At 73.2% G+C, this 47,299-nt stretch carries 36 protein-coding genes and 1 pseudogene; 27 read left to right on the forward strand and 10 right to left on the reverse strand.

Annotated elements, in window-relative coordinates; genetic code table 11:
* Positions 1 to 300 precede the first annotated feature (300 nt).
* The 3 genes from K7B10_RS34235 (at position 301) to K7B10_RS34245 (ending at position 4,315) form a co-directional block, all read left to right on the forward strand.
* Positions 301 to 1,407, forward strand: coding sequence for an NAD(P)H-dependent flavin oxidoreductase (locus K7B10_RS34235; RefSeq protein ID WP_229342733.1), 1,107 nt, complete (start codon positions 301 to 303; stop codon positions 1,405 to 1,407).
* 14 nt (positions 1,408 to 1,421) lie between these two features.
* On the forward strand, positions 1,422 to 3,008 hold the full coding sequence (locus K7B10_RS34240; RefSeq protein ID WP_229342734.1) for an acyl-CoA synthetase: 1,587 nt from the start codon (positions 1,422 to 1,424) through the stop codon (positions 3,006 to 3,008).
* Between the two features lie 155 nt (positions 3,009 to 3,163).
* A complete protein-coding gene (locus tag K7B10_RS34245) occupies positions 3,164 to 4,315 on the forward strand; it encodes a calcium:cation antiporter (RefSeq protein WP_229342735.1) in 1,152 nt (383 codons plus the stop codon).
* Between the two features lie 49 nt (positions 4,316 to 4,364).
* Here K7B10_RS34245 and K7B10_RS34250 read toward each other — a convergent pair whose 3' ends face one another.
* Positions 4,365 to 6,836, reverse strand: coding sequence for a penicillin acylase family protein (locus tag K7B10_RS34250; RefSeq protein ID WP_308284660.1), 2,472 nt, complete (start codon positions 6,834 to 6,836; stop codon positions 4,365 to 4,367).
* Between the two features lie 167 nt (positions 6,837 to 7,003).
* Between K7B10_RS34250 and K7B10_RS34255 the strand changes: the two genes are divergently transcribed.
* Entirely contained in the window at positions 7,004 to 8,536 is a 1,533-nt protein-coding gene (locus tag K7B10_RS34255; protein WP_229342736.1) for a fatty acyl-CoA synthetase, read from the forward strand.
* Between the two features lie 102 nt (positions 8,537 to 8,638).
* On the opposite strand, the gene K7B10_RS34260 is transcribed toward K7B10_RS34255, so the two are convergent.
* Together K7B10_RS34260 and paaK are read right to left on the reverse strand one after the other, a co-directional pair.
* Complete coding sequence (locus tag K7B10_RS34260; protein WP_229342737.1) at positions 8,639 to 9,460, reverse strand: YhjD/YihY/BrkB family envelope integrity protein; 822 nt, start codon at positions 9,458 to 9,460, stop codon at positions 8,639 to 8,641.
* Positions 9,461 to 9,567: 107 nt separating this feature from the next.
* The gene (gene paaK / locus K7B10_RS34265) at positions 9,568 to 10,869 is read right to left on the reverse strand and encodes a phenylacetate--CoA ligase PaaK (protein WP_229342738.1); all 1,302 of its coding nucleotides are present in this window, start codon (positions 10,867 to 10,869) and stop codon (positions 9,568 to 9,570) included.
* Positions 10,870 to 10,998: 129 nt separating this feature from the next.
* Between paaK and K7B10_RS34270 the strand changes: the two genes are divergently transcribed.
* Positions 10,999 to 11,862 (forward strand): alpha/beta fold hydrolase, encoded by an 864-nt coding sequence (locus K7B10_RS34270; protein WP_229342739.1) that lies wholly within the window; start codon positions 10,999 to 11,001, stop codon positions 11,860 to 11,862.
* 109 nt (positions 11,863 to 11,971) lie between these two features.
* Here K7B10_RS34270 and K7B10_RS34275 read toward each other — a convergent pair whose 3' ends face one another.
* A complete protein-coding gene (locus K7B10_RS34275; protein ID WP_229342740.1) occupies positions 11,972 to 13,603 on the reverse strand; it encodes an acyl-CoA synthetase in 1,632 nt (543 codons plus the stop codon).
* 187 nt (positions 13,604 to 13,790) lie between these two features.
* On the opposite strand from K7B10_RS34275, the gene K7B10_RS34280 reads away from it, so the two are divergent.
* From K7B10_RS34280 to K7B10_RS34305, 6 genes are all read left to right on the forward strand, one after another.
* Positions 13,791 to 14,591 (forward strand): crotonase/enoyl-CoA hydratase family protein, encoded by an 801-nt coding sequence (locus K7B10_RS34280; RefSeq protein WP_229342741.1) that lies wholly within the window; start codon positions 13,791 to 13,793, stop codon positions 14,589 to 14,591.
* A gap of 90 nt (positions 14,592 to 14,681) precedes the next feature.
* Positions 14,682 to 15,641, forward strand: a complete 960-nt coding sequence (locus K7B10_RS34285) for a Zn-ribbon domain-containing OB-fold protein (protein WP_229342742.1) — start codon at positions 14,682 to 14,684, stop codon at positions 15,639 to 15,641.
* Positions 15,641 to 16,714, forward strand: coding sequence for a thiolase family protein (locus K7B10_RS34290; protein WP_229342743.1), 1,074 nt, complete (start codon positions 15,641 to 15,643; stop codon positions 16,712 to 16,714). The genes K7B10_RS34285 and K7B10_RS34290 overlap by 1 nt, the downstream gene beginning before the upstream one ends.
* Positions 16,711 to 17,886 carry a thiolase family protein gene (locus K7B10_RS34295; protein WP_229342744.1) on the forward strand — a complete coding sequence of 392 codons (1,176 nt, stop codon included), beginning with the start codon at positions 16,711 to 16,713 and terminating at the stop codon, positions 17,884 to 17,886. Before K7B10_RS34290 ends, K7B10_RS34295 begins: the two co-directional genes overlap by 4 nt.
* A 197-nt stretch (positions 17,887 to 18,083) precedes the next feature.
* Positions 18,084 to 18,314, forward strand: a complete 231-nt coding sequence (locus K7B10_RS34300) for a DUF397 domain-containing protein (protein WP_229342745.1) — start codon at positions 18,084 to 18,086, stop codon at positions 18,312 to 18,314.
* Between the two features lie 125 nt (positions 18,315 to 18,439).
* Complete coding sequence (locus K7B10_RS34305; RefSeq protein ID WP_229342746.1) at positions 18,440 to 18,949, forward strand: hypothetical protein; 510 nt, start codon at positions 18,440 to 18,442, stop codon at positions 18,947 to 18,949.
* Between the two features lie 12 nt (positions 18,950 to 18,961).
* Here K7B10_RS34305 and K7B10_RS34310 read toward each other — a convergent pair whose 3' ends face one another.
* Positions 18,962 to 20,161 carry a low temperature requirement protein A gene (locus K7B10_RS34310; RefSeq protein WP_229342747.1) on the reverse strand — a complete coding sequence of 400 codons (1,200 nt, stop codon included), beginning with the start codon at positions 20,159 to 20,161 and terminating at the stop codon, positions 18,962 to 18,964.
* Positions 20,162 to 20,187: 26 nt separating this feature from the next.
* Between K7B10_RS34310 and K7B10_RS34315 the strand changes: the two genes are divergently transcribed.
* From K7B10_RS34315 to K7B10_RS34325, 3 genes are all read left to right on the forward strand, one after another.
* Complete coding sequence (locus tag K7B10_RS34315) at positions 20,188 to 20,592, forward strand: ACT domain-containing protein (RefSeq protein ID WP_229342748.1); 405 nt, start codon at positions 20,188 to 20,190, stop codon at positions 20,590 to 20,592.
* A 126-nt stretch (positions 20,593 to 20,718) separates the two neighbouring features.
* A complete protein-coding gene (locus tag K7B10_RS34320; protein WP_229342749.1) occupies positions 20,719 to 23,550 on the forward strand; it encodes an ATP-binding protein in 2,832 nt (943 codons plus the stop codon).
* A 563-nt stretch (positions 23,551 to 24,113) separates the two neighbouring features.
* Positions 24,114 to 24,614, forward strand: a complete 501-nt coding sequence (locus K7B10_RS34325) for a hypothetical protein (RefSeq protein WP_229342750.1) — start codon at positions 24,114 to 24,116, stop codon at positions 24,612 to 24,614.
* On the opposite strand, the gene kstD is transcribed toward K7B10_RS34325, so the two are convergent.
* Together kstD and K7B10_RS34335 are read right to left on the reverse strand one after the other, a co-directional pair.
* The gene (gene kstD / locus K7B10_RS34330) at positions 24,611 to 26,440 is read right to left on the reverse strand and encodes a 3-oxosteroid 1-dehydrogenase (RefSeq protein WP_267501527.1); all 1,830 of its coding nucleotides are present in this window, start codon (positions 26,438 to 26,440) and stop codon (positions 24,611 to 24,613) included. The genes K7B10_RS34325 and kstD overlap by 4 nt on opposite strands.
* Positions 26,441 to 26,644: 204 nt before the next feature.
* Positions 26,645 to 27,769, reverse strand: coding sequence for an aminoglycoside phosphotransferase family protein (locus tag K7B10_RS34335; protein WP_229342751.1), 1,125 nt, complete (start codon positions 27,767 to 27,769; stop codon positions 26,645 to 26,647).
* 230 nt (positions 27,770 to 27,999) lie between these two features.
* Here K7B10_RS34335 and K7B10_RS34340 point away from each other — a divergent pair, with 230 nt between their 5' ends.
* Positions 28,000 to 29,481, forward strand: a complete 1,482-nt coding sequence (locus tag K7B10_RS34340) for a DNA-binding protein NsdB (RefSeq protein WP_229342752.1) — start codon at positions 28,000 to 28,002, stop codon at positions 29,479 to 29,481.
* Positions 29,482 to 29,583: 102 nt separating this feature from the next.
* Here K7B10_RS34340 and K7B10_RS34345 read toward each other — a convergent pair whose 3' ends face one another.
* Entirely contained in the window at positions 29,584 to 31,026 is a 1,443-nt protein-coding gene (locus K7B10_RS34345) for a PP2C family protein-serine/threonine phosphatase (protein WP_229342753.1), read from the reverse strand.
* A gap of 517 nt (positions 31,027 to 31,543) precedes the next feature.
* On the opposite strand from K7B10_RS34345, the gene K7B10_RS34350 reads away from it, so the two are divergent.
* From K7B10_RS34350 to K7B10_RS34365, 4 genes are all read left to right on the forward strand, one after another.
* Entirely contained in the window at positions 31,544 to 33,775 is a 2,232-nt protein-coding gene (locus K7B10_RS34350; protein WP_229342754.1) for a xanthine dehydrogenase family protein molybdopterin-binding subunit, read from the forward strand.
* 28 nt (positions 33,776 to 33,803) lie between these two features.
* Positions 33,804 to 34,259, forward strand: a complete 456-nt coding sequence (locus tag K7B10_RS34355) for a (2Fe-2S)-binding protein (protein WP_229342755.1) — start codon at positions 33,804 to 33,806, stop codon at positions 34,257 to 34,259.
* A 266-nt stretch (positions 34,260 to 34,525) separates the two neighbouring features.
* Positions 34,526 to 36,025, forward strand: a complete 1,500-nt coding sequence (locus K7B10_RS34360) for a PucR family transcriptional regulator (RefSeq protein WP_229342756.1) — start codon at positions 34,526 to 34,528, stop codon at positions 36,023 to 36,025.
* 51 nt (positions 36,026 to 36,076) lie between these two features.
* Positions 36,077 to 38,026, forward strand: coding sequence for an APC family permease (locus K7B10_RS34365; protein WP_229342757.1), 1,950 nt, complete (start codon positions 36,077 to 36,079; stop codon positions 38,024 to 38,026).
* On the opposite strand, the gene K7B10_RS34370 is transcribed toward K7B10_RS34365, so the two are convergent.
* Positions 37,935 to 38,261 carry a helix-turn-helix domain-containing protein gene (locus K7B10_RS34370; RefSeq protein ID WP_229342758.1) on the reverse strand — a complete coding sequence of 109 codons (327 nt, stop codon included), beginning with the start codon at positions 38,259 to 38,261 and terminating at the stop codon, positions 37,935 to 37,937. The two genes, K7B10_RS34365 and K7B10_RS34370, sit on opposite strands and share 92 nt — an antisense overlap.
* Positions 38,222 to 39,202 carry an RsbRD N-terminal domain-containing protein gene (locus tag K7B10_RS34375; RefSeq protein WP_229342759.1) on the reverse strand — a complete coding sequence of 327 codons (981 nt, stop codon included), beginning with the start codon at positions 39,200 to 39,202 and terminating at the stop codon, positions 38,222 to 38,224. Before K7B10_RS34375 ends, K7B10_RS34370 begins: the two co-directional genes overlap by 40 nt.
* Before the next feature lie 227 nt (positions 39,203 to 39,429).
* Here K7B10_RS34375 and K7B10_RS34380 point away from each other — a divergent pair, with 227 nt between their 5' ends.
* The 8 genes and pseudogenes from K7B10_RS34380 (at position 39,430) to K7B10_RS34415 (ending at position 47,208) form a co-directional block, all read left to right on the forward strand.
* Positions 39,430 to 39,993 carry a TetR/AcrR family transcriptional regulator gene (locus K7B10_RS34380; RefSeq protein WP_229342760.1) on the forward strand — a complete coding sequence of 188 codons (564 nt, stop codon included), beginning with the start codon at positions 39,430 to 39,432 and terminating at the stop codon, positions 39,991 to 39,993.
* 123 nt (positions 39,994 to 40,116) lie between these two features.
* A pseudogene (locus K7B10_RS34385) lies at positions 40,117 to 40,338 on the forward strand (helix-turn-helix domain-containing protein); the annotation flags it as partial.
* A gap of 275 nt (positions 40,339 to 40,613) precedes the next feature.
* Positions 40,614 to 41,033, forward strand: a complete 420-nt coding sequence (locus K7B10_RS34390; RefSeq protein WP_229342762.1) for a hypothetical protein — start codon at positions 40,614 to 40,616, stop codon at positions 41,031 to 41,033.
* Positions 41,030 to 41,821 carry a transcriptional regulator gene (locus K7B10_RS34395; RefSeq protein ID WP_229342763.1) on the forward strand — a complete coding sequence of 264 codons (792 nt, stop codon included), beginning with the start codon at positions 41,030 to 41,032 and terminating at the stop codon, positions 41,819 to 41,821. The genes K7B10_RS34390 and K7B10_RS34395 overlap by 4 nt, the downstream gene beginning before the upstream one ends.
* Before the next feature lie 80 nt (positions 41,822 to 41,901).
* Positions 41,902 to 42,348 carry a roadblock/LC7 domain-containing protein gene (locus K7B10_RS34400; protein WP_229342764.1) on the forward strand — a complete coding sequence of 149 codons (447 nt, stop codon included), beginning with the start codon at positions 41,902 to 41,904 and terminating at the stop codon, positions 42,346 to 42,348.
* Between the two features lie 87 nt (positions 42,349 to 42,435).
* Positions 42,436 to 42,810, forward strand: coding sequence for a hypothetical protein (locus K7B10_RS34405; protein WP_030157853.1), 375 nt, complete (start codon positions 42,436 to 42,438; stop codon positions 42,808 to 42,810).
* A gap of 179 nt (positions 42,811 to 42,989) precedes the next feature.
* Positions 42,990 to 46,580, forward strand: a complete 3,591-nt coding sequence (locus tag K7B10_RS34410; RefSeq protein ID WP_229342765.1) for a bifunctional glycosyltransferase/CDP-glycerol:glycerophosphate glycerophosphotransferase — start codon at positions 42,990 to 42,992, stop codon at positions 46,578 to 46,580.
* 142 nt (positions 46,581 to 46,722) lie between these two features.
* Entirely contained in the window at positions 46,723 to 47,208 is a 486-nt protein-coding gene (locus tag K7B10_RS34415) for a VOC family protein (RefSeq protein ID WP_229342766.1), read from the forward strand.
* Positions 47,209 to 47,299 lie beyond the last annotated feature (91 nt).

Below are 47,299 nucleotides of genomic sequence, written 5' to 3' on the forward strand. Positions count from 1 at the left end.
TCCGCCCTGCCCGGCAGCCCCGGCTCCGCCCTGCCCGGCAGCCCCGGGCCGTCCCGCCGCGGCCCCGCCGACTCGCGCGGTGCCCGCCGCGGCCGGGTCCGCCGACCTGGTCCGGCTCCCGCGGCGTGTTTTCCCGTCCCCCGTGTGCTCCTCCACCACCGGCCTCCTGTTCGCCGAACCGCCCTCCGGAAGTATCTGCCCGCCGGCGCGGCGGGCCGCGCACCGACCGGCCCGTAAAGAATCTGACGAGTCATCAGAAACCTCTTCCCTCGGCCGCCGGGCTGCGGCATGCTGCCGCCCATGGAGACGGAGCTGAGCAAGAAACTGGGAGTCGAGCACGCCATCTTCGGCTTCACGCCCTTTCCGGCGGTCGCCGCGGCCATCACCCGCGCCGGCGGCTTCGGCGTCCTCGGTGCCGTCCGCTACACCGCCCCCGACGACCTCAAACGCGACCTCGACTGGATGCAGGAGCACACCGACGGCAAGCCGTACGGCCTCGACGTCGTCATGCCGGCCAAGAAGGCCGTCGACGGCGTCAGCGAGGCCGACATCGAGGCGATGATCCCGGCCGCGCACCGCGCCTTCGTCCGCGACACCCTCGCCAAGCACCACGTCCCCGAGCTGGCCGAGGGCGAGGCCTCCGGCTGGCGGATCACGGGCTGGATGGAGCGGGTCGCCCGCAACCAGCTCGACGTCGCCTTCGACTACCCCATCAAACTCCTGGCGAACGCCCTCGGTTCCCCGCCCGCCGACGTCATCGCGCGCGCCCACGACCACGGCGTCCTCGTCGCCGCCCTCGCCGGCAGCGCCAAGCACGCCCGCCGCCACGCCGAGGCCGGCATCGACATCGTCGTCGCCCAGGGCTACGAGGCGGGCGGGCACACCGGCGACATCGCCACGATGGTCCTCGTCCCCGAGATCGCCGAGGCCGTCGCCCCGCTCCCCGTGCTCGCCGCCGGCGGCATCGGCAGCGGCGAGCAGATCGCCGCCGGTCTCGCCCTCGGCGCCCAGGGCGCCTGGCTCGGCTCCCTCTGGCTCACCACCACGGAGGCCGACCTGCACTCCCGCGCCCTCACCGAGAAGCTGCTCGCCGCCGGCTCCGGCGACACCGTCCGCTCCCGCGCCCTCACCGGCAAGCCGGCCCGCCAGCTCCGCACCGAGTGGACCGACGCCTGGGACGACCCGGCCGGCCCCGGCGCGCTCCCGATGCCGCTCCAGGGCCTGCTCGTCGCCGAGGCCGTCTCCCGCATCCAGAAGCACGAGGTCAAGCCGCTGCTCGGCACCCCCGTCGGCCAGATCGTCGGCCGGATGAACTCCGAACGCAGCGTCCAGGCCGTCTTCGACGACCTCACCCGCGGCTTCGAGCGCGCCATCGACCGCATCAACCGCATCGCCGGCCGGGCCTGAGAGGTGTGATCAGCATGAGTGGCACCAGTGAACAGCCCTGGGGGTCCCCCCGGACGAAGTCTGGGGGAGGTTTCTGGGCCCAGGCGGCCGCCGACCCCGGGCGCACCGTACTGATCACCCCCGAGGGGGAGGAGTGGAGCGCCGGCCGGCTGCACGCCGACGTCAACCGCCTCGTCCACGGACTGCGCGCCGCCGGACTGGAACAGGGCGACGTCTTCGCCGTGGTCCTGCCCAACGGAGTCGAGTTCCTCACCGCCTACCTCGCCGCCTCCCAGGCCGGCTTCTACCTGGTCCCGGTCAACCACCACCTCGTCGGCCCGGAGATCGCCTGGATCGTCTCCGACTCCGGCGCCAAGGTCCTCATCGCGCACGAGCGCTTCGCCGAAGCCGCCACCGCCGCGGCCGACGAGGCGGGCCTGCCCGCGAGCCACCGCTACGCCGTCGGAGCGGTCGCGGGGTTCCACCCGTACGACCGGCTCCTCGGCGGACAGCCCGGGACCCCGCCCGAGGGGCGCACCCTCGGCTGGGTCATGAACTACACCTCCGGCACCACGGGTCGCCCGCGCGGCATCCGCCGCCCGCTGCCCGGCAAGCTCCCGGAGGAGACGTACCTCGGCGGCTTCCTCGGCATCTTCGGCATCCGGCCGTTCGACGGCAACGTCCACCTGGTCTGCTCGCCGCTCTACCACACCGCCGTCCTCCAATTCGCGGGCGCCGCCCTGCACATCGGGCACCCGCTGGTCCTGATGGACCGCTGGACCCCGCAGGAGATGCTGCGGCTCATCGACGACCACGCCTGCACGCACACCCACATGGTCCCGACGCAGTTCCACCGGCTCCTCGCGCTGCCGCAGGAGACGAAGGACGCCTACGACGTCTCCTCGATGCGGCACGCGATCCACGGGGCCGCGCCCTGCCCGGACCACGTCAAGCGGGCGATGATCGACTGGTGGGGCACCTGCGTGGAGGAGTACTACGCGGCCAGCGAGGGCGGCGGCGCCTTCGCCACCGCCGAGGACTGGCTGAAGAAGCCGGGAACGGTCGGCAGGGCCTGGCCGATCAGCGAGCTCGCCGTCTTCGACGACGAGGGCAACCGACTGCCTCCCGGCGAACTCGGCACCGTCTACCTGAAGATGAACACCGGCGGCTTCAGCTACCACAAGGACGAGGACAAGACGAAGAAGAACCGCATCGGCGACTTCTTCACGGTGGGCGACCTCGGGCTGATCGACGAGGACGGGTACCTCTTCCTGCGCGACCGCAAGATCGACATGATCATCTCGGGCGGCGTGAACATCTACCCGGCCGAGATCGAGTCCGCCCTGCTCACCCACCCGGCGGTCGCGGACGCCGCCGCCTTCGGGATCCCGCACACCGACTGGGGCGAGGAGGTCAAGGCGGTCGTCGAACCGGCCGAGGGCTTCGTCGCCGGGGACGCACTCGCCGCGGAGATCCTGCACCACTGCGAGCGGCAGCTCGCCGGCTTCAAACGGCCGAAGTCGGTCGACTTCATCGAGACGATGCCGCGCGACCCGAACGGCAAGCTGTACAAGCGGCGGCTGCGCGATCCGTACTGGGAGGGCCGCGAGCGCGCGATGTGAACGCCCCGAGTGGGGTGGACCGGGACCCGAGACCCGTGGCCCGAGCTCCCGGCCCCGGTCCGCCACGCCCGAGAGATCGTGAGAAGTGCCACGTCAGGGCCCCGGACGCGGCCCTTGCGGCGCACTCGGGGGATACTTCTGGCAAGTTGGCTGATATGAGTACGGCTACCCGCAGATTGCCCCTGACCGACTGGACCGTCGTGGTCCCCGTGGTGGCGCTCCTCGCGCTCGTCTTCAGCTGGGGACGCGATCTGCCCGGATTCGCCGTGGCCCTGGTCGCCCTCTGCCTCGGGGGCGCGGTGCTGGCGGCCGTGCACCACGCCGAGGTCGTCGCCCACCGGGTGGGCGAACCGTTCGGCTCGCTCGTCCTGGCCGTCGCCGTCACCGTCATCGAAGTGGCCCTCATCGTCACCCTGATGGCCGACGGCGGCGACAAGACCGCCTCCCTCGCCCGGGACACCGTCTTCGCGGCCGTCATGATCACCTGCAACGGCATCGTCGGCCTGTCGCTGCTCGTGGGCGCGCTGCGCAACCGGGTCGCCGTCTTCAACGCCGAGGGCTCGGGCGCGGCCCTGGCCACCGTGGCCACCCTGGCCGTCCTCAGCCTGGTCCTGCCGACGTTCACCACCAGCAAGCCGGGCCCCGAGTTCTCCACCGCCCAGCTGACCTTCGCCGCCGTCGCCTCACTCGCCTTGTACGGGCTGTTCATCGCCGTCCAGACGGTCCGCCACCGCGACTACTTCCTGCCGGTGGCCACCGGGGCCGGTACGGGGAAGGCGGCCGGGGCCTCCGGCGGCGGCGAGGCGGACGGGGGCGGGGACGGCGACGGGGAACACGCCACGCCGCCCACTTCCCGCGCCGCCCTGGTCAGCCTCGGTCTGCTGCTCGTCGCACTCATCGCCGTCGTCGGCGACGCCAAGGCCGTCTCGCCCACCATCGAGGCGGGCGTCGCCAAAGCCGGCCTGCCCAACGCCGTCGTGGGTGTGATCATCGCCCTGCTGGTACTGGCCCCGGAGACCCTCGCAGCCGTCCGCGCCGCCCGCCGCGACCGCGTCCAGACCAGCCTCAACCTGGCCTACGGCTCCGCGATCGCCAGCATCGGACTGACCATCCCGGCCATCGCCCTCGCCACCATCTGGCTGTCCGGCCCGCTGCTGCTCGGCCTCGGACCGATCCACATGGTGCTGCTCGCCCTGACCGTCGTGGTCAGCGCCCTCACCATCGCGCCCGGCCGGGCCACGCTGCTGCAGGGCGGCGTGCACCTCGTACTGCTGGCCGCGTACCTCTTCCTCGCCGTCAGCCCGTGAGCACCCCCGCGGGGCCGGAACGACCCGGCCCCGCAAGGACCGACGGGGGTCAGCGGCGCTCGCGCGGCCAGACCACCTCCAGCTGCGGCGAGGTGAGGATGTCCCGCTCGCAGAACCGCGAGGTCACCCACCGCTCCTGGGAGAACAGCCGGGTCTGGTCGGCGTAGTGCGGCGAGTTCGGGTTCGACGACTGGCCGTACGTGAGCAGCGTGCGCGCCACGGGGCAGCGGCCGCCGTCCCAGCCGACCGCCTGGATGTGGCTGGAGCCGTGCACGACCTCCGGGTAGCCGCCGGCCGCCGCGTTCCACGGCGCCTCGATCTTGTTCCACACGCCGAGCGCCTCGGTGCCGCCCGGCACCGGCAGCCTCTGCCCGCCGCGCACCACGAACTGGTGCTCGCCGAGCGGCGCGTCCGGCGCGATGCCGGCCGCCCCGAGCTCCGCGACGGTGTCCGCGAGGGCTCGTCCGATCCCGGGCGCCGCCTGGTTGAGCGTACGGGGCGTGCGTACGGGGTCGGCCGCCGAGAACGGCACCAGCCACAGGTCCTTGGCCGGCGTGCTCGCGGTCAGCTTGCGCCAGAACCGGTCGAAGAACAGCGCGCCGCGGCTGCCGGTGTCGGCGCTGCGGTCCCAGCCCGCCAGCACCGCGCAGGCCCCCGAGACGTCCACCGGCCGGCCGTCGCTCGCGGTCGCCACGCCGCCGGGCAGCGCGGCGCAGGCCTTCGCCGCGTCGGCCGCCGCCAGGTCACCGGCCGGCACCCGGTTGGCGAACTGCTGCTTCTGCAGGTCCGCCACGGTCAGCCCGCCCCTGGTGGCCATCGCGGAGACGTCCTCCACCGCCCCCCGGGTGCGCAGCGAACGCGGGGTGGCGAGGGTCCCCCAGATCCGCTCGTAGCCGGTCACCGGTGTCTCGGCATTGGCCAGCCAGGCGCTGTCGTTCGAGTTCTCGGCGTACGGGGCGTCGCGCAGCGTCGGCGCCTTCCCCGGGCCGAACACCCCGGGCTGCACCGCGTCCGGGTCCGAGCCGAGCGCGCAGTCGCCCCGCGCGCCGTCGAGCACCGCGAGCCCGGACGCCGGGTACGTGGCCCTGCCGAGCGGGGTGGAGCAGCGGGCGGCGAGCTCGTCGGTGATCCGGGGGAGCACCTGGGACTGGGTGAACAGGGTCCCGCCGGCCGAGTCCGCGGCGATCGTGTTGACCCAGGGCAGGCCCTGCGTCCGCTTCAGCGCGTCCTGGATCCCGGCGACGGAGCGCGCCCTGCCGATGGCGAGGGCGGTGTCGGAGCCCCGCAGGTTGGCCGCGTTCGGGTCGTTCAGCGCGTACGCCGTACCGGCCGTCCAGGGCAGTGGCAGGCCCGGGCCGAGGCCGGTGACCACGGGCCCGTACCGGGTCCACCACTGGGTCCGCGTGACGGGGGAGCCGCCGCCCGCCACCTGGACGCTGACCTGGCGCCGCGTCATCTTCTCCGGCTTGCCGTCGACCAGGTAGGCGGTCGGGTCGGCCGGGTCCAGCGTGAGCTGGTGCAGGTTGACGGGGGTGCCGGTGGCCACGGTGTGGCTCCAGGCCACCTTCTCGTTGAAGCCGATGTTCACCACGGGGGTGCCGAGCAGGGAGCCGCCTGAGACGTTCAGCTCGCCGGGTATGGTCTGCTGCGACTGCCAGAACCTGCGGCCGCCCTGCCAGGGGTAGTGCGGGTTCCCGAGCAGCAGGCCGTGGCCGTTCGCGGTGGTGGAGCCGCCGAAGGCCACCGCGTTGGAGCCCATGTCGTAGCGCCCCGTGTCGAAGAAGGCCCGCGCCGCCTCGGCGGCGGCCGCCGGGTCGGTGGTCGGGCTGGTGGTCGGGCCGGCCGGGTCGGCGGCGAGGGAGGCCGCCCGGGCCGGCGGCTGCGCCGCGGCGATGTCGTCGACGGCGCGCCCTTGCCCCCCGATCACCGAGACGGCGAAGGCGCGGGCGGCCACGTCGACGGCGCTGACCGGGCGCACCCAGGCGGCGCCCTTGCAGGCCGGGTCGGTGATCTTGTTCTGGGCCAGCCAGGCGTTGTACCCGGCGGCCCAGCCGCGCATCAGTTCCTTGAGGTCCCGGGTGGGGCCGGCCGGGGCGGGCGCGGCGAGCAGCTTCTCGACGGTGCCGGCCTCCCGGACCCCCTTGAAGTACAGGTCACTGGTGAGGTTCTTGCTCGCGGAGGAGAGCGAGCCGTCGGTCGCCGCGTCGGCCCCGAACCAGCGCGAGCGCTCGCCGGCCACGGTCACGAAACCGTCGGCGAGCACGCAGGCCTGGTCGGCGGCCTGGGCCCAGCCGGTGCCGAAGCCGAGGTGCGCGTAGTCCTGGGCCAGGATGTGCGGGATGCCGTTCTCGGTGTACCGGATGACGGCCGACAGGCCGCCGCCGGAGGGCCCGCGATCGGCGCCGGAGGCCGTGGCCGAGGCCTGCGGTGCCGCCGCGGTGACCGCGAGCAGGGCGGCGCCGAGGAGCGCGGCGCGCCTGAGGAGCGGACGGGTGCGTCCGGGTCCGTCGAACGAGTGCAACGTGCCTCCCAAGTAGCCTGCGGATGAGCTGGGTTGCCCGTGGTACAGGCGGTGCTGGCGTGCCCCCACACTCATGCAGTCCGCTTGACGATCTGTCAACATCCCGTTTGGTATCCCGGTTGTCGGGGTTATTGACCTCCGGCGTACGCGAAGACGAGGATCGCGCCATGACGGCAGCGCGGGCGGTGCGGCAGAACACGGTCGACGGGCTGGTGCGCGACAGCGCGCTGCGGGTCCCGGACCGGCAGGCCGTCCGCTACCGCGAACGGACGTGGACGTACGCGGAGCTCGACGCCGCCGTCTCCACCGGCGCCGCCGTCCTGCGGGAGCGGTACGGGCTGGCCGACGGCGACCGGGTGGCGACCTTCGCCCACAACTCGGACGCCTATCTCATCGCCTTCCTCGCCTGCGCCCGCGCCGGGCTGACGCACGTCCCGGTGAACCAGAACCTCACCGGCGAGGACCTCGCGTACATCCTGGGCGACTGCACGAGCGCGCTGGTCCTCGCCGACCCGGACCTGGCGGCGCGGGTCCCCGAGGGGCATGCCGTACGGCCGCTGCGCGACGCGCCCGGCTCCTTCCTGGCGGAGCTCGCCGAACCGCTGCCGTTCGTACCGGACCGCGACCCGTACGCCGTGGTGCAGTTGCTCTACACCTCGGGGACCACCGCGCTGCCCAAGGGCGCGATGATGACGCACAAGGCCCTGGTCCACGAGTACGAGAGCGCGATCGAGGCGCTGGACCTGTCCGGGGCGGACCGGCCGGTGCACTCGCTGCCGCTCTACCACTCGGCGCAGATGCACGTCTTCCTGCTGCCCTACCTGGCCGTGGGCGCGCGGAACACGATCCTGGACGCGCCCGTCGCCGAGGAGGTCTTCGCCCTGGTGGAGGCGGGTCTGGCGGACAGCCTGTTCGCGCCGCCCACGGTGTGGATCGGGCTCGCGAACCACCCGGACTTCGGTCGGCGCGAGCTGGGCGCGCTGCGCAAGGCCTACTACGGGGCCTCGATCATGCCGGTGCCCGTGCTGGAGCGGCTGCGGGCCCGGCTGCCCGGGCTCGGCTTCTACAACTGTTTCGGGCAGAGCGAGATCGGCCCGCTGGCCACGGTGCTGGGACCGGACGAGCACGAGGGGCGGATGGACTCCTGCGGGCGGCCGGTCCGCCACGTCGAGGCGAAGGTCGTCGACGAGGACGGCGCTCAGGTGCCGGACGGCACGGCGGGAGAGGTGGTGTACCGCTCGCCCCAGCTCTGTCTGGGGTACTGGAACGACCCCGAGGCGACGAAGAAGGCCTTCCGGGACGGTTGGTTCCGCTCCGGGGACCTCGCGGTGCGGGACGCGGAGGGCTACTTCACGGTCGTCGACCGGGTGAAGGACGTCATCAACTCGGGCGGAGTGCTGGTGGCCTCCCGGCAGGTCGAGGACGTGCTGTACGCCCACCCGGGGGTCGCCGAGGCGGCGGTGGTGGGCCTGCCCGACGAGCGGTGGATCGAGGCGGTCACGGCGGTCGTGGTGCCGCGAGGGGAGGTGACGGAGGCGGAGCTGCTGGTCCACGCGCGCGAGAGGCTGGCCCACTTCAAGGCCCCGAAGCGGGTGCTGTTCGTGGACGCCCTCCCGCGCAACGCCAGCGGCAAGATCCTCAAGCGGGAACTCCGGGACCGCTTCGGGCAGGCGGACTGCCAAGGCCGCCAGGACCGGTAGGCCTGCCAGGGGCCCCGGACCTGCCAGGACCGGCCAGGATCGGCAGGACCGGCAGGACCGGTCAGGACCGCCCGGGAAGGCCGGGCCCGGCCGGCAGGGGCCTCACACGTCCGGCAGGCCGGTGTCCCGCAGGCGGCGGGCGGTGAGGTGTTCGTGGGCCAGGCGCCCGACCAGGGCGCCGCCGTAGACCACGAAGCCGACGCCGACCAGCCAGGACTGGACGACCAGCAGCGTGCCGAAGGGGCCGTACGTGACGGCGTTGGAGGCGATCAGCGGGGAGAACACCAGCTGGGAGAAGACCCGCAGGCCGAGCAGGCCGAGGCTGGTCGCCACCGCCCCCGGCAGCAGGGCTCGCCAGCGGACCCGGCCGCCGAGCAGCAGCCGCTGGGAGCCCCAGAAGAAGAGGATGGTGCCGACCAGGTCGCCGGTGGTGCCCAGGACCGTGCCGACGGCGTCGTTCGACGGCGCGGGGATCTCGACGAGCAGCCCGAGGTAGCAGACCAGCAGGGCCAGCCAGACGACGTGCCGCCACATGGTGTGCCAGCGCGCGGTGGGCAGGTCCCAGACCTTCTCGTAGCCGGTCTGCACGGCCGAGCCGAAGGTCAGGCCGAAGACGGCGAGGGCCGCGAGTCCGAACGCGGTGGTCCGCTCGAGCGCCAGGTCGGCCGCGCCGAACAGCATCTCGACCCGGGCCCGCGAGGACTCGGTGACCCCGAGGGCCTGGCCGAGCCAGCGTCCGAAGCCCGAGCCGCTGCCGGGGGCGGCGGCCGCGACGACGACCAGCAGCGGCACCAGGGTCAGGAAGCCGAGGGCGGCGAAGCCCATGGCCCGGTGCATGAGCTCCATCTCCCGCCCCCGGCTCCACGCCAGCCCGGCCGGGGAGGCCTGGAGCCGGTCGTGGAGCTGGCGGAAGATCGAGGTCACGCCTCATGGACTACCCGGACGGACCCGTCGGCTCTCGGAGGCTCCCCCGAAGTAGGCCCGAAGGGGTGGTTCCACGGCGCCGCCCACCGCCGCCCACCGCCTCCCGCCTACCGCGGCTCGCGCAGGTCCATCAGCCGCTTGATCTTGCCCACCGACCGCTCCAGCGTCTCCGGATCGACCACCTCGACCGCCACGGAGACCCCGATGCCGTCCTTGACCGCGCGGACCACGGCGGCGGCCGCGGACTCCCGCTGGGCGGAATCCGCCTCGCGGCGCGCCTCCACCCGCACGGTCAGCGAGTCCATCCGGCCCTCCCGGGTCAGCCGCAGCTGGAAGTGCGGGGCCAGAGCGGGCGTGCGGAGCAGGATCTCCTCGATCTGCGTCGGGTAGAGGTTGACCCCGCGCAGGATGATCATGTCGTCGCTGCGGCCGGTCACCTTCTCCATCCGCCGGAACGCCGGACGGGCCGTGCCGGGCAGCAGCCGGGTCAGGTCCCGTGTCCGGTACCGGATGATCGGCATGGCCTCCTTGGTCAGCGAGGTGAACACCAGCTCCCCCGACGCACCCTCCGGCAGCACCTCGCCGGTGAACGGGTCCACGACCTCCGGATAGAAGTGGTCCTCCCAGATGTGCAGGCCGTCCTTGGTCTCGACGCATTCCTGGGCCACGCCCGGGCCCATCACCTCGGACAGGCCGTAGATGTCCACCGCGTCGATGTCGAGCCGCCGCTCGATCTCCCTGCGCATCTCCTCGGTCCACGGCTCCGCGCCGAATATCCCCGTACGCAGCGAGGTGCCGCGCGGGTCGATCCCCTGGCGCTCCATCTCGTCCAGCAGCGTGAGCATGTACGAGGGCGTCACCATGATGACCTCCGGCCGGAAGTCCTGGATCAGCCGGACCTGCCGGTCGGTCATGCCGCCGGACGCGGGGACGACCGTACAGCCGAGCCGCTCCGCGCCGTAGTGCGCGCCGAGGCCGCCGGTGAACAGGCCGTACCCGTAGGCGACGTGCACCATCTGGCCAGGTCTGCCGCCCGCCGCCCGGATGGACCGGGCCACCACGTCCGCCCAGGTGGAGAGGTCCCCGTCGGTGTACCCGACGACGGTGGGGCGGCCGGTGGTGCCGCTGGACGCGTGGATGCGGCGGACCTCGGAACGCGGCACGGCGAACATGCCGAAGGGGTACTGGTCGCGCAGGTCGGCCTTGGTGGTGAAGGGGAAGAGGGCGAGATCGGCGAGGGAGCGGCAGTCGTCGGGGTGCACACCGGCCTTGTCGAAGGCCTGCCGGTAGTGCGGCACGCGCTCGTAGGCACGGCTCAAGGTGGCGCGCAGCCGCCGCAGCTGGAGCGCGGCCAGCTCGTCACCGCTGAGCCGCTCGCCGTCGTCGTGGACATCCGCATGCGCCGTCATGCCGTCACCCCATCTTGAACCGTGAACCGGATCCCTATTCGAGTCAGCCGACCGATCATTCGGTAGATTGCCCCAGCCCGGCGGCTAAATCAATGACTCGAACGAGTGATCGCATGATGGGATGGGCCCATGTCGATCTTCACCGCTCACGACGGAACCGAACTCGCCTACCACGTCCGAGGCGAGGGGGAGCCGCTCGTCTGCCTCCCCGGCGGTGCCATGCGGGCCTCCGCCTACCTGGGCGACCTCGGCGGGCTCACCGCCGGCCGCCGGCTGGTCCTCCTCGACCTGCGGGGCACGGGCGACTCGGCCGTCCCGGCCGACGAGTCCACGTACCGGGTCGACCGCCAGGTCGCCGACGTCGAGGCGCTGCGGATCCACCTCGGCCTGGAGCGCATGGACGTACTGGCCCACTCCGCCGCCGGCAACCTCGCCCAGCTCTACGCGGCCGCGCACCCCGACCGGCTGCGCCGCCTGGCCCTGATCACCCCGACCTGCTGGGCCGTGGGCCTCGACTCCACCCCGGAGCGGCGCCTGGAGGTGGTCCGGAAGAGGGCGGGCGGCGAGCCGTACGACACGGCCATCGCCGCGTACGAGCGGATCCTCTGCATCCTGGAGGCCGGCGGCACCCCCACCCCGGCGCACTGGCGCGAGACGATGCCGCTCGCCTACGGGCGCTGGGACGATGAGGTGCGCGCCCACGTCGACGCGAGCGGCCGCGAGAAGAACGCGGCGGCGGGCGCCGTCTTCGCGGGCCCCGGCGCCTTCGACCCGCCCGCCACCCGGGCCGCCCTGCGGCGCGTGGCGGGCGAGGTGCTGGTGCTGGCGGGGGAGCTGGACAGCAACCCCACGGCCGGGCTCGCCGCCGAACTCGCGGGGCTCTTCCCTCGGGGCGTGGCCGACGTCCAGCCGGGCGGCGCGCACTTCCCGTGGCTGGACGATCCGCGGTGGTTCGCGACGCGCGTGGAGCGCTTCCTGGCCACCGGAGCCTGACCGGCGGGCGGGGCGGCTGCGGCCGGGCCGGCCGCCCGGACCGCCCGGCGGCGGGCGGGACCCGCGCGGACCCCGCCCGCCGCCCACCGTCCGCCGCGATCGCGCGCGGTCAGTGCCCCGCGTCCGCCTCCGTCGCCACCGACTTCGCCCAGCGGTAGTCGGCCTTGCCGCTCGGCGAGCGCTGGATGGCCGGCGTCACCACCAGCTGGCGCGGGATCTTGTACCCCGCCAGCCTGGTCCGGCAGTGCCGCTGTATCTCGTCCAGGGTGGGCTCCGGAGCGCCCGCCCGCAGCTGCACCACCGCCGCCACGTGACTGCCCCACGTGGCGTCCGGCACCCCGGCGACCAGGGCGTCGTACACGTCCGGATGGGACTTCAGCGCCTGCTCCACCTCCTCCGGATAGACCTTCTCGCCGCCGGTGTTGATGCACTGCGAGCCGCGCCCGAGGACCGTGACGATGCCCTCCTCGTCCACCGTCGCCATGTCACCGAGCAGCACCCACCGCTCGGATCCCTTCCGGAAGAAGGTCTCGGCGGTCTTCGCCGCGTCGTTGTAGTAGCCGAGCGGTACGTGGCCGCGCTGCGCGAGCCGCCCCGGTACGCCCACCGGCACCGGCTCGTGCGTCACCGGGTCGACCACCTGCGTACGGTCGTTGACCACGAGGCGGAAGCCCTTCTCGGGGCCGGAGTCATCGGCCGCCCGGCCGTTCGACCCGGACTCCGAGGAACCGAAGTTGTTCAGCAGCATCACGTGCGGCACGAGCAGTTGGAACTCGGCCCGCACCGTCTCCGACATGATCGCCCCGGAGGAGGAGACGCTGAACAGCGAAGACAGGTCGGTCCCCTTGAGCGGCCCCTTCAGGGCGTCGATGAGCGGCCGGAGCATCGCGTCGCCCACCAGCGAGACGCTCGACACCTTCTCCTTCTCGATCGTACGGAGCACCTCCTCCGGCGCGTACTTGCGGTGGATGACCACCCTCTGGCCGTAGTTGAAGGCGATGAACGAGGTCAGGGTCGAGGTGCCGTGCATCAGCGGGGGCGCGGGGAAGAAGGTCAGCCCGGCGCCCTTCGACGCGACCCGTTCGGCGAGCTCCTCGGGCCGCTTCACCGGCTCGCCCGAGGGTTCGCCGCCGAACAGCCCCGCGAAGAACAGGTCCTCCGCACGCCACATGACGCCCTTGGGCATGCCGGTGGTGCCGCCCGTGTAGATGATGAACAGGTCGTCGGGGGAGCGGGGCGGGAAACCGCGCCCGGGTGAGCCGGCCGCCTCGGCGTCCGCGTACGCGACCGGCGCGATCGAGGGCTCCGGGGCGCCCTCGGGGGCGGCGCCGACGCGGATCAGGTGGCGCAGCCCCGTCGTCTGCGGGAGGGCGGCGGCCACGCGCCCGGTGAACTCGCCCTCGAAGACGAGCGCGGCGAGGTCGGCGTCGTTGTAGAGGTAGACCAGCTCCTCCTCCACGTAACGGTAGTTGACGTTCACCGGTACGAGGCGCGCCTTGAGGCAGGCCAGGACGGTCTGGAGGTACTCGATGCCGTTGTAGAGGTGCAGTCCCAGGTGCTCGCCGGCCCTCAAGCCGCTGTCCAGCAGGTGGTGCGCGATGCGGTTCGCCGCGGCGTCCAGCTCCGCGTACGTGAGGCGGCGCTCGGCGCCGGTGCCGGGGTGGTCCACGTACACAAGGGCCTCGCGGTCCGGGACCACGTCGACGACCGACTCGAACAGGTCGGCAAGGTTGTACTCCACCGTTCCTCCTCACCCCCGAGGTTTCCCGTTGCCGGGCCGTGGCTGCGGCCCGCGGCGGTCATTAGAGCGCCGCTCAGCCCAAGTGGGAAGGGCGCGATCCAAGAAAACTGACTGGGTGTCAGAAAACTCTTGAACTGCACCCGGCCCTCCTGCAACCTGTTCTAGGTCTTGAGACGGGAGGACGGCAATGGGTGGGACGGAACACCTGACCGTGGAGCGCCACGGAGCCACGCTGGTGCTCACCATGAACCGGCCGGAGGCGAAGAACGCGCTTTCGCTGCCGCTGCTGGTGGGGCTGTACGACGGCTGGCTGGAGGCGGACGCCGACGACACGATCCGCTCCGTGGTCCTCACCGGCGCGGGCGGGGACTTCTGCGCCGGGATGGACCTCAAGGCCCTGGCCGGGAAGGGGATGGCGGGCGATCAGTACCGGGACCGGCTGAAGGCCGACCCCGACCTGCACTGGAAGGCGATGCTCCGCCACCACCGGCCGCGCAAGCCCGTGATCGCGGCGGTGGAGGGGTACTGCGTGGCCGGGGGGACCGAGATCCTCCAGGGCACGGACATCCGCGTCGCGGGCGCGGGTGCCACGTTCGGACTGTTCGAGGTCAGGCGGGGCCTGTTCCCGATCGGCGGCTCGACGGTACGGCTGCCCCGGCAGATCCCGCGCACGCACGCCCTGGAGATGCTGCTGACCGGCCGGCCGTACTCGGCGGACGAGGCGGCCCGGATCGGGCTGGTCGGGCAGGTCGTACCCGAGGGGACCGCCCTGGCCAAGGCGCTGGAGATCGCCGAGCAGGTCAACGCGTGCGGTCCGCTGGCCGTCGAGGCCGTGAAGGCCTCGGTCTACGAGACCGCCGAGCTGACGGAGACGGAGGGCCTGGCCTCCGAGCTGCTGCGGGGCTGGCCGGTCTTCGACACCGCGGACGCCAAGGAGGGGGCGCGGGCCTTCGCCGAGAAGCGGCCCGCGGTGTACCGGCGCGAGTAGCCGCACCCGGCCCGCGGCACATCGCCGCCCGGACCGCCGCCCGTGAACCCGCACGTCCCCCGTACCCACCGCGATCATCGGAGAGCCGTCATGACAGCAGCGTCCCCGCCAGAGGTGCTGCGCGCGCCACTCGTCGTCGAGTTCCCCTTCACCCGCTCCCTCGGGCCCGTGCAGAGCGCCTTCCTCACCGGGCTGCGCGAGCGCGTCGTCCTCGGCGTCAAGACCGCCGACGGCAAGGTGATGGTCCCGCCCGTCGAGTACGACCCCGTCACCGCCGAGGAGATCCGCGAACTCGTCGAGGTCGGCGCCACCGGAACCGTCACCACCTGGGCCTGGAACGGCTCCCCGCGCCCCGGCCAGCCCCTCGGCACCCCCTTCGCCTGGGTCCTGGTCCGCCTCGACGGCGCCGACACCGCGATCCTGCACGCCCTCGACGCGCCCGGCCCCGAGGCCGTCCGCACGGGCATGCGGGTACGGATCCGCTGGGCGGGCGAACGCACCGGCGCCATCACGGACATCGCCTGCTTCGAGCCGCACGATGCGGAGGCGACGGAGCAGGCCACCCCGCACGACGGGCAGTTCGCCGACGCCGTCACCGGCATCGTCGCCGCCGCCCGCCTCGACTACACGTACAGCCCCGGCCGCTCCCAGACCGCCTACATCAACGCCCTCGCCGACCGGCGGACCGTCGGCGAGCGCTGCCCCTCCTGCCACAAGGTGTACGTACCGCCGCGCGGCGCCTGCCCCACCTGCGGGGTCGCCACCACCGACCAGGTCGAGGTCGGCCCGGCCGGCACGGTCACCACCTACTGCATCGTCAACATCAAGGCCAAGAACCTCGACATCGAAGTCCCGTACGTCTACGCCCACATCGCCCTCGACGGCGCCGACCTCGCCCTGCACGGCCGGATCGGCGGCATCCCGTACGACCAGGTCCGCATGGGCCTGCGCGTCGAACCCGTGTGGACCGAGGGCGGCCGCCACCCCGACCACTACCGCCCCACCGGCGAGCCGGACGCCGACTACGACGCGTACAAGGAGCTCATCTGATGCCCACGACGAGCAGGTACGCGCGGGACGTGGCCGTCGTGGCCTTCGCCCAGAGCGACCACCGCCGCCGCAGCGACGAACTCAGCGAAGTCGAGATGGTCATGCCGGTCCTCCACCAGGTGCTGGACCAGACCGGTCTGAAGGCCGGCGAGATCGGCTTCACCTGCTCCGGATCGAGCGACTACCTCGCCGGCCGGGCCTTCTCCTTCACCATGACCCTCGACGGGGTCGGCGCCTGGCCGCCGATCTCCGAGTCGCACGTCGAAATGGACGGCGCCTGGGCCCTGTACGAGGCCTGGGTGAAGATCCAGACCGGCGAGGCCGACACCGCGCTGGTGTACTCGTACGGGAAGTCCTCCCCGGGATCCGTACGGGACGTCCTGACCCGCCAGCTCGACCCGTACTACCTGGCTCCGCTCTGGCCCGACTCGGTGGCCCTCGCCGCCCTCCAGGCGCAGGCGCTGATCGACGCGGGCGAGACCGACGAGGCCGCGCTCGCGGCCATCGCCGCCCGCAGCCGGACCGCCGCCGAGGCCAACCCGCACGCCCAGCTCAGGGGCGGCGCCGTCGAGCAGGGTGACTACCAGGTCCGGCCGCTGCGCACGGGGGACTGCCCGCCGATCGGCGACGGCGTCGCCGCCGTCGTCCTCGCAGCGGGCGACACGGCGCGCAGACTGTGCGCGCGCCCCGCCTGGATCACCGGCATCGACCACCGCATCGAGGCGCACGGACTGGGCCTGCGCGACCTCACCGACTCCCCGTCCACCCGGATCGCCGCCGAACACGCGGGCGTGTTCGACGCCCCGGTGGACACCGCCGAACTGCACGCGCCGTTCTCCTCCCAGGAGGTGGTCCTCCGCAAGGCGCTGCGGCTCGACGGGGACGACGTCGCCGTCAACCCGTCCGGCGGGGCGCTCGCCGCCAACCCGGTCATGGCCGCAGGTCTCATCCGGATCGGCGAGGCCGCCGCCCGGATCCACCGTGGCGAGTCCGACCGGGCCGTCGCGCACGCCACCTCCGGCCCCTGCCTCCAGCAGAACCTGGTCGCCGTCCTGGAAGGGGAACCCGCATGACCGGTACGGGGAAGGAGCCGGTCGCCGTCGTCGGCATCGGCCAGACCAAGCACGTAGCCGCCCGACACGACGTCTCCATCGCGGGACTCGTCCGCGAGGCCGCCCTGCGCGCCCTCGCCGACGCCGAGCTGACCTGGGCGGACATCGACGCGGTCGTCATCGGCAAGGCCCCCGACTTCTTCGAGGGGGTGATGATGCCGGAGCTGTACCTGGCGGACGCCCTCGGGGCCGTCGGCAAGCCCATGCTCCGCGTCCACACGGCCGGTTCGGTCGGCGGATCCACCGCGCTGGTCGCCTCCAACCTCGTCGCGGCCCGGGTTCACCGCACCGTCCTGACCCTGGCGTTCGAGAAGCAGTCCGAGTCCAACGCCATGTGGGGCCTGTCGCTGCCCGTACCGTTCCAGCAGCCGCTGCTGGCGGGGGCCGGCGGGTTCTTCGCCCCGCACGTGCGCGCGTACATGCGGCGCACGGGCGCGCCCGACACGGTCGGCTCGCTCGTCGCGTACAAGGACCGCCGCAACGCGCTGAAGAACCCGTACGCGCACCTGCACGAGCACGACATCACCCTGGAAAAGGTCCAGGCCTCGCCGATGCTGTGGGACCCGATCCGGTACTCCGAGACGTGTCCCTCCTCGGACGGCGCCTGCGCGATGATCCTCACGGACCGGGCGGGCGCGGCCCGTTCGCCGCGGCCGCCGGCCTGGGTGCACGGCGGGGCGATGCGCAGCGAGCCGACGCTGTTCGCGGGCAAGGACTTCGTCTCGCCGCAGGCGGGCAAGGACTGCGCGGCCGACGTCTACCGGCAGGCCGGGATCACCGATCCGCGGCGGGAGATCGACGCGGTGGAGATGTACGTGCCGTTCTCCTGGTACGAGCCGATGTGGCTGGAGAACCTCGGCTTCGCGGCGGAGGGCGAGGGCTGGAAGCTCACCGAGGCGGGGGTCACCGAACTCGACGGAGACCTCCCGGTGAACCCCTCGGGCGGAGTGCTGTCCACCAACCCCATCGGCGCCTCCGGCATGATCCGCTTCGCGGAGGCGGCGCTCCAGGTCCGCGGCCTGGCCGGCGAGCACCAGGTACCGGACGCCCGCCGGGCGATGGGCCACGCGTACGGCGGCGGCGCCCAGTTCTTCGCGATGTGGCTGGTGGGAACGGAGCCGCCCGCCTCCTGACCGGACTTCCCGACCGGACGCGGCCGGGGGACGTGCGGGGCGCCGGGCGCGCGGCGGGCCCACGGGGCCGCGCGGTGTGGTGCCGGACCGGCCACGGGTGACTCACCGTGGCCTGTGCGGCACCCGCCGCGATGGCTACTCTGGCCCCCGGACGACGTACCGGGAGTACCGGGAGGAGCACGCACGTGGCCGAGAGCATGACTTCACAGCCTCTGGCAGCCGGCTGGGGCAAGCCGGACCTCGATCTCAGCGGGGCGGACTGGCAGTCGAGCAGCCGGGGATCGGGCGACGTCCAGATCGCCTTCGTCGAGGGGTTCATCGCGATGCGCAACAGCGAACGCCCCGGGAGCCCCTCGCTCATCTTCGCGCCGGACGAGTGGCGCAAGTTCGTACTGGGCGCGAGGGGCGGCGAGTTCGACCTGACGTAGCCGGCGACCCGCAGGGTGCGGGGGCGAGGGGCGCCGCCGCGGGGCGGTACGACGCCGAATCCCCTTGCACCCCGCGGAGCGCCCCTGCACCATGGGTGCCATGGTGATCATCCGCCGAAAGGGCGATGCCGCGTAGACGGCCCGGCGCGCTGCGCGCCGAACGAGGAACGTACGAGGACCGCCGGCCGCCCGTCTGGGCGCGGGAACTGCCCCCCGTGGACCGGTTGTCGCCGGCCGCCAGTGCCGGGGTTCAATGGGTCCAGCACGAGCAGAGCACGAGTGGCACCGATCTCGCAGACCTCTTGCGCCGGTACCGCGCGTTCCTGAACCGGCCGGGCGGCCGGTTGCGGCTGGTCGCCTCGCGGGTGCCGGCCTGCCCGTGCTGCGCGCTCGACGACGTGGCCGAGGTCCGGGACAGGCTGGCCGAGGTCTACCGGAGGCTGCCACCGCAGGCCCGCACGGCGCTGGGCCGCGTTCTGTGCGCCTTGGACGCGGAGTTCCGGCGCCGCACGCTCCCGGACCCGGATCCGCCACCCGGCCACTGGGCCGACTGGATCGAGTACGTCGATGACTGGGCCCAGTGGCGCGGCATCCCCTATGCCTGGTGGCACCGCCGGATCTACGAGCACACCTGACCCGGGCACTCGCTAGGGGGTGGGCGGTCGAGCCGGTGCCGGCGTGTGCGGGAGCCGGTCCAGCAGCACCCGCGGCCACGCCGCCGCCAGCACCAGCACCCACACCAGTTGTACGGCCGCGGCATCCCGGGCCGGCGTCGCCGCCACCAGTACGACGGCCAGCGACGGCCCCACCAGCAGCAGGACCTCCCGCGTCCGGCGGCCCGAGCCGAGCGCAGCCACCCCCGCGATCCCCAGGTACACCGCGAGGCTCCCGCAGAGCAGCCACCGCACCGATCCGGGAACCGGGTGGTCCGTGTACTCCACCGCGTTGCCGAGCGCCGCCGCCAGCGCGGCCACCGAGCCCGCGACGAAGCAGTGCAGCGGCAGGACCAGCCGTACCGGAAGGACGTCCCACGCCAGCAGCGGAACCCCGTCCGCCCCGTGCCGCAGCGACAGCGACCACAGCAGGAGCAGCAGCAGGAACGTGCCGACGCCCACCCCGTACAGCGCCGCGTCCCACTCCACCTGCGCGGCGGCCGCCACCACCTGGGCCACCGCCTCGCCCAGCACGATCAGCTGGAACAGGCCCAGCCGCTCCCCGAGATGAGGCGCGTCCATCAGCGCCGCGACCGGTTGGGGAGAGGCCCGCCGCCCGCGCGCCGCCTCCTCGGCGTACCGCGCCTCCACCCGGGCGGACAGCCGCCGGCCGGACACCGTGAACATCACCGCCAGGTCGATGGCCAGCCCCAGCGCCCACAGCGCGTTGCGGGCCGTCCCGTCGAACCACATCGACACGATCCACGGTGTCAGCCCCAGCCCCAGCTGTGTGATCGGCAGGTCCGGCACGTACTCGCCGCGCCGCTCCCACGCCTTGCCGGCCAGCGACCGCACCAGGATGTAGGCCAGCGCGAACGCCCCCGCCCGGTCCTCCCGCACGCCGTGCACCGAGGCCGCCATCACCGCCATGCCGAACATCCCCGCCAGCACCGTCCACGTGCGCGTCTCCTCGCCGCTGACGTTCCCGTACACCGTGAACAGCATCCAGCCCGTCCAGAAGGCCAGGAACATCACCGCGTACAGCGCCACGTCGCCCGGGCCGGGGCTGCCGTGCAGGAGGTGCGCCAGCTGGGCGACGCCCGCCACCGCAGTCAGATCGAAGAAGAGCTCCAGCCAGGAGGCGTGCCGTTCGCCCTGCGCCGGCACCGGCGCCGGAGACGCGGAATCGGTCATATCGGGATGATAGGTAGGGTGGCGCCATGAGCGGTGAGAGCGACCTGAGGAAACTGCTGAGCGGCATGCGCCCCGAGCTGCACGAGGGGCGGTACGTCTTCTGCACGGTCCCCGCGGCCACGGCGCCCCCGGCGGGAACCACCCCCGTCGCCACCGTCCTGGAGGCCGAAGGGCTCACCCTCGTCCTGCGCCAGGAGGAGGCCGACGCCGCCGGACTCGCCTACGACTACACCGCCGGGTGGATCACCCTGCGCATCCACTCCGCCCTCGACGCCGTCGGCCTCACCGGAGCCTTCGCCGCCGAGCTCGCCGCGCACGGACTCAGCTGCAACGTCATCGCCGGGTACCACCACGACCACCTTTTCGTGCCCGCGGAGCGGGCGGCCGAAGCCGTGGCCGTACTGGAAGAACTGGCAACCCGTTCGATGTGATTGAGACACCGGTAAACGGCCCGGACGCACGATCCCGAAGATTCCGATCTTTCTCGGCTGAACGCCTTCGCGCGTGCGTGCGCGGGCGTACTCTGATGCCCCCAACCGGCCTGGGGGGTACCAGCCATGACGGAACGCCCGACCCGCAGACGGCGCAAACTGTTCGAACGTGAGGCCGAACTCGTCACCGTGGACGGGGCCCTGGAGCAGCTCGGCGGCACCGGCACCGGCGCGGGCGGCGCGCTGCTCGCCTTCTCCGGACCCGCCGGCCTCGGCAAGACCACCCTCCTCGCCGAAGTGCGCCGTCGCGCCCTCGCCCGCGACTGCACCCTGCTGGCCGCCCGTGGCGGCGAACAGGAACAGAGCCAGCCCTTCCACGTCGCCCGCCAGCTCATCCAGCCCCACCTGGCGGGCCGCCCCGAGGAGGAACTGCGCGCCGCCCTCGGCAGCTGGTACTCCATCGTCGGCCCCGCGCTCGGCCTGTGCGCCCCCGAACAGGGCGCCCCGCCCGACCCCCAGGGCCTGCGCGACGGACTCGACTGGGTCCTCACCCACCTCACCGTGCAGCGCGCCCCCGTCGCCCTCGTCCTCGACGACGCCCACTGGGCCGACCCCGAATCCCTCTCCTGGCTCGCCGCCTTCGCCCCGCGCGCCGAGCACCTCCCGCTGCTCCTCGTCGTCGCGTACCGCCCCGAGGAACTCCCGGCCCACGCCGATGCCTTCCGAACGCTGCCCGGCCGCGCGGGGCACCGCCCGCTGGCCCTCGCACCGCTCACCGAGGCCGCCGTGTCCACCCTGGTCCGCGAAGCCGTAGGCGACCACGCCGACGACGCCTTCTGCCGGGAGGCCTGGGCCGTCACCACCGGCAACCCCTTCGAGGCCGTCGAGCTCACCGCCAAGGTCCGCGACAAGGGCCTCGACCCCACCTCGGCCAGCGCCCCGCTGCTGCGCGACCTCGCCGCCGCCCAGCGCGGCAGCGGCCTCGTCGCCCGCTTCGAGCGACTCGGCCCCTCCACCGTCCGCTTCGGCTGGGCCTGCGCCGTCCTCGGCACCGCCATCCCGCAGGAACTCGCCGCCCGCGTCGCCGGGCTCGGCCCCGAGGAGGCCGCCGGAGCCACCGCGCGGCTGCGGGATGCCCGCATCCTGTCCGGGGCAGGTGAAGCGCCCGACGCGGGACTGGAGTTCGTCCACCCGCTCATCGCCACCGCCCTCTACCGGTCCATCCCCGACGCCCTGCGGGTGGCCCTCCACGGACAGGCCGCCGTCGCCGTCGTCGATGCCGGACTCGGATCCTCCGCCGCCGCCCGCCACCTGCTGGAGACCCACCCCGAGAACGACCCCTGGGTGGTAAGGACCCTGCGCACGGCCGCCGCCGAGAACCTGCGCGCCGGTGCTCCCGAGGCCGCCCGCCGCCAGCTCGCGCGCGCCCTGCGCGAGCCACCGGACTTCGGCGAGCGGGCCGCCGTGCTGTACGAGCTCGGCTGCGCCTCCCTGCTCACCGAACCGGCCAACACCGTCAACCACCTGAGGGCCGCGCTCGCCGAGCCCTTCGACGACCCGGCCCTGCGCCAGGGCATCGTCATCCGGCTCGCCCAGGTCCTCGCCCACAGCGACCGCCTCGCCGACGCCTCCGACTCGCTCGCGCGGGAGATCCCGTACACCCGAGACGTCCGGGCCCGGCTGCGCCTGCAGTCCGAGCAGTTCATGTGGGACGCCTTCGACGCCGTCGAGCCCGACTCCCCGGCGCGCTCGCGCCGGCTGGCCCGGCTCGCCGACCGGCTGACCGGCCGCGACCTCACCGAGCGGTACGTCATCGGACTGCGCGCCTGGGACGCCTGCCTGCGCGGGGAGCCGGTCGAGGTGGTCCTGCACCACGCGGTACGGGCCCTGGGCACGGAATTCAGCTGGGCGCACGAGGACCGGGGCTTCGAGGTGCCGGTGCTCGCCGCCATGGTCCACATGTACGCGGACCGGCCCGGGCGGGCGGAGGAGCTGTTCGAGGCGGGCACCGCCGAGTTCGAGCGGCACGGCTGGCGCGGGGCCCACCTGTCGTTCGCATACAGCCTGCGCGCCTACATCCGCTACCGGCGCGGGCGGCTCGCGGCGGCCGAGGAACTGGCCCGGGCCGGGCTGCGCCTCGCCGAGCGGGTGGGGCGCGGCACGCCCGTGCACTGGTACGCCATCGCGATCCTCGCCACGACCCTGCTCGCTCGGGGACGCGTGGAGGAGGCGTGGGAACTGGCGCGGGAGCACGGGTTCGGGGAGTCCTTCCCGGCGGCCGTCGTCTTCCCGGACGCGCAGACCGTGTACGCGGAACTGCTGCTGGCCCGCGGCCAGGCGAAGGCGGCGGTGGCCGAACTGGAGGCCGTGGACCGCAGGCTGAGCCCGCGCGGGATCCGGAACCCGTCCTGGTGCCCGTGGCAGCTGCACCTGGCCCGGGCGGCGGCGGAGGAGGACCCGGACCGGGCGCGGGCCCTGGCGGCCGACGCGATCCGGCGGGCCCGCGCCTTCGGCGCCCCGTCGGGGATCGGGCAGGCGCTGCGGGTGGCGGCGGAGGTGGCACCCCCCGGAGAGCGTCCGGCGCTGCTGACCGAAGCGGTGTCCCTGCTGTCCGAGTCGCCCGCGGGGTACGAGCTGGCGCTCGCCCTCGCCGCACTGGGGACGGAGCTCGGGGACGCCGGGCTGCTGGCGCGGGCGGTGGTGACGGCGCGGGAGTGCGGGGCGGACGGGCTGGTGGCGAGCCTGGGCGGCGCCGGAGGTGGCGGGGGCGCCGGGGGTGACGGGGGTGACGGGGCCCGGGCGGACGGGCTGACGGAGGAGGAACTCCGGGTGGCGCTCCAGGCGGTACGGGACGACCCGGCGGCCCGGGCCCGGGACCTGTCCGTGGTGTACCGGAAGCTGGGCACGGACCGGGCCGGCCTCGAGGAGGCACTGGAGGCGTACGCGCAGGCCCACTGAGGCGCCTCCCGCCCGGCCCCCGGCAGGGCCGGGCGGGAGGAGGCCGCCGGTGCCCCTCCGGCGCCCGCCCCGCCAGGGCCGGTCGACCACGCCCCCGGCATCCCCTGGGGGCGTCCGCGGAATCCCGCCTTCGCGGAAAAGCCGGGGTAGCACCGCCCCCCCCGCGAACCGCGGGCTCCGGGAAGCGGGCGGCGGCCGCTCGTGCGGTCCCCGGTGCGCCGCCCCGGTGCGCGGCCCCGGGGAACGGGGGAAGGGCGCGGCGGGGAGGTCCCGCGCGGCGGCAGCCCGGCGGACCGGGCCTCCCGGCCGCCCCCCCCCGGCCCGCGGAGCAGCCGCCGCGCGGCCCACTGGCCCGGCCGCGGAGCGGCCGACCGACCCGCCGGGATCCGGGCCCGATGCCGCCGTGCGGGCCGCCGGGCGGGCGGGGCTGCCCCGTCGGGCCGCAGCCGTCGGCGCGGCCCCCAGGCGCGGCACCCGCGGACCGGCCGGGGTCGCGACGGCACCCCGGGGCCGTGGGCCGGGGGCGGGGCCGGAAATGCGGGGCGGGCACGTACCATGGCGGCATGTCCTTCCTCCGCCGCAACCGCGCCGCCACACCCGCCGGCCCGGACTTCGACGTCCTGGCCATGGACCCGGGGGACTGGCCGGGCAATCTCGGGGCCGGGCTGCTGCCCGCGCCCGACGGCAGCTGCCAGGGCGTCTTTCTCCGCTACGACCTGTTCGGCGGACGCGGCCCCGCAATGATCATCGGCAACCTCCCCGAGGGCTCCCCGGCACGGGAGATCGCCGACGGCCAGGTCCCCTTCGAGGTGGCCCAGCTCCTCGACGCCCTCGAGAACGACGAGGACGTCGAGGTCACCGGCATCGAGGACTGCCCCGTCATGCAGGGCGACAACCTCCTCATCGTCCGCAAGGTCAAGCTCTCCGAGGGCCGGATCAGCTGCGTGCAGTTCGACCGCAGTGACAATGTGCTGGTCACCATCGCGAGCTGGGACCGGCCCATCACCGACGACCTGTACGCCCTCCTCAAGCCGCTCCCCGCCGAGCTCTTCCAGCAGGGCTAGCCCGCGGCCGCGTCCGCGATGTCGTTCGCCGCCACGTAGCCGAACGTCATCGCGGGGCCGATCGTCGATCCCGCCCCCGCGTAGCTGTGGCCCATCACCGCCGCGCTCGCGTTGCCCGCCGCCCACAGGCCCCGGATCACCGAGCCGTCGGGGCGCAGCGCGCGGGCCCGCGCGTCCGTGACGATGCCGCCCTTCGTGCCCAGATCACCCGGCACGATCTTGAAGGCGTAGAACGGCGGCGCCCAGATCGGGGCCAGGCACGAGTTCGGCTGCACCCCCGGGTCCGTGTAGTAGTGGTCGTAGGCCGTGTCCCCCCGGTGGAAATCGGGATCGGTGCCGTTCCACGCCTGGGTGTTGAACCGGTTCAGGGTCGCCCGCAGCGCCCCCGCCGGGACCCCGATCTGGCCCGCCAGCGCGTCCCAGGTCCACGCCTTCTTCGCCGCGCCCGCCTCGTACCAGGCGTCCGGGAAGACGATCGTCGGCAGGATGTCCTTGAACAGGTACTTGTTGCGGTAGTTCTGGTCCACGATCAGCCAGGCCGGGATGTGCGAGCCCGCCGCCCCCCGGTCCTTCTCGTACATCACGTGCACCACGTCGCTGTACGGGGCCGCCTCGTTGACGAACCGCGCACCCGCCCGGTTCACGATCAACCCGCCGGGCAGCGTGCGCTCGGCCAGGCAGAAGTACGGCTCGCCGGGCAGCGGGATCGACGGCCCCCACCAGGCGTCCTCCATCAGCGCCAGAGCCGCCCCGGCCCGCTGCCCCGCCCGGATCCCGTCACCGGTGTTCTCCTTGGCGCCGACCGACCACTGGGTGGCGATCGGCTGCTGCTGGTACTGCGCCCGCATCTCCGCATTGTGCTCGAAGCCGCCCGAGCCGACGACCACGCCCCTGCGGGCCCGTACGACACCCCGTACGCCCTCCTTCTCCACCACCACTCCGGTGACGGCGCCGCCCTCCTGCACCAGGTCGACCAGCGGGCTGTTCAGCCACACCGGCACGCCCGCCCGCATCAGCCCCGCGCGCAGCCCGGCTGCCAGGGCCTGGCCCATCGTCAGCGGCTTCTGTCCGCACAGCGCTGCCTTGGTGCCGCGCGCCAGGCACTCCGTGGACACCGCCAGGCCCTTGGCGTTCACGGCCGCCAGGTTCAGCCACTTGTAGTCCTGGCTGAACACCACCATCCCGGCCGGCACCGGCATGTACGCCGGGTTCAGCCGCTCCAGTTCGGCGCCCAGGAGATGGCCGTCGATCTGGTCGGGCTCGATGGACCGGCCGTTCGGCATCCCGCCCGGCAGGTTCGGGTAGTAGTCGCTGTACCCGTCCATGTACCGGAACCGCAGCGGGCTGTTGGCCATCACGAAGTCCAGCATCCGGGGGCCGTTGGCGAGGAAGGCCGCCTGCCGGTCCGCCGGCGAGCCGTCGCCGACGACCGCCGCCAGGTACGTCGCCGCCTTCTGCGGGGTGTCCGGCACCCCCGCCGCCAGGATCACCGAGTTGTTCGGCAGCCAGATCCCGGCCCCGGAGCGCGCCGCCGAACCGCCGAACGTCGGCGCCTTCTCCACCACCAGCACGCTCAGGCCCCGCTGGGCGGCGGTGAGCGCGGCGGTCATCCCGGACGCCCCGGAGCCGACCACGACCACGTCGTACTCGCCGAGCGGGAGCCCCGCACCGGATTCGGCTGCCCGCGCGACGGGACCCGGCGCGAGGGCCGCGGCGAGCACCCCCGCCCCGGCCCCGGCGAGGACCGCCCGACGGGAAGGAGGGGTGGGACACGCGGACGCGGCGCTTGCGGACTCACTGCTTGCGGACTCGCTGCTTGCGGACATGGGCGGGCTCCAGCGGAGTGGGAAGGCGGGGACGGTCGGCGGCTCCAGCATTTCTGATGCCAAGTCAGAAAAGGTGTTCGGGGGATCATGTGATGTCAAGGCACGTGCAGAGGTGGCGAGATGGCCCCGGAACGCACGAAATCCCGTGGTACGCACACCGGGTGCGTACGGCACGGGATTTTCGTACGGGGTCGGACCGCCGGGTCAGCGGGTTCCGACCGCCGCGCGTACCGCCCTGCGGGCCATGCCGCAGTCGTCGTGCAGACGGCGCAGCAGCAGCCGCTGCTCCTCGCCGGAGGACAGGGAGCCGACCGGCAGCGGGTGGCTCGGGGCGGTCGCCAGCATGGAGCGCTGGACCGCCGTCTCGCACATCCGGATCTCCCGCGTCAGCACCAGCATCAGGTTGACCAGGAACGCGTCACGCGAGGCCGGACCGGCCGACTGGGCGAGCCGGCTGATCTGGCTGCGGGCGGCCGGGGCGTCGCCCAGCACCGTCCACAGCGTGGCCAGGTCGTAGCCGGGCAGGTACCAGCCCGCGTGCTCCCAGTCGAGCAGCACCGGACCCGCCGGGGACAGCAGCAGGTTCGACAGGAGCGCGTCACCGTGGTTGAACTGCCGCTGGACGCCCGCCAGCTTCAGCCCGCACAACAGCTTCTGCAGATCGCCCAGGTCCCGGTCGGTCAGCAGCCCCAGCTCGTGGTACCGCGCCACGCGCTGCCCGTAGTTCAGCGGGTCGCCGAAGAGATCGGTCGGCGGACGCCACTGGTTCACCCGGCACACCGCGCCCAGCGCGGCCCGTACGTCGGCCCGCGGCGGGGCCTCGACGGGGTGCCTCTGCAAAGCCGCGACCCGGCCCGCCATCCGTTCGACCACCAGCGTGCAGTTCTCGGGATCCGCGGCGATCAGCCGCGGCACCCGGACCGGCGGGCGGTGCCGGACGAACGCCCGGTACGTCGCTATTTCGTGCCGGTACCGCTCACGCCATTCCGGCGAGTGGTCCAGTAAAACCTTGGCGACCGCGGTCATCCGGCCTGTCGTCCCGACCAGGAGGACCGACCGGCCGCTGCGCCGCAGCACCTGGACCGGCGCGAACTCCGGACAGATCCGCTGCACCGAGGCCAGTGCCGTGCGCAGTTGCGCGCCCTGCGGACCCGAGAGGTCGATTCTTCCGCTGAGGGGCTGCGGTCCGGCACCCGGCATCCGCCGCGCCCGTACGGCGCCCTGCGCCGGTGCCGCCTGGCGGCCGGGATCGAGGTAGGCGCCGCCGCCCGCCTGGAGCGTGCGGTGCGGCCGAACCGGGGCGGACACGGAGGACGTTGCTGCGTACATGGCGTTACGGATCCCTTCGTGCGCCGACGAGTTGCGTACGCCACCCCGCCGGTCCCGTACTTCACCCTGGGGAGTTCCGCCCGGAGACCGGGTCGGGGAGGCGCATTCCTACCTGACACCCGGCCATGGGTGGCGGACCACGAAGCGTGCCCTGGCGAAGCCTGGCGAATATGCACGGGGCCTCTGACGGCGGGCTACTGTCAAATCAGCCGAGAACCTGGGGGCTTGACGTGAGCAAAGGACCAAACACCCGCTTGAACGACTTGTTCGGCCTGGCCGGCTGGTCGAAGGGTGAGCTGGCGAGGATGGTCAACCGGCAGGCGGCGGCCATGGGCCACCACCAGCTGGCCACCGACACCTCGCGGGTGCGGCGCTGGATCGACATGGGGGAGACCCCGCGCGAACCGGTTCCGACCGTACTGGCAGCCCTGTTCACCGAGCGGCTCGGTCGTGTCGTGACCATCGAGGACCTCGGGTTCGTACGGCAGCGGCGCACCACCAAACGGCAGCCGGACGGGGTGAAGCAGAACCCCGACGGAATGCCCTGGGCGCCCGAACGCACAGCCGCGGTCCTCACCGAATTCACGGGAATGGACCTCATGCTCAACCGTCGCGGTCTGATGGGCGCGGGTGTCGCGCTCACCGCCGGCTCCGCCCTCACCCACGCCATGAACGACTGGCTCCACACCGATCCCGCCCCCGCCAAGGCCCCGCAGAACTTCGGCGACTCCTACCAGGCCGACCCGATCGGCTACGACCGCTACGAAGCCGCCCCCATCGGCTCGCAGGAGATCGAGGCGCTGGAACGCTCCGTGGAGGTGTTCCGCGCCTGGGACGCCTCCCGGGGTGGCGGCCTGCAGCGCAAGGCCGTCGTCGGGCAGCTCAACGAGGTCGGCGGAATGCTCGCGTACCACCACCCCGACCACCTCCAGCGGCGGCTGTGGGGGGTGGCGGCCAACCTGGCGGTCCTGGCGGGCTGGATGTCCCACGACGTGGGCCTCGAACCCACCGCGCAGAAGTACTTCGTCATCGCGGCGCACGCCGCCCGCGAGGGCGGGGACCGGCCGCGCGCCGGCGAAGCGCTCTCCCGCGCCGCGCGCCAGATGGTTCACCTGGGCAAACCCCACGAGGCCCTGGACCTGATGAAGCTGGCCCAGTCCGGGTCCGGCGAGCAGACCCTGCCCCGGACCCGCGCCATGCTGCACACCATCGAGGCCTGGGCGCAGGCGGCGATGGGCAAGGGCCAGGCCATGCGCCGCACCCTCGGCGAGGCCGAGGACCTGTTCGTCTCGGACAAGGGCGACGTCCCCCCGCCGTCGTGGATGCAGAACTTCGACGAGGCGGACCTGCACGGCATGCAGGCCCTGGCCTTCCGCACCCTCGCCGACCACGACCCCTCGGTCGCGCCGATCGCCCAGCGGCACGCCAGGGAGGCGCTGCGGCTGCGCTCCGGCGGCCACCAGCGCTCCCAGATCTTCGACTACATCTCGATGGCCTCGGCCTGCTTCATCGCCGACGACCCCGAGCAGGCCGACCGCTACGCCCGGCTCGCGCTGGTCTCGATGAACGAGACCTCCTCGCACCGGACCTGGGACCGGCTGCGCGAGATGTACCGGCTGACCGGGCAGTACGCCGGGTACGCACGGATCGAGGACCTGCGCGCGGAGATCGAGCTGGCCCTGCCGAACAGCCCGTCGCAGCGCACCGTCTAGTGGTGTCACGGGCGCCCCGCGCCGACGCGTGCACCGGAATCCGTACGGAGAAGAGAAAGGCCGCGCCTTGCGGCGCGGCCCTGGACAGTCGATACCCGGCGCTCAGCCGCCGACCCTGGCGACCAAGACGCAGGCGTCGTCCTCGCGTTCACCCACACCGAACTCCTCGACCACCATCCGCACGCAGTCCCGCGCCGACCGCGCGCCCGTGCACCGCGGCGCGAGGGACTGCAGCCGCTCGGCACCGTCCGCCCGGCCGAACTCGATGCTGCGCGGCGTCAGTCCGTCCGTGTACAGGACGAGCACGTCGCCCGGCTCCAGGCGCTCCTCGGCCTGCCCGTACGCCGCCCCGGAGGTCGCGCCCAGCAGAACGCCCTCCGGTGGCTGCAGGGCGCGGCCGGAGCCGCCGCGGAAGAGCAGCGGCGCCGGGTGACCGGCCTGCGCCCAGGACAGCACACGGCGCGCGGGATCGTAGCGGCAGCACACGGCCGAGCCGAGCGCCGGCTGTGCCGAGGCCTCCAGGAGCTGGTTGAGCCAGCCCATCAGCGGGCCCGGCTCGATCCCGGCCATCGCCATGCCGCGCAGGGCGCCGAGCATCATCGCCATCCCGGAGGTGGCCGTCACCCCGTGCCCGGTCAGGTCGCCCACGGTCAGCAGCGAGCGACCGTCGGGCAGTTCGAGCGCGTCGTACCAGTCCCCGCCGACCAGCGCGCTGGTGGCGGCGGGCAGGTAGTGCGCGGCGACGTCGAGCGCGCCGGTGGTGTGGTGCGGGAGCCGCAGGGAGCCGCGCCACGGGGGGAGCACGGCTTCCTGCAGCTCGACCGCCAGCCGGTGCTCGGTCTGCGCGATCTCCCGCCGGCGCTGCAGCGAGTCACGGGACTCGCGTACGGCGCGCTGGCTTCGGCGCAGCTCACTCACGTCCCGGAGCACGGCCCACATGGAGGCCGTGCAACCGTCGGAGTCGAGTACCGGCTCGCCTCGCATGTGCAGCGTCCGGACGCGGCCGTCGGCCCGGACGATGCGGAACTCGCCGTCGATCGGCTTTCCGTCGACCAGGCAGGCCGTCACCATCGAGGTGAGCAGCGGCTGGTCGTCGGAGAAGAGCGTGGAGCCGAGTTCGTCGAGGGGGAGCGGGCCCGCCTCGGGCGAGCGGCCGAAGATCTGGAACAGTTCCTCGGACCAGTTGACTTCGTCGGTGAGCAGGTTCCACTCGGCGCTGCCCACGCGGGTCTGCTGCGCCTCGGGTCCGGCCACGCCGTTCCCCGCCGCGTGCTCGCAGAGTCCCTCGGGCCCGTCGGGTTCGGGGGCGGCCGGCATGCCCTCCTTGAGCTGGCCCAGGTGCTCGCCCAGGTCGTCGAGCTGGTGCACGGCGAGGTCGCACAGCGCGCGCTGCCAGCGGCCCTGCGCATCGTCGTCGTCGACCACCGTGTCGCGGCGCACCGCGTCCACCTCGCCGCGGAGCCGTCGGGTCTGCGAGATCAGCGCGTCCACCGAGCCCGGTTCGGGTGGCTGCGCGGGATGGTCCGCGAAGAGGTGGGACGGCATGAGAACTCCGATACAGGCGGCGCGGTACGGCCATGTCTGAAGGAAGGACCGATTACGACTGTTGCACAGGCGGAGATGACCCGTAAGGCGTTTGGCAACATCCGTAAGGGCCTTGCTTCGGGCATATGCCAAGGGCCTCCCGGACCCCTCCTCCGCCTGTACGAACGTTTCCGGTCAGCCCTTCCGGGGGCCGTCGGCGGTCCCCGGCTCGCCCGACGTGAGGTCGGCGCGTACGGCCGCCCCCCCTCCCGCCGGCCTCCCGCGGCCGGAAACCGGCGCCGCGGAGGGGGCGGATCGCTCGTACGGGCGAGGCGTACGACACTTCCGGGCCGCGGGACTCGTACAGGAGCCGCAGCGCCGCGCCCGCTGGGGTACCCCCGAACGAAGGACCCCGTCCCTTCGCGGCCCGGACGGCACCCCGCTTCCCAGCTCATCGCATGATCGCTACGCTACGTGCCGGTAATGAGCCGGGGAGGGTCCGCGCACGCGGATCCGCGCAGGGTGGGGGACGCAGGACATGACCGGGCAGAGCCCCGAGGTGGCCGGGCGGAGCCGCCGTTCCTTCCTCACGTACCTCGTCGCGGCGCCGACGCTCGCCCTCGTCACCCGGGCCGGCGCCGACGCCCTCGCCCCGCAGCCCGCCCGCGCCGTGGTCCCGAGCCTGCCCGCCCCGGCCGATCTGGTGGACCTCGGCGACCTGTTCATCCTGGCCGGCGCGCCCACCTCCGCCCTGCTGGCGCTCTCCGTGGAGACGGACGGCAGCATCCGCTTCCGGCTCCCGCGCGAGGAGGTCGGCCAAGGCCTCACCACCGCCGTCGCCATGCTCGTCGCGGAGGAACTCGACGCACCGCTGGCCGCAGTCCGCGTGGAACTGGACGACGCGCGGCCGGAGTTGTTGTTCAACCAGCTCACCGGGAGTTCCAACTCCATCCGCTCCCTCTACGGGCCGGTCCGGCAGACCGCCGCCACCGCCCGGGCCCGCCTCGTCGCCGCGGCCGCCCGCCGCTGGAACCTCGCCGCCTCCTCGCTGACCACCGCGAACGGCGTCGTACGGGCCCCCGACGGCCGGACCGCCGCGTACGGGGACCTCGCCGCGGCCGCCGCCGACCCCGCCCTGATCGTCCTCGGCGCCACCCCGAAGCAGGCGGCGAGGCACTCCCTGGTCGGCAAGCCCACCGGCCGGATCGACGCCCGCGCCATGGTGACCGGCGCCCAGCAGTACACCCTCGACCTCGACGTTCCCGGCGCCAAGCCCTGCGTGGTGCGCCGCCCGCCCAGCCTCGGCGGCAGCGTCAAGAGCGTCGCCAACCTCGCCGCGGTCCGGGCCATGCCCGGCGTACTGCACGTGGTCACCGTCCCGACCGGGGTCGCCGTCGTCGCCGAGACCTTCGGGCAGGCCCTCGACGCCAAGGCCGCCCTCCAGGTCACCTGGGGGCCCGGTCCCGCCGACCAGCTCTCCGACGAGCAGATCAGGGCCAAGCTGCGCGCCGCCACCCCGCCGCTGCTGGTGCCACCGCTGCTCACCCCTTACGTGGACGCGGAGTTCGACTTCGCCTTCGTCAGCCACGCGCCCATGGAGACCAACTCCGCCGTGGCCGACGTACGGGAGGACCGCGCCGAGATCTGGTCCGGGCTCAAGTCCCCGATCGTGGCCCGCGAGGCCATCGCCGCCGACCTCGGCCTGCCGCTCGACAAGGTGACCGTGCACGTGGTCCAGGCCGGCGGCTCCTTCGGGCGGAGGCTCTTCTTCGACGCCGCCCTGGAGGCCGCCCAGGTGTCGAAGGCCTGCCGCCGTCCCGTCCGGCTGATGTGGACCCGCGTCGACGACACCCGGCACGGCCGGATGCGTCCCGCCACGCACCACAAGATCCGCGCCACCCATCTGCTGGGCGAGGTGCTCTCGTTCGAGCACCGGGTGGCCGCCGCCGAGACCGACTTCCGGCACGGGCTCGGCGAGATCATCACCGCCACCGCCGCCAGCCTGCCGCTCGGCATCGGCAACGCCACCCTCGCGCAGACCCTGTTCCACACGACGATCAAGTCGCCTTACCACTTCGGGCTCACCACCCACGGGCTGAGCGAGGTGCCCACCGGCATCCCGACGGGGTCCTGGCGCTCGGTGTACTCCGCCAACACCCGGGGCGCCGAGGAGATCGTGGTCGACGAACTCGCCGCGCGGACCGGCAAGGACCCGTACCGGTTCCGGCGCACCTTCCTGAAGACCGACGCCCAGCGCGCCGTGCTGGACAAGGCGGCGACGGAGGGGGAGTGGGGACGGCCGATGCCGGCGGGCTGCGCGCAGGGCATCGCCTTCCACGAGGAGTACAAGTCCCGTACGGCCTGCCTGGTCGAGATCGACGCCCGCGACGCGGAGCACGTCCGCGTCACCAAGGCCGTCATCGCCGTGGACGTGGGCCTGCCCGTCAACCCGCGCGGACTGGAGGCCCAGATGATCGGCGGTCTCACCGACGCGATCCCGACCACCCTGAAGGCCGGACTGCACCTGGACAAGGGGTTGCCGCTGGAGGGCAGTTACAGCCAGTTCCACTGGGCGCGCCAGCGCGACACCCCGCAGGACGTACGGGTCTTCGTCCTGCCGGCGACCGGGGAGGAGCCCGGCGGTGCGGGCGAGCTCGGCGTCCCGGCGGCGGTCGGCGCGATCGCCAACGCCTGGGCCAGGGCCACCGGTGCCAAGCCGCGCAGCTTCCCCCTCGACTTCGACGTCGACTTCACCCCGTACCCCCGCTAGCCGGTAGCCCAGTTCAGGAGAGTCCGCCGTGCCCTCGCACACCTTCACCGTCAACGGGCAGAGCGTCACCGTGGACGCGCCCGACGATCTTCCCCTGCTGTGGGTGCTCCGCGACATGCTGGGCGTCCGCGGCCCCAAGTACGGCTGCGGCGTGGACGTCTGCAAGGCCTGCACCAGCCATCTCGACGGGGTGGACGTCCGCCCGTGCGTGGTGCCCGTCTCCGCGTGCGCCGGCAAGACGGTCACCACCATCGAGGGGCTGGCGGACGGAGACGCGCTGCACCCCGTGCAGGAGGCCTGGCTCGAACAGGACGTCGCCCAGTGCGGGTTCTGCCAGCCCGGCCAGATCATGGCCGCCGTCGCGCTGCTCAAGCGGACCAGTACGCCCACGGAGGAGGACATCGACGCGATCGCCAACATCTGCCGCTGCGGCACCTACTTCCGCATCCGGGAGGCCATCCGCAGCGCGGCCGCCCGGATGTGAGCGCCGCGGAGCGGAGTGCGCGAGGGGCCCCGGGGACTCCCCCGTCGATCCCGGGGCCCGACCGCTGGAGTCGAACCTAGGCGGTCGGCGGCGGGTCCGCAGGGTCCGTCCTGCACAGTGACCGGGTGGCAGGGGTATCGGCGGGCACAGTGACAATCGGCATTGGCCGACCGGCACGGCGAGCCGCGGCACGGCGCGGCACAGCACAGCACAGCACGGCGCGGCACGGCACAGCACGGTTCGGCCCGGACCGAAGGGAGCATCCCATGTCCCACCTCCCCCTCCCGCCAACGCCCGCGCAGCGGTCCCGCGACCGGTCCGAGGACGTCCTCAAGGTGCACCGGATCGCCCACTCCGGCGGCTCGGCCGCCCTGTTGGAGTGGCTCGCCGCGCGGCTGGGCGGCTGGACCGGTGTGGTGGAGGACGCCGATCCGGGCGCGGTTCCCGAGCTCGCCGTCCGCGGGGCCGCGGAGCTGCGGGCCCGGGGCGTGAGCTCGGCCGTCCTGCACGGCGAGCGCGCGGCCGCACTGCTCTTCGCGCTGGACGGGGGCCGCGTGCTGGCCTCGTTGCCCGACCTCCCTCACCATCCGGAGGCACCCGCGCTGCTCGCGGACTCCGCCGCCGTGCTGGCCCTCGTCCTGCGCGCCGAGGAGGCCGAGCGGCGCGAGGAGCGGGCCGAGACGGCGGAATCGCGGGCCCGTGAGGCCGTCCTGCACCTGCTGATGAACGGCCGGCTCTCCACCGCCCACCAGATCGCCGAGGCGCTCGGCCCCCCGCTGCCCGACCCGCTGCGGATGTACGTCGTGGAATGCCGGCCGGGGCAGCGGGGGGAGGTGGCCCGGCTCTGCGAGGAGCTGACGGGCGGCCGGGCCTGGACCGTGCGCTGCCCGGTGTACGTACGCCACCTCATCGCCCTGGTCCCGGACGCCCACGCGGCGACCTCCGCCGAGCACGACCCGCTGTCCCAGGCGCTGGTGGGCGTGGCCCGGGACTGCACGGTCGGGGTGAGCGGGCACCTGCGGCTGCGCGAGGCCCCGGCCGCGTACACCCAGGCCTTCCACGCCCTGGCCGTGGCCCGCGGCCGCGCGGGGCGGCACGCCCGCTTCGGTCCCGGACCCGAGCTGGAGCTGGCCGCGCACGCGGCGGGGACCGGCTGGGCCGAGGCGCTGCTCGCGCCCCTGCACACGTACGAGCCCCGGCGCGCCCAGGACCCCGGGGCCCAGGAACTGCGGGCCACGGCCCACGCGTGGCTGAACTTCGGGCCGCACGCGACGCGGCTGCTGAAGATCCACCGCAACACCCTGGCCATGCGGCTGCGCCTGATCGAGTCGGTGCTCGGCAGGGACCTCGCGCGGCTGCCCGAGCAGGCGGAGCTCTCGTTCGCGCTGCGGCTGACCCCGGGCGGGCCGGGCGCTTCCCCGGACGCGTCCCCGGGTGCCGGGGCCGCGGGCGATCCCGGCGATCTGGACGGCGTCCTGCGCCACCCCGACCTGGCGGCCTGGGCCCGCGCGCATCTGGCGCCGCTGACCGGGCGCGAGGCCCCGCCCGGTGCCCGCGAGACCGTACGGGCCTGGCTGCGGCACGACGCGCACCTGGTCCCGGCGGCGGCCGCGCTCGGCATCTCCGTGCCGGGCGCGCGCAAGCGGCTGACCCGGATCGAGGCCCTGTTGGAGCGTTCGCTGCTCCGGTCGCCGAGCGCCCGCCACGACCTGTGGCTGGCCCACCGGGCCGAGGAACTGGCCGGGCCCGCCGGGCCAGCGGCATGACACAGTCCCCATAAGGGATGAATTGCATGAAACATGCACGATCATGCCGGGATGAGGCGTATCAATCTGAAGCGCGTGCTGGTGGGTGAACCGCTCGACACCGCACGACTGGGCGAGACCCTGTTGCCCAAACGGCTCGCGCTGCCGATCTTCTGCAGCGACCCGCTCTCCTCCGTGGCCTACGCCACCGAGGAGATCCTGCTGATCCTCGCCCTCGGCGGCGTCGCGCTGCTCCACCTCGCCTGGTACGCGGCCGCCGCCATCGTCTTCCTGATGATCGTGGTCGTCGCCTCCTACCGGCAGACCTGTTACGCCTATCCCGGCGGCGGCGGCGCGTACATCGTCAGCTCCGAGAACCTCGGCCAGACCGCCGCCCTCACGGCCGCCAGCGCACTGCTCGTCGACTACGTCATGACCGTCGCCGTCTCCGTGGTCTCCGGCGTGGACGCCATCACCTCCGCGATCCCCTCCCTCAGCGACCACGGAGTCTGGCTCTCGGTGGGGTTCGTGGCGCTGCTGATGCTGATGAACCTGCGCGGCGTACGGGAGTCGGGGCGCATCTTCGCCATCCCCACCTACGGGTTCGTTCTCGTCATCTACGTCATGTTCGCCGTGGCGGCCGTCCGGCTCGCGACCGGTGACACGATCCGCGCCGAGTCCGCCGACCTCCCGATCACCGCGGAGGCCACGTTCACCGGCCTGGGCCTGGTGCTGCTCGCGATGCGGGCCTTCGCCTCCGGCTGTACGGCGCTCACCGGTGTCGAGGCGATCAGCAACGGCGTCCCCGCCTTCCGGAAGCCCAAGAGCCGCAACGCCGCCAACACGCTGGCCGCGATGGGCGTCCTGTCGGTGACCATGTTCCTCGGCATCACCGTCCTGGCCATGGTCTACGAGGTGCACGTCGCCGCCGACCCGACGGAGCTGGGCCTGCCCCCAGGGACACCGATGTCCACGGCGCTCGCCCAGATCGGCCGCGCCACCTTCGGGAGCTGGCACTTCCTCTTCTACCTGCTCCAGGCCGTCACCGCCGGCGTGCTGATCCTCGCCGCGAACACCGCCTTCAACGGCTTCCCGATGCTCGCCTCGATCCTGGCCAAGGACCGGTACGCGCCGCGCCAGCTCTTCAACCGCGGCGACCGGCTCGTCTACTCCAACGGCATCGTGCTGCTCGCGCTCGTGGCCGTCGCCCTCATCGTCGCCTTCGACGCCCAGCTGACCCGCCTCATCCAGCTCTACATCATCGGCGTCTTCGTCTCCTTCACCCTCTCCCAGGCGGGCATGGTCCGGCACTGGCGCCGCGAGCTCGCCTCCCGGGCCACGCCCAAGGCGGACCGGATCCACATCCACCGCCGACTGGCGATCAACGCGGTCGGCGCCACCCTGACCGCCGTGGTGCTGGTCATCGTCCTGCTCACCAAGTTCACGCACGGCGCCTGGCTGGTCGTCATCGCGATGCCCCTGCTCTTCTTCGGCATGAAGGGGGTCCGCCGGCACTACGACCGGGTCTCTGCCCAGGTCACCGTCGCCCCCGGGGTCAAACCGCGCAAACCCTCCCGCCACCACGTGCTCGTGCTGGTCGCCAACGTGCAGGCCCCGACGCTGAAGGCACTCGGCTACGCACAGGCCCTGCGGCCGGACACCCTGACCGCCGTCACGGTCGCCGCCGACGAGGAGGAGGGGCGACGGCTGCGCGAGGCCTGGGCGGAGCACGACCCGGGCGTACCGCTGAAGATCCTGCACTCGCCGTACCGCGAGGTCGTCGGGCCGGTGCTCGCGCACGTGCAGGAGCTGGCCGCCGCCGAGGGCACGGACATGCTGTCCGTGGTGATCCCCGAGTACGTGGTGGGGCACTGGTGGGAACAGCCCCTGCACAACCAGAACGCGCTCCGGCTGAAGGCGAGGCTCCTGTTCATGCCGGGGGTCGCGGTGATCGACGTGCCGTACCTGCTGGAGTCGGCCCGGCCGGCGGAGCCGGTGCAGCCTGCGGAGCCGGCGAGGTAGCCGGGTCGTTCGCGCGCTGGAGGACGGCCGCATGGGCCAGTGCCAGCTCCACCACGTGCGCCGGGTCGGAAAGCGTGCGGCCGGTCAGCCGCTCCAGGCGGCGCAGCCGGTTCGAGACGGTGTTGCGGTGGCAGTACAGCCGCTGGGCGGCGTACGTCGTCGACCCCTGGCAGGTCAGCCAGGTGCCCAGCGTGGTCAGCAGCACCCGGCGGTCCTCCGCGGGCAGCGCCAGCACCGGGCCGAGCACCACCTGCCGCAGCCGGCCCGCGAGTTCGGCCTGGGAGGCGACCAACGCGGTGGGCAGCCGCTCGTCGAGCAGGGCGGTGCACGGACCGCCGGACGCGGGGGCGGTGCGCAGCGCGAGCGCGGCCAGCCGGTGCGCCCGGGCCAGGTCCGCGGGGCTCTCCACGACCGGGCTGACCCCGGCCCGGGCGCCGAGCGGGCCGAGCAGCTCCCGTACGGATCCCAGGGGATGGTGGCCCAGCTCCACCAGACCGGTCTCCCCGTCGGCGCGGATGCGCCACAGCACGCGCGGGCCGGCCGCCCCGGTCGGGCCGGCCGCTGCCTCGGGCGGGAGCCGGCCGGCGCACCCGCGGCGCCCGGCGCGAGCACGACGACGGCGAAGCGGCCGCGTTCGGGGAGACCGAGCCGGGCCGCGGGCCCTTCCGGCGGCCCCGCGCCGTCGAGCAGCGCGTCCAGCAGGGCCGCCCGCTGCTCCCGGTCGCGGTCGGAGCGGGCGGTCTCCGCGCGGCGGTACGCGTCGCCCACCGCGTCCGTCAGCCGGTCCAGCACGTCCCACAGCACGGCCGCGGCCGGCAGCAGCCGGGGCAGCGCCGCCGGATCGTGCGCGGCCACCGCCTCGTTCAGGGTCTGCCAGACCATGCGGCCGCCGCGCCGGTAGGTGCGCAGCAGCGAGGCGAGCGGCAGACCCTGCTCGGCCAGGAGCGTGCCGGTGGCGCGGGCGTCGTCGAGCTCCACGGGCAGCCCGCGGACGCCGCGGTCCAGGCCCTCGACGCACTGCCGGAGGCCGAGGCGGATCCGCTCGCGCAGCTCGGCCCGGCCGAGCAGGGCGGCGTACGCCGGGTCCTCGGCCAGCGTCCGGTCGGCGAGGCGGTCCGCCGTCACGGTGATCCGGCGGGACAGGTCCTCTCGTATCTCCTCGATGATCCGCTCCATGACGGGCAGGGTGACACGGGGGAGGGGGCGGTGGGGAGGGCCGGGACCGAGCCGGGTCCGCTAGCGTGTCCGAATCACCGCGTGTGCAGTGGCCGCGCGCCGCGCCCGCGCACCGGCAACCCGCCACCCGCGCCACCAACCCGCCGCCCCCGTCACCAACCCGCCGCCCCCCGCCACCAACCCGTCGCCCCCGCCGCCAACCCGCCACCACCGTCAGGGAACCGCCCATGCGCCAGAACCCGGAGCGCCGAGCCGCCCTCCTCGACGCCGCCATCGAAGTCCTGGCCCGCGAGGGCTCGCGGGGCCTGACCCTGCGCGCGGTGGACGCGGAGGCGGGCGTACCGACGGGCACCGCGTCGAACTACTTCGCCAACCGGGCCCAGCTGCTCGTACAGATCCTGCACCGCACCCGTGAGCGGCTGACCCCCGACCCCGCGGACCTGACCGGCGCGCTCGACACCAAGGTGCTGCTCATGCAGCTCCTGGAGCGGATGCGCCGCGAACGCAGCGTGCACATCGCGATGCTGGAGCTGCGCCTGGAGGGCATCCGGCGCCCCGAACTCCAGGCGGAGCTGGCCGAGTTCCAGGGCGCCGAGCTGGAGGCGAACGTCGCCTGGCACCTGGACGCCGGCCTGCCGGGCGACCGCCAGGGCGTGGTGCTGCTCTACCTGGCGATGCTGGGCCTGATCGTCGACGACCTCACCGTCCCGGCGCTCCTCGAACCGTACCCGCCGGCGGATCTGATCGAAACGATGGCCGAGCGCCTCCTCGGCGCGAGAAATCCCGGATGACGCGGGGCTGCGGCCGGGGCGTAGTGATCTTATGTCCGGATGTGCGCGAGTCAGCTGGGATTGCGGGCCGGGAGCGACTTTCATGGGGGTGCCAGGACTCGTACCGGAGCAGGGGGAGTATTCATGGTCACCGACGGCGGTCAGAAGGACGGCGAGAGCGCACCCACCCTGATCGGATCCGTGCAGCGGGCACTGCGCCTGCTGGAGGCGATGTACGCCGAGGGCGGGGTGACGGCGAAACGGCTCGCGCGGCTCACCGGGATTCCGCTGCCCACCGTCTACCACCTGTTGCGCACCCTCAGCCACGAGGGGTACGTCGAGCGCGAGGGAGGCGCCTTCCGGCTCGCGGAGCATCTTCCGCTCGCTTCGTGAGCCCCCGGCCGAGCCCCCGGTGCGCCCCGCACGCCCGTGAGCCGCACGCGCCCTCTCGCGTGGCCGACGGCCGTGATCAACATTCGTGATCAGAAGTCGACGCGTTCCGGCCAAGCAGCCGCGTGGTTCTGTGCATGTTCCCGCGGAAAATGCCAGAAGCCCCTTCCGCGCAGGGGAACGTGAGTAAGTTCCCTCCTGTCGCGCCGTAGACCGTGCACCTCGCACGTCTGGCCGGGAGGGGAGCCCGCGTGCCCGGGATCGACGAATGCCTGCTCGAAGCCATGGCCCTGCCTGGTGCGCGGGGGGCCGCGCTGGTCGACTGGAGCAGCGGACTGGCCCTCGGCACCGCCGGGGACTCGCCGGTCGGAGACCACGAGACCACCGCCGCCGAGACCGCCGAGTTAGCCCGGGCGGCCGCCGAGTACGAGTCCTTCGCCCAGCCGGCTCCGGATTCCGCACCGGGCGGAGCCCCGGGCGAAACGGGACTGGGCCTCCCGGTGGAGGACCTGATCGTCACCACCCGCACCGGCTACCACGTCCTCCGCTTCGTCGAAACCAGCTTCGACAGCAGCGTCTTCCTGCACCTGTGGCTGGACCGGACCGACGGCAACCTCGCCCTCGCCCGGCACAGACTCCGCATCCTCGCCGAGGGGCTGGTCCTCAGATGACCGCCGCGCAGATAAGCGGCCTCGCCCCCGTCGCCGTCTCGCCCCTCCTGACCCGGCTCGCCGCCGAACGCGCCACCGGCGCACTGCTCCGGGACCGCGGCACCCTCTTCCTGGAGGACGGCCGCATCGTGCACGCCGAGAGCCCGGCCACCCCCGGACTCGACGTCCTCCTCACCACCGGCGGCGGCCTCGCGCCCGAGCGCTGGCGCGAGGCCGTGGACCGGGCCGGCGCCCGCCGCCAGGTCGCCCGCTTCCTCGTGGACAGCGGGGGCCTGGCCGGCGGTGAACTGGAGATCTGCCACCTCGCCGCGATATTCGACGCCGCCTTCTTCGCCCTCTCGCCGGGCACCGGCCCCTCCCGGTTCCGTCGCGGGGCCACCCACTGGATCGGCTCCGTCCGCTCCGTCCCGGCCGCCGCCGTCGAGCGGGAGACACGGCGCCGGCGGGAACTGCTCGACGCGGTATGGCCGTACCCGCTGCTGGACACCTCGCCCGTGGTGCCGCGGGCCGCCGCCCCCGGCCAGACCGTCACCACCCGCCAGCGCCTCCTGCTGGCCCGGGCGGACGGCGTACGGACCCCCGCCGACCTCGCGTGGGTGCTGGGCCGTCCGGCCTTCCACACGCTGCTCGACGTACGGCGCCTCGCGGCGGCCGGGCTCGTCGAGACCCCGCACGCTCCGGTCCTGGCACCGGTCGAAACACCCCTGCCCGACTGGATCACCCAGACCCAATCCCCGGACGTGGCGCTGCTCCGCCGGTTACGCGACGCACTGGAGGCAAGCCTGTGAGGCTCCCGCTGCGACCGGCTCTGCGCTCAGAGCGCGCCGACCGCTCCGAGCGGAGGCAGCCAGAGAGGAGAAAGACCGACATGAGCACGGCGATGGTGCCCCCCGAGGCCGAAGCGGACATACTCGCCGAGCTCCGCAGGCTGCGCGCCCGGGTCCCCCAGCTCACCGGCGCCCTCGCCGGCAGCGCCGACGGCCTGGTCCTCGCGCAGGACAGCGCGGCCACCGAGGTGGAGTCCGTCGCGGCACTGACCGCGGCCGCCCTCGGCGTGGCCCAGCGGCTCAGCGACTGCACCGGCCAGGGCGGATTCCGTGAACTGCTCGTACGCGGCGAACACGGATACGTCGCCACCTACGCGGCGGGGGACGCCGCCGTCCTCACCCTGATCGCGGAGCCGCGCGTCAACGTCGGCCGGCTCCACCTGGAGGCCCGCCGCTCCAGCCTGCGCATCGCCGAGCTCATCGACCAGGTCCTCGGGCGCCGCGGTCCCGAGATCCCGCACATTCATCTCCCCACGGACCGGGCGTAGTCGGTACATACCGGCATGAAATGCACAAACCGCCAGATAACCACCTGAAATCCGTCACAAACCCAGAGAAAGAATGAGGAGCCACTCATGGCCAACGTGGAAACCGCACTGAAGGAAACCCTCGCCACCATCGACGGCGCGATCGGCGCAGCCCTGGTCGACTACGGCAGCGGCATGGCCCTCGGCACCATCGGCGGCGGCAAGGACCTCGACCTCACGGTGGCCGCGGCCGGCAACACCGACGTCGTGCGCGCCAAGGTCCGCACCATGGAGATGCTCGGCCTCAAGGACGAGATCGAGGACATCCTGATCACGCTCGGCACCCAGTACCACCTCATCCGGCTGATGAAGAGCCGCGACTCCAAGGGGTTCTTCCTCTACCTCGCGCTCGACCGCGGCCGGGCCAACCTCGCGATGGCCCGGCACCAGCTCACGAAGATCGAGGCGGAGCTCGAAGTCTGAGCAGACGTTCGGTCCGACTCCGACGCGGAGGTGGCGGGCGGCTGAATTCTTTGCCGTCCGCCCCGGTGGGCATGGGGCGTATGTCCAGGATGGGGGGACTTTATCATCCCGTTACCGAGTAGGATGCTCTCATCACCTGATCATCGAAATAGCTTGAAACGCTGGAGAACCCGCCACCCATGCCCCCGCGCCTGAGCATCGTCGTCCCCGTCTACAACGTCGAGCTCTATCTCGACGAGTGCCTGGAGTCCATTGCCGCCCAGACGTTCGCCGACTTCGAGTGCATCCTCGTGGACGACGGGTCCACCGACACCAGCGCCGTCATCGCCAAGGCCTTCGCCGCGCGGGACAAGCGTTTCCGGGTCGTCATGCAGGAGAACGCCGGACTCGGCGCCGCCCGCAACGTGGGGGCCCGCCACGCCTCCGAGGGCAGCGAGTACCTGGCCTTCGTCGACAGTGACGACACGATGCCGGACTACGCGTACGAGCGCCTGATCGCCGCCCTCGACGAGACCGGCTCGGACTTCGCCGGCGGCAACGTGAAGCGCTTCCGCTCCGTCGGCATGCAGCAGTCCTGGGGCCACCGGGCCGCCTTCGCCAAGACGCAGCTGAAGACCCACATCTCCAAGTTCCCGGCGCTGGTCACCGACCGCACCGCGTGGAACAAGGTCTACCGGCGCAGCTTCTGGGACGAGCACGGCTTCCAGTACCCCGAGGGCATCCTCTACGAGGACGCCCCCGTCAGCATCCCCGCGCACTACTTCGCCTCCAGCGTCGACGTCCTCAGCGACTGCGTCTACCACTGGCGCGTGCGCGAGACCGGCGAGCGTTCCATCACCCAGCGCTCCACCGACCCGGTCTCCCTGATCGACCGCGTCACCTCCGTCCGCCTGGTCCGCGAGGCCCTCAAGGGCAAGGAGGGCGCCAAGTACGTCCGCTACCTGCGCGACTACGACTACAACGTGCTGAGCGAGGAACTCCCGCTCATCTACAAGTACGTCGGGGAGGGCGGCGCCGACTTCCGCGCCGCTTTCGTCAAGGAGGTCGGCGGCCTCGTCCGCGAGATCGGCACCGGCCCCTGGTCCGACCTGACCGTCGCCGACCGCCTCAAGGCGTACCTGGCCCGCGAAGGCCGGGTCGAGGACTTCATCGCCCTCACGAAGCACCAGAGCGACTACTCCTACAGCGTCCCCGTCAAGGGACTGGCCCGCCCGCAGGCCGACTACCCGTTCCTGCACGGCCGTCCGCCCGTCCCCGCGAAGATCCTCACCCTCGGCCCGCGCGAGCGCCGCGTCGTCAGCCGCCTCGAGCAGGCCGTCTGGAGCGACGGCAAGCTGCTGCTGCGCGGCTACGCGCTCCCCGGCCACCTCGGTGCGGAGAGCCGCCTCGGCTCGCGCAAGATGCTCGTCTTCCGCGAGGGGGGCAAGCGCCGCCGCACCGTCGTCACCGCCCGCACGGTCGCCTCCCCGATGGCCACCGTCAACGCCGCGCACCTCGCGCTGCGGCACGCCGACTGGGCCGGCTTCACCGCCGTCGTCGACCCCACCGCCTTCCAGTCGGGCGGCAAGTGGACCGACGGCATATGGACCACCTCCGTCGCCGTCACCGGCGCCGGCGGCCTGCACCGCGCCCGCCTCAAGGGCGGCGAGTCCGACACCGGTCAGAACCCGCCCGCCCACTGGGTGACCCCGGACGTCCGCATCGTCCCGAACGCCACCGGCGCCCTCACCATCCAGGTCGAGACCGTCCGTGCCCGCGCCCTCGACGTCCGCACCTCGGGCGATGACGCCGTCGAGGTGTCCGGCGAGCTCGCCGCCGAGATCGGGGCCGGCGCCACCCTGCGCGCCGAGCACGTCGCCACCGCCACCGTCCTCACCCTGCCCGTGGAGACCGCCGCCGCGAGCGGCTCCGGCGGAGCGGGCCGGATCCCGTTCACCGTGCGCGTACCGCTGGCCGAGCTGGCCGCCGTACCGGACGCGCAGTGCGAGCCCGGGGAGTGGACCCCCGAGCCGTGGAGCCTGACCGTGGTCGGCGCCGACGGCTCCGAGCACCGCCTCGCGCACGACGAGCGCGGCGGCTTCGCCGGCCTGGTCGTCCCCCTGCCCGGCGGGGGCGCCGACCGCGCCCTCTTCGCCAAGCGCGGCAACACCGGACACCTGACCCTCTCCGTGCAGCCCTCGCCGCCGCTCGTCGACTCGGTCACCGGCCAGGACGGCACCCTCACGCTCAAGGGCCGGTTCGTCGCGCCCGTCGACGAGCCGTACGAGCTGGTCCTGCACGACGCCCACGGCACCGAGTTCAGCTACCCGGTCACCCGGGACGGCGAGCGCTTCGAATCCACCTTCGAGCCCGTCCTCCCCGAGTCCTACGCGGGCCGCACCACGCTGCCCAAGGGCCGCTGGTGGCCCACCCTGCGTCCGCTCGCCCAGGGCGGCACCACCGCGGGCCTGCTCGGCGTCGACCGCGGCGCCCCCGTGCAGTTCGCGCCCACCGCCCTGCAGGCCGGACCGCACGCGATCACCGTGGAGGGCCGCCGGATGCGGGTCGAGGCCCGCTTCTACGACCGCATGGTGCTCGTCGCCGACCCGCTGCTCAGCCCGCACGACCGCACCCGGTACGCCCAGCGCGTCACGCGGTACGAGACCTACCCGGCGCAGCGCGCCCTGCCGGTCAAGGACATCGCCGTCTACGACACCCACCAGGGCAACGGCACGGGCGACGCGCCCCGCGCCGTCCACGAGGAACTGCTGCGCCGCGGCGAGAAGCTGGACCACGTCTGGCTCGTCCGCGACGGCCGCGCCGAGGTCCCCCCGACCGCCCGCGCCGTGCAGTACGACAGCACCGAGGCCTGGGAGGTCCTGGCCCGGGCCCGCTACTACGTCGTGAACGACAGCGTGCCGCGGCGCTTCCAGCGCCGCGCCGGCCAGGTCGTCGTCCAGACCTGGCACGGGACGCCGATCAAGGAGATCGGCCACGACTTCATCCACGACTACTACACGAGCCCCGAGATCCTCGAGGGACTGGAGCACGACAGCGCCCAGTGGTCGCTGCTCGCCTCCCCGAGCTCGTACGCGACGCCCCTGCTCAAGCGCGCCCTCGGCTACCAGGGCGAGGTCATCGAGTCCGGCAGCCCGCGCACCGACGCGCTCGTCAAGCCCGACGCGCAGCGGATCGCCGAGGTCCGCCGCCGGCTCGGCCTGCCCGAGGGCAAGAAGGTCGTCCTCTACATGCCGACCTGGCGCGAGAACCGCGAGGGCTGGTCGGGCGGCTACAAGCTCGACCTGCAGATCGACCTGGACGCGGCGCGGCGCGAGCTCGGCGAGGACCACGTCCTGCTGATCCGCGGCCACCACCACGTCACCGAGCAGGTACGGGACGGCGTGCGCGACGGGTTCGTCGTCGACGTGTCCCGCTGGCACGACGCCACGGACCTGCTGCTCGTCGCCGACGTGCTGATCTCCGACTACTCCTCGGCGCTGTTCGACTTCGCGCTCACCGACCGGCCGATCCTGCTCTTCACGTACGACCTGGAGCACTACCGGACCACGCTGCGCGGCTTCAACTTCGACCTGGAGGCGAAGGCCCCCGGCCCGCTGCTGGCGGACTCGGCGAGCCTGATCGAGGCCGTCCGCAACGTGGACGCGGTCGGGGCGGAGTTCAAGGAGGCGCGGGCCGCGTTCCGTGCCGAGTTCTGCGACCTGGACGACGGCGGCGCCGCCGAGCGCGTCGTCGACCGGATGCTCGCCATGGGGGCCGGGCCCGCGGTGTAAGCCGTTGGAGTGCAATCAGGAAGCGTTGCCGACCGGCCCCGGGCCCACCGATGAATTTCGGGCCCGGGGCCGGTCTGTATGGGAGTGAGGCGGTGCGCGCACGCGCGCACGGACTCGACCACGCACCCACCTGGAGGCAGTCATGAGCGGCAGCAACGGATTCACCACGTGTCTGTGGTTCGACGGCGACGCGGCGACCGCCGCCGACTACTACGTGTCCGTCTTCAAGGACGGGAAGATCGGGCGGACGGGCTACTACAACGAGGCGGGACCGGGCCGGGCCGGCGACGTGATGGTCGTCGAGTTCGAGATCAACGGCCAGAAGTTCGTCGCGCTCAACGGCGGCCCGCAGTTCCCCTTCACCGAGGCGATCTCGTTCCAGATCCACTGCGCCGACGAGACGGAGTCGGACTACTACTACGACGAGCTGACGAAGGACGGCGGTCAGGAGTCCGCCTGCGGCTGGGTCAAGGACAAGTTCGGGGTGTCCTGGCAGGTCATCCCGCCCGGCGCCATCGACCTGATCACCGACCCGGACCCGGGGCGGGCCAACCGCGCCACCGCGGCGATGATGAAGATGAAGAAGCTGGACGTGGCGCAGATGCGCCGGGCGGCCGATGCGGGCTAGACGAGTAAGTCCGAAGTCCTTGGGCGCATGAAGCGAGGGTCTCGTTGGTTCGTGTGTGACGACAAACCTCAAGACCCTCGCGACAGCACTG

The organism is Streptomyces flavotricini, from assembly GCF_020639365.1.
Classification (GTDB): Bacteria; Actinomycetota; Actinomycetes; order Streptomycetales; family Streptomycetaceae; genus Streptomyces; species Streptomyces flavotricini.

Excerpts from the sequence above, each read along its gene's own strand:
- K7B10_RS34235 (WP_229342733.1), top strand. The coding sequence starts at position 301 with ATGGAGACGGAGCTGAGCAAGAAACTGGGAGTCGAGCACGCCATCTTC.
- K7B10_RS34240 (WP_229342734.1), top strand. The coding sequence starts at position 1,422 with ATGAGTGGCACCAGTGAACAGCCCTGGGGGTCCCCCCGGACGAAGTCT.
- K7B10_RS34245 (WP_229342735.1), top strand. The coding sequence starts at position 3,164 with ATGAGTACGGCTACCCGCAGATTGCCCCTGACCGACTGGACCGTCGTG.
- K7B10_RS34255 (WP_229342736.1), top strand. The coding sequence starts at position 7,004 with ATGACGGCAGCGCGGGCGGTGCGGCAGAACACGGTCGACGGGCTGGTG.
- paaK (WP_229342738.1), bottom strand. The coding sequence starts at position 10,869 with ATGACGGCGCATGCGGATGTCCACGACGACGGCGAGCGGCTCAGCGGT.
- K7B10_RS34270 (WP_229342739.1), top strand. The coding sequence starts at position 10,999 with ATGTCGATCTTCACCGCTCACGACGGAACCGAACTCGCCTACCACGTC.
- K7B10_RS34280 (WP_229342741.1), top strand. The coding sequence starts at position 13,791 with ATGGGTGGGACGGAACACCTGACCGTGGAGCGCCACGGAGCCACGCTG.
- K7B10_RS34285 (WP_229342742.1), top strand. The coding sequence starts at position 14,682 with ATGACAGCAGCGTCCCCGCCAGAGGTGCTGCGCGCGCCACTCGTCGTC.
- K7B10_RS34290 (WP_229342743.1), top strand. The coding sequence starts at position 15,641 with ATGCCCACGACGAGCAGGTACGCGCGGGACGTGGCCGTCGTGGCCTTC.
- K7B10_RS34295 (WP_229342744.1), top strand. The coding sequence starts at position 16,711 with ATGACCGGTACGGGGAAGGAGCCGGTCGCCGTCGTCGGCATCGGCCAG.
- K7B10_RS34300 (WP_229342745.1), top strand. The coding sequence starts at position 18,084 with ATGACTTCACAGCCTCTGGCAGCCGGCTGGGGCAAGCCGGACCTCGAT.
- K7B10_RS34305 (WP_229342746.1), top strand. The coding sequence starts at position 18,440 with ATGCCGCGTAGACGGCCCGGCGCGCTGCGCGCCGAACGAGGAACGTAC.
- K7B10_RS34310 (WP_229342747.1), bottom strand. The coding sequence starts at position 20,161 with ATGACCGATTCCGCGTCTCCGGCGCCGGTGCCGGCGCAGGGCGAACGG.
- K7B10_RS34315 (WP_229342748.1), top strand. The coding sequence starts at position 20,188 with ATGAGCGGTGAGAGCGACCTGAGGAAACTGCTGAGCGGCATGCGCCCC.
- K7B10_RS34320 (WP_229342749.1), top strand. The coding sequence starts at position 20,719 with ATGACGGAACGCCCGACCCGCAGACGGCGCAAACTGTTCGAACGTGAG.
- K7B10_RS34325 (WP_229342750.1), top strand. The coding sequence starts at position 24,114 with ATGTCCTTCCTCCGCCGCAACCGCGCCGCCACACCCGCCGGCCCGGAC.
- kstD (WP_267501527.1), bottom strand. The coding sequence starts at position 26,440 with ATGTCCGCAAGCAGCGAGTCCGCAAGCAGTGAGTCCGCAAGCGCCGCG.
- K7B10_RS34335 (WP_229342751.1), bottom strand. The coding sequence starts at position 27,769 with ATGTACGCAGCAACGTCCTCCGTGTCCGCCCCGGTTCGGCCGCACCGC.
- K7B10_RS34345 (WP_229342753.1), bottom strand. The coding sequence starts at position 31,026 with ATGCCGTCCCACCTCTTCGCGGACCATCCCGCGCAGCCACCCGAACCG.
- K7B10_RS34350 (WP_229342754.1), top strand. The coding sequence starts at position 31,544 with ATGACCGGGCAGAGCCCCGAGGTGGCCGGGCGGAGCCGCCGTTCCTTC.
- K7B10_RS34360 (WP_229342756.1), top strand. The coding sequence starts at position 34,526 with ATGTCCCACCTCCCCCTCCCGCCAACGCCCGCGCAGCGGTCCCGCGAC.
- K7B10_RS34365 (WP_229342757.1), top strand. The coding sequence starts at position 36,077 with ATGAGGCGTATCAATCTGAAGCGCGTGCTGGTGGGTGAACCGCTCGAC.
- K7B10_RS34375 (WP_229342759.1), bottom strand. The coding sequence starts at position 39,202 with ATGGAGCGGATCATCGAGGAGATACGAGAGGACCTGTCCCGCCGGATC.
- K7B10_RS34380 (WP_229342760.1), top strand. The coding sequence starts at position 39,430 with ATGCGCCAGAACCCGGAGCGCCGAGCCGCCCTCCTCGACGCCGCCATC.
- K7B10_RS34395 (WP_229342763.1), top strand. The coding sequence starts at position 41,030 with ATGACCGCCGCGCAGATAAGCGGCCTCGCCCCCGTCGCCGTCTCGCCC.
- K7B10_RS34400 (WP_229342764.1), top strand. The coding sequence starts at position 41,902 with ATGAGCACGGCGATGGTGCCCCCCGAGGCCGAAGCGGACATACTCGCC.
- K7B10_RS34405 (WP_030157853.1), top strand. The coding sequence starts at position 42,436 with ATGGCCAACGTGGAAACCGCACTGAAGGAAACCCTCGCCACCATCGAC.
- K7B10_RS34410 (WP_229342765.1), top strand. The coding sequence starts at position 42,990 with ATGCCCCCGCGCCTGAGCATCGTCGTCCCCGTCTACAACGTCGAGCTC.
- K7B10_RS34415 (WP_229342766.1), top strand. The coding sequence starts at position 46,723 with ATGAGCGGCAGCAACGGATTCACCACGTGTCTGTGGTTCGACGGCGAC.